53 protein-coding genes (2 of these 53 only partly in view) are annotated in these 57,671 nt (G+C 56.0%); 18 read left to right on the forward strand and 35 right to left on the reverse strand.

Annotated elements, in window-relative coordinates; translation table 11 throughout:
- Positions 1–433 carry the 5' portion of a peptide deformylase gene (def, locus tag AC1Z3F_RS05235; RefSeq protein WP_131088199.1) on the reverse strand. Its footprint begins 209 nt before the window's first position, so the window shows 433 of its 642 coding nt (coding positions 1–433); the start codon lies at positions 431–433; the stop codon falls past the left edge of the window.
- Positions 430–1,482, reverse strand: a complete 1,053-nt coding sequence (gene zapE, locus AC1Z3F_RS05240; RefSeq protein ID WP_131088200.1) for a cell division protein ZapE — start codon at positions 1,480–1,482, stop codon at positions 430–432. The genes def and zapE overlap by 4 nt, the downstream gene beginning before the upstream one ends.
- Before the next feature lie 318 nt (positions 1,483–1,800).
- On the opposite strand from zapE, the gene AC1Z3F_RS05245 reads away from it, so the two are divergent.
- Together AC1Z3F_RS05245 and AC1Z3F_RS05250 are read left to right on the forward strand one after the other, a co-directional pair.
- On the forward strand, positions 1,801–2,151 hold the full coding sequence (locus AC1Z3F_RS05245) for an ArsR/SmtB family transcription factor (RefSeq protein WP_131088201.1): 351 nt from the start codon (positions 1,801–1,803) through the stop codon (positions 2,149–2,151).
- Positions 2,152–2,816: 665 nt separating this feature from the next.
- Complete coding sequence (locus AC1Z3F_RS05250) at positions 2,817–3,278, forward strand: DUF3817 domain-containing protein (RefSeq protein ID WP_131088202.1); 462 nt, start codon at positions 2,817–2,819, stop codon at positions 3,276–3,278.
- A gap of 148 nt (positions 3,279–3,426) precedes the next feature.
- Here the strand turns inward: AC1Z3F_RS05250 and AC1Z3F_RS05255 are convergent, their stop codons facing one another.
- Positions 3,427–4,386 (reverse strand): bile acid:sodium symporter, encoded by a 960-nt coding sequence (locus AC1Z3F_RS05255; RefSeq protein WP_131088203.1) that lies wholly within the window; start codon positions 4,384–4,386, stop codon positions 3,427–3,429.
- A 141-nt stretch (positions 4,387–4,527) separates the two neighbouring features.
- Between AC1Z3F_RS05255 and AC1Z3F_RS05260 the strand changes: the two genes are divergently transcribed.
- Positions 4,528–4,911: a DUF3054 domain-containing protein gene (locus AC1Z3F_RS05260; RefSeq protein WP_131088204.1), complete on the forward strand. Its 384-nt coding sequence runs from the start codon at positions 4,528–4,530 to the stop codon at positions 4,909–4,911.
- Here the strand turns inward: AC1Z3F_RS05260 and AC1Z3F_RS05265 are convergent.
- Entirely contained in the window at positions 4,891–5,433 is a 543-nt protein-coding gene (locus AC1Z3F_RS05265) for a hypothetical protein (protein ID WP_131088205.1), read from the reverse strand. The two genes, AC1Z3F_RS05260 and AC1Z3F_RS05265, sit on opposite strands and share 21 nt — an antisense overlap.
- The gene (locus AC1Z3F_RS05270) at positions 5,434–6,030 is read right to left on the reverse strand and encodes a sigma factor-like helix-turn-helix DNA-binding protein (protein WP_131088206.1); all 597 of its coding nucleotides are present in this window, start codon (positions 6,028–6,030) and stop codon (positions 5,434–5,436) included.
- Between the two features lie 161 nt (positions 6,031–6,191).
- Here AC1Z3F_RS05270 and AC1Z3F_RS05275 point away from each other — a divergent pair, with 161 nt between their 5' ends.
- Positions 6,192–6,473 carry an Lrp/AsnC family transcriptional regulator gene (locus AC1Z3F_RS05275; protein WP_131089764.1) on the forward strand — a complete coding sequence of 94 codons (282 nt, stop codon included), beginning with the start codon at positions 6,192–6,194 and terminating at the stop codon, positions 6,471–6,473.
- A 78-nt stretch (positions 6,474–6,551) separates the two neighbouring features.
- On the opposite strand, the gene trpD is transcribed toward AC1Z3F_RS05275, so the two are convergent.
- The gene (trpD, locus tag AC1Z3F_RS05280; RefSeq protein ID WP_262197784.1) at positions 6,552–7,619 is read right to left on the reverse strand and encodes an anthranilate phosphoribosyltransferase; all 1,068 of its coding nucleotides are present in this window, start codon (positions 7,617–7,619) and stop codon (positions 6,552–6,554) included.
- Between the two features lie 286 nt (positions 7,620–7,905).
- Here trpD and ctaE point away from each other — a divergent pair, with 286 nt between their 5' ends.
- From ctaE to qcrB, 4 genes are all read left to right on the forward strand, one after another.
- The gene (gene ctaE / locus AC1Z3F_RS05285; protein WP_262197783.1) at positions 7,906–8,544 is read left to right on the forward strand and encodes an aa3-type cytochrome oxidase subunit III; all 639 of its coding nucleotides are present in this window, start codon (positions 7,906–7,908) and stop codon (positions 8,542–8,544) included.
- A gap of 76 nt (positions 8,545–8,620) precedes the next feature.
- Positions 8,621–9,415, forward strand: coding sequence for a cytochrome bc1 complex diheme cytochrome c subunit (qcrC, locus tag AC1Z3F_RS05290; RefSeq protein ID WP_131088209.1), 795 nt, complete (start codon positions 8,621–8,623; stop codon positions 9,413–9,415).
- Between the two features lie 64 nt (positions 9,416–9,479).
- Positions 9,480–10,529 carry a cytochrome bc1 complex Rieske iron-sulfur subunit gene (gene qcrA / locus AC1Z3F_RS05295; RefSeq protein ID WP_131088210.1) on the forward strand — a complete coding sequence of 350 codons (1,050 nt, stop codon included), beginning with the start codon at positions 9,480–9,482 and terminating at the stop codon, positions 10,527–10,529.
- 2 nt (positions 10,530–10,531) lie between these two features.
- Positions 10,532–12,202 (forward strand): cytochrome bc1 complex cytochrome b subunit, encoded by a 1,671-nt coding sequence (qcrB, locus tag AC1Z3F_RS05300; protein ID WP_131088211.1) that lies wholly within the window; start codon positions 10,532–10,534, stop codon positions 12,200–12,202.
- 419 nt (positions 12,203–12,621) lie between these two features.
- Here the strand turns inward: qcrB and AC1Z3F_RS05305 are convergent, their stop codons facing one another.
- From AC1Z3F_RS05305 to AC1Z3F_RS05330, 6 genes are all read right to left on the reverse strand, one after another.
- Entirely contained in the window at positions 12,622–13,404 is a 783-nt protein-coding gene (locus AC1Z3F_RS05305; protein ID WP_262197779.1) for a GntR family transcriptional regulator, read from the reverse strand.
- A gap of 109 nt (positions 13,405–13,513) precedes the next feature.
- The gene (locus AC1Z3F_RS05310; RefSeq protein ID WP_262197778.1) at positions 13,514–13,915 is read right to left on the reverse strand and encodes a cytochrome c oxidase subunit 4; all 402 of its coding nucleotides are present in this window, start codon (positions 13,913–13,915) and stop codon (positions 13,514–13,516) included.
- Positions 13,916–13,917: 2 nt separating this feature from the next.
- Complete coding sequence (gene ctaD / locus AC1Z3F_RS05315; protein ID WP_131088214.1) at positions 13,918–15,636, reverse strand: aa3-type cytochrome oxidase subunit I; 1,719 nt, start codon at positions 15,634–15,636, stop codon at positions 13,918–13,920.
- A 5-nt stretch (positions 15,637–15,641) separates the two neighbouring features.
- Entirely contained in the window at positions 15,642–16,523 is an 882-nt protein-coding gene (gene ctaC, locus AC1Z3F_RS05320; protein WP_131088215.1) for an aa3-type cytochrome oxidase subunit II, read from the reverse strand.
- A gap of 214 nt (positions 16,524–16,737) precedes the next feature.
- On the reverse strand, positions 16,738–17,112 hold the full coding sequence (locus AC1Z3F_RS05325; RefSeq protein WP_131088216.1) for a HesB/IscA family protein: 375 nt from the start codon (positions 17,110–17,112) through the stop codon (positions 16,738–16,740).
- A 133-nt stretch (positions 17,113–17,245) separates the two neighbouring features.
- On the reverse strand, positions 17,246–18,655 hold the full coding sequence (locus tag AC1Z3F_RS05330; protein WP_483566715.1) for a M20/M25/M40 family metallo-hydrolase: 1,410 nt from the start codon (positions 18,653–18,655) through the stop codon (positions 17,246–17,248).
- A 69-nt stretch (positions 18,656–18,724) separates the two neighbouring features.
- On the opposite strand from AC1Z3F_RS05330, the gene AC1Z3F_RS05335 reads away from it, so the two are divergent.
- Complete coding sequence (locus AC1Z3F_RS05335) at positions 18,725–19,318, forward strand: DUF3043 domain-containing protein (RefSeq protein ID WP_131088218.1); 594 nt, start codon at positions 18,725–18,727, stop codon at positions 19,316–19,318.
- Positions 19,319–19,588: 270 nt separating this feature from the next.
- Here AC1Z3F_RS05335 and AC1Z3F_RS05340 read toward each other — a convergent pair whose 3' ends face one another.
- Positions 19,589–20,653 (reverse strand): quinone-dependent dihydroorotate dehydrogenase, encoded by a 1,065-nt coding sequence (locus AC1Z3F_RS05340; protein WP_131088219.1) that lies wholly within the window; start codon positions 20,651–20,653, stop codon positions 19,589–19,591.
- Between the two features lie 60 nt (positions 20,654–20,713).
- On the opposite strand from AC1Z3F_RS05340, the gene AC1Z3F_RS05345 reads away from it, so the two are divergent.
- Entirely contained in the window at positions 20,714–21,754 is a 1,041-nt protein-coding gene (locus tag AC1Z3F_RS05345) for an alpha/beta hydrolase (RefSeq protein ID WP_483566716.1), read from the forward strand.
- A 3-nt stretch (positions 21,755–21,757) separates the two neighbouring features.
- Here AC1Z3F_RS05345 and AC1Z3F_RS05350 read toward each other — a convergent pair whose 3' ends face one another.
- The 7 genes from AC1Z3F_RS05350 to AC1Z3F_RS05380 all read right to left on the reverse strand — a co-directional run bounded on the left by AC1Z3F_RS05350 (position 21,758) and on the right by AC1Z3F_RS05380 (position 29,235).
- The gene (locus AC1Z3F_RS05350; RefSeq protein ID WP_483566939.1) at positions 21,758–22,492 is read right to left on the reverse strand and encodes an isoprenyl transferase; all 735 of its coding nucleotides are present in this window, start codon (positions 22,490–22,492) and stop codon (positions 21,758–21,760) included.
- Between the two features lie 68 nt (positions 22,493–22,560).
- A complete protein-coding gene (gene recO / locus AC1Z3F_RS05355; RefSeq protein WP_131088221.1) occupies positions 22,561–23,310 on the reverse strand; it encodes a DNA repair protein RecO in 750 nt (249 codons plus the stop codon).
- Positions 23,311–23,445: 135 nt separating this feature from the next.
- Positions 23,446–25,185, reverse strand: coding sequence for a 2-isopropylmalate synthase (gene leuA / locus AC1Z3F_RS05360; RefSeq protein WP_131088222.1), 1,740 nt, complete (start codon positions 25,183–25,185; stop codon positions 23,446–23,448).
- Positions 25,186–25,490: 305 nt separating this feature from the next.
- Complete coding sequence (gene era, locus AC1Z3F_RS05365; RefSeq protein ID WP_483566717.1) at positions 25,491–26,453, reverse strand: GTPase Era; 963 nt, start codon at positions 26,451–26,453, stop codon at positions 25,491–25,493.
- Positions 26,437–27,732, reverse strand: a complete 1,296-nt coding sequence (locus AC1Z3F_RS05370; RefSeq protein ID WP_131088224.1) for a hemolysin family protein — start codon at positions 27,730–27,732, stop codon at positions 26,437–26,439. The genes era and AC1Z3F_RS05370 overlap by 17 nt, the downstream gene beginning before the upstream one ends.
- A 4-nt stretch (positions 27,733–27,736) precedes the next feature.
- Positions 27,737–28,210 (reverse strand): rRNA maturation RNase YbeY, encoded by a 474-nt coding sequence (gene ybeY / locus AC1Z3F_RS05375; protein WP_131088225.1) that lies wholly within the window; start codon positions 28,208–28,210, stop codon positions 27,737–27,739.
- Positions 28,207–29,235, reverse strand: coding sequence for a PhoH family protein (locus AC1Z3F_RS05380; RefSeq protein WP_483566718.1), 1,029 nt, complete (start codon positions 29,233–29,235; stop codon positions 28,207–28,209). The genes ybeY and AC1Z3F_RS05380 overlap by 4 nt, the downstream gene beginning before the upstream one ends.
- 296 nt (positions 29,236–29,531) lie before the next feature.
- Between AC1Z3F_RS05380 and AC1Z3F_RS05385 the strand changes: the two genes are divergently transcribed.
- The gene (locus tag AC1Z3F_RS05385; RefSeq protein ID WP_483566719.1) at positions 29,532–30,458 is read left to right on the forward strand and encodes a GerMN domain-containing protein; all 927 of its coding nucleotides are present in this window, start codon (positions 29,532–29,534) and stop codon (positions 30,456–30,458) included.
- 85 nt (positions 30,459–30,543) lie between these two features.
- On the opposite strand, the gene AC1Z3F_RS05390 is transcribed toward AC1Z3F_RS05385, so the two are convergent.
- The 3 genes from AC1Z3F_RS05390 to hrcA all read right to left on the reverse strand — a co-directional run bounded on the left by AC1Z3F_RS05390 (position 30,544) and on the right by hrcA (position 33,527).
- Positions 30,544–31,317, reverse strand: a complete 774-nt coding sequence (locus AC1Z3F_RS05390; protein ID WP_483566720.1) for a 16S rRNA (uracil(1498)-N(3))-methyltransferase — start codon at positions 31,315–31,317, stop codon at positions 30,544–30,546.
- A gap of 2 nt (positions 31,318–31,319) precedes the next feature.
- Complete coding sequence (gene dnaJ, locus AC1Z3F_RS05395) at positions 31,320–32,447, reverse strand: molecular chaperone DnaJ (RefSeq protein WP_483566721.1); 1,128 nt, start codon at positions 32,445–32,447, stop codon at positions 31,320–31,322.
- Between the two features lie 66 nt (positions 32,448–32,513).
- A complete protein-coding gene (hrcA, locus tag AC1Z3F_RS05400; RefSeq protein WP_483566722.1) occupies positions 32,514–33,527 on the reverse strand; it encodes a heat-inducible transcriptional repressor HrcA in 1,014 nt (337 codons plus the stop codon).
- A gap of 128 nt (positions 33,528–33,655) precedes the next feature.
- Between hrcA and AC1Z3F_RS05405 the strand changes: the two genes are divergently transcribed.
- Together AC1Z3F_RS05405 and AC1Z3F_RS05410 are read left to right on the forward strand one after the other, a co-directional pair.
- Positions 33,656–34,525, forward strand: coding sequence for a DUF3097 domain-containing protein (locus tag AC1Z3F_RS05405; RefSeq protein ID WP_483566723.1), 870 nt, complete (start codon positions 33,656–33,658; stop codon positions 34,523–34,525).
- Positions 34,526–34,615: 90 nt separating this feature from the next.
- Positions 34,616–35,017: a DUF4870 domain-containing protein gene (locus AC1Z3F_RS05410; protein WP_131088232.1), complete on the forward strand. Its 402-nt coding sequence runs from the start codon at positions 34,616–34,618 to the stop codon at positions 35,015–35,017.
- Between the two features lie 12 nt (positions 35,018–35,029).
- Here AC1Z3F_RS05410 and hemW read toward each other — a convergent pair whose 3' ends face one another.
- Together hemW and lepA are read right to left on the reverse strand one after the other, a co-directional pair.
- Positions 35,030–36,259 (reverse strand): radical SAM family heme chaperone HemW, encoded by a 1,230-nt coding sequence (gene hemW / locus AC1Z3F_RS05415; protein ID WP_131088233.1) that lies wholly within the window; start codon positions 36,257–36,259, stop codon positions 35,030–35,032.
- Positions 36,260–38,107, reverse strand: a complete 1,848-nt coding sequence (lepA, locus tag AC1Z3F_RS05420; RefSeq protein WP_131088234.1) for a translation elongation factor 4 — start codon at positions 38,105–38,107, stop codon at positions 36,260–36,262.
- Between the two features lie 112 nt (positions 38,108–38,219).
- On the opposite strand from lepA, the gene AC1Z3F_RS05425 reads away from it, so the two are divergent.
- Both AC1Z3F_RS05425 and rpsT read left to right on the forward strand, forming a co-directional pair.
- Positions 38,220–38,780: a type II toxin-antitoxin system PemK/MazF family toxin gene (locus AC1Z3F_RS05425; protein ID WP_131088235.1), complete on the forward strand. Its 561-nt coding sequence runs from the start codon at positions 38,220–38,222 to the stop codon at positions 38,778–38,780.
- A 170-nt stretch (positions 38,781–38,950) separates the two neighbouring features.
- Positions 38,951–39,211, forward strand: a complete 261-nt coding sequence (gene rpsT / locus AC1Z3F_RS05430) for a 30S ribosomal protein S20 (protein WP_131088236.1) — start codon at positions 38,951–38,953, stop codon at positions 39,209–39,211.
- A 179-nt stretch (positions 39,212–39,390) separates the two neighbouring features.
- On the opposite strand, the gene holA is transcribed toward rpsT, so the two are convergent.
- The 5 genes from holA to leuS are packed head-to-tail and all read right to left on the reverse strand — an operon-like array spanning position 39,391 to position 46,785.
- Positions 39,391–40,383: a DNA polymerase III subunit delta gene (holA, locus tag AC1Z3F_RS05435; RefSeq protein WP_131088237.1), complete on the reverse strand. Its 993-nt coding sequence runs from the start codon at positions 40,381–40,383 to the stop codon at positions 39,391–39,393.
- 34 nt (positions 40,384–40,417) lie between these two features.
- Positions 40,418–42,685, reverse strand: a complete 2,268-nt coding sequence (locus tag AC1Z3F_RS05440; protein ID WP_483566724.1) for a ComEC/Rec2 family competence protein — start codon at positions 42,683–42,685, stop codon at positions 40,418–40,420.
- Positions 42,682–43,332: a helix-hairpin-helix domain-containing protein gene (locus tag AC1Z3F_RS05445; RefSeq protein WP_483566725.1), complete on the reverse strand. Its 651-nt coding sequence runs from the start codon at positions 43,330–43,332 to the stop codon at positions 42,682–42,684. The genes AC1Z3F_RS05440 and AC1Z3F_RS05445 overlap by 4 nt, the downstream gene beginning before the upstream one ends.
- A gap of 15 nt (positions 43,333–43,347) precedes the next feature.
- Positions 43,348–44,286, reverse strand: coding sequence for a DegV family protein (locus AC1Z3F_RS05450; RefSeq protein WP_483566726.1), 939 nt, complete (start codon positions 44,284–44,286; stop codon positions 43,348–43,350).
- A 9-nt stretch (positions 44,287–44,295) separates the two neighbouring features.
- A complete protein-coding gene (gene leuS / locus AC1Z3F_RS05455; RefSeq protein WP_207306457.1) occupies positions 44,296–46,785 on the reverse strand; it encodes a leucine--tRNA ligase in 2,490 nt (829 codons plus the stop codon).
- 289 nt (positions 46,786–47,074) lie between these two features.
- Here leuS and AC1Z3F_RS05460 point away from each other — a divergent pair, with 289 nt between their 5' ends.
- The gene (locus tag AC1Z3F_RS05460; RefSeq protein WP_131088241.1) at positions 47,075–48,904 is read left to right on the forward strand and encodes an HNH endonuclease; all 1,830 of its coding nucleotides are present in this window, start codon (positions 47,075–47,077) and stop codon (positions 48,902–48,904) included.
- A gap of 118 nt (positions 48,905–49,022) precedes the next feature.
- Here AC1Z3F_RS05460 and glpK read toward each other — a convergent pair whose 3' ends face one another.
- Genes glpK through AC1Z3F_RS05475 form a run of 3 tightly spaced genes read right to left on the reverse strand, consistent with a single transcriptional unit; the run spans position 49,023 to position 53,028 of the window.
- The gene (gene glpK / locus AC1Z3F_RS05465; protein WP_131088242.1) at positions 49,023–50,543 is read right to left on the reverse strand and encodes a glycerol kinase GlpK; all 1,521 of its coding nucleotides are present in this window, start codon (positions 50,541–50,543) and stop codon (positions 49,023–49,025) included.
- A 17-nt stretch (positions 50,544–50,560) separates the two neighbouring features.
- Positions 50,561–51,289 carry an MIP/aquaporin family protein gene (locus AC1Z3F_RS05470; RefSeq protein WP_131088243.1) on the reverse strand — a complete coding sequence of 243 codons (729 nt, stop codon included), beginning with the start codon at positions 51,287–51,289 and terminating at the stop codon, positions 50,561–50,563.
- Positions 51,290–51,348: 59 nt separating this feature from the next.
- On the reverse strand, positions 51,349–53,028 hold the full coding sequence (locus AC1Z3F_RS05475; protein ID WP_131088244.1) for a glycerol-3-phosphate dehydrogenase/oxidase: 1,680 nt from the start codon (positions 53,026–53,028) through the stop codon (positions 51,349–51,351).
- A gap of 159 nt (positions 53,029–53,187) precedes the next feature.
- Between AC1Z3F_RS05475 and AC1Z3F_RS05480 the strand changes: the two genes are divergently transcribed.
- On the forward strand, positions 53,188–54,141 hold the full coding sequence (locus AC1Z3F_RS05480) for a sugar-binding transcriptional regulator (protein ID WP_315973677.1): 954 nt from the start codon (positions 53,188–53,190) through the stop codon (positions 54,139–54,141).
- A gap of 10 nt (positions 54,142–54,151) precedes the next feature.
- Positions 54,152–55,051 (forward strand): alpha/beta fold hydrolase, encoded by a 900-nt coding sequence (locus AC1Z3F_RS05485; protein ID WP_483566727.1) that lies wholly within the window; start codon positions 54,152–54,154, stop codon positions 55,049–55,051.
- Here the strand turns inward: AC1Z3F_RS05485 and AC1Z3F_RS05490 are convergent.
- Positions 55,048–57,009, reverse strand: coding sequence for a primosomal protein N' family DNA-binding protein (locus AC1Z3F_RS05490; protein ID WP_131088247.1), 1,962 nt, complete (start codon positions 57,007–57,009; stop codon positions 55,048–55,050). The genes AC1Z3F_RS05485 and AC1Z3F_RS05490 overlap by 4 nt on opposite strands.
- 10 nt (positions 57,010–57,019) lie before the next feature.
- On the reverse strand, positions 57,020–57,671 hold the 3' portion of the coding sequence (metK, locus tag AC1Z3F_RS05495) for a methionine adenosyltransferase (RefSeq protein WP_131088248.1). It continues 554 nt past the right edge of the window; the window shows 652 of its 1,206 coding nt (coding positions 555–1,206); the start codon falls outside the window, past its right edge; its stop codon occupies positions 57,020–57,022.

The following is a 57,671-nucleotide window of genomic DNA, read 5'->3' on the forward strand; positions in this document are numbered from 1 at the left end:
TGTCTGCCGGCCTGGTTACGACTCCCTGGAATCCGTCGAAGGATAGGCAGCCTTCAAAGAATTCAGCTTGGCGGTCAGAGGTAGCTACGAAGCTCGGGTTGAAGATTTCAAAGTACTCCAACGGTTCCCGCTCACGTTCTAGCGCGCTGGATTCTGGAATTGGATAAAGATCTTCCAACACAGCAATCTGCAGAGGGATTCCAACCTGTGGCGCGGCTAGCCCTACGCCAGGCGCGTCATACATTGTCTGGCGCATCGCCTCGAGAAGTTCTTCAAGCATTTGCGTTGGAAGTTGACCGTTGTAGGCGGTAGCGCGTTGTCGAAGAACTGGATGTCCCAGCTGAACAATCGGCAGTACGCCGTTTTCATCCGCTGTCTCAAGTACTTCGCTAACGAGGTCTTGGATTTCCTGAGCTGTGTAGTCGGTGTTCATCGAGAAGCGCTTGTCCGTTCGTGTTCGCTGCGTTTGAGTTGGGTTAGACGGGAAGTCAGTCGGGCCTTTTCGGTGTCGTGAAGCATGTGGCCAAGCCCGGATAAATCATCTTCAGCGTACAGATGTACTTCGACATCCTTGTCGTAGAAGACGTCTATGAGGTTAGCGAGCCTGCGTTCCTCATCCATTGCCATAGTGTCGCTCGATGGAATCTCACTGATGTGCCAATGCGAGTATCTATTGGCGAGTTCTAGATAGTCAGCGGTGTTTCGACGGGTGCGGCACATTTGATCAAAACTGATCCATATCGTGTCGTCCTCGACTCCAGTGGCTTGGATACGGTCATAACCAATCTCAACCCATGTGGCCTGTTCAGAGGCAAGAATTTCCTGGGGGAGTAAGGTCAGTGAGCCGGCTCGGAATCCGGTGCGCTCACCTGAGTGGCCGTTGTCCACGAGCCTATAGTCCAATGAATTATCGAGTTCAAAGACCTCGAAGTTCAAGCGGATGTTCTCGATAATTGGTTTAACTAGATGGTGGAAGGTGTCATCATCCAACAACTTCTCGGGTTCGTAGTTTGAGGTGGTGACCAGTCGGATGCCGTGCTCACGGCAATACTTGACGAGTTTGCCCATGAGCATGGCGTCGCCTGGTTCGGTGCAGTGAAATTCGTCAAAAACGAGCAACTCGACGCCAGCTAATTCTCGCTCGAGTCCTTGTGAGAAGATGGCTCCCATCGGCTGACCCGGGACTCGATTGACCGGGGAATTCAGTTTCTGAAAGAACTCATGGAAGTGAAATCGCTTGGTGGTTCTGGACGATTGAAGCGCGACAAATGTGTTGGTGATTAGTGTCTTGCCGCGGCCTGGTGGCCCGTAGATATATACGCCCTGTCGATCATTGCTGGTATCAGCGTGAATGAATCGTCCCAAGATTCCAACGAGTTCGCGTTGCGCTTGGTCAAGGTCAATTCCTTGAGCGTTGAGGGCATGGAGGATACGGGTGACGCCGAGTTCGGTCACGGGAACATCAGGCAACGAATCGGGCATAGCTAAATTTTGCCACCCTCGCGCTTAGCATCCAATTTCGCAGGTTCGGACGGTGGCGATCCAATCGGTGAAAAGCGCGTGACCAAGTCAGTGGGTCTGTAAAATCTCTAGTCAACTTACCTTTATGTTATGTCATACAGGTTGATTTATGCAGGGGAGTGCTGGCGAGTTTAGTGGGGTGAGCGGAGACTCTAGGCGAATTTCGGCAAGACCTATCGCTTTATCGGCGCGCGTGACCATAATGGACGGACTCGAAAGGACTACCACCCACGGCTCAACGGTGATGATCCTAAGGAATGAATCTAAGGGGTGAGATCGATGACCAGTGACTTTGGTGTCCTGGAGACACAAGAAGGAATGATCCCGAGGGATCTATTGGAAATGAGTGTTCTCGTGCTCAAGACCATGGCTGATCCGTTGCGGCTTCAAATGCTGTGGGTGTTGTGTCGAGGTGACATGTCGTTACCAGAACTGGCTCAGCAAATTGGTGTGAGTCCAACGGTCGCAGGTCAGTTCTTGACGAAGCTTCGTGCTGCTGACGTTCTGCAAACGTCAAAGGTTGGTCGACACACAATCTATTCAATGCATGACGAACGAACCCGCCAGTTCATTTATCAGACCGTGGACTTTGCTGGACATCGGCTCGCACTACAGGATTCCGAAGCGTAAAAACTTGTTGCTCACGAAGCGTCGTATCCATGTATCTGGGCGGGTGATCACGTACTTCTGCGCAGGTTATCAATAAGCCGATAATCTACATTATGTAAAGTAGTGGAAAACTGGCTGTTCCCCATTGAGGGTCATCTAGGCGTTCAAACGTTGATAAAGCATCTAAACACCGATCACTCAATACCTTCCTCGCGACTGCCTGACGTGTTGGTGAACCTAGATACGCACATGTCCAACGAACGCAGGTCTTGCTGCGCTTGATTCGTGCGGCAGCTCATCGGTTACGACAGTGGTGTGTGCCCGCCAGTAAACGAAACGCTGAACCAGCGACTGAAACCCTAGATCCTTGCCAGTTCACAATCTGGGAGTCGAACGCTCGACAACACCGATCCGGCGACGTATGGGTATGTGTTCGCGGGTCCACGTTAATTGCACTTGCAATGACGTGCACGAGATTGAGAATCTGAGAACTCATAACCAAGACAGTCCGGAACTTACCTCAGCCTCGAGGTGTTGGTTGCTAGGCAGCTATGTGACGGGATCTCTCACAGTCGTTTGATTCAAAAAATTTGTCTCATTCAAAGGCGAGGAGTTCACGCGATAAGGTTGTTGAGAACTCAAACTCGAGTAGTACTCCCCTATCTTTCAAGGACTGACGCCAGACCATGTCACCTAGCGCTCTATACAGAACTGTCGCGCGTGCAGAAGCGATCACTTGGACTCTGTTAATTCTGGCCATGATTCTCAAATACGGAATCAAAGTCGGTGATTGGCCGGTATCAATTGCCGGGTTCATTCATGGATTTGTCTTCCTGTCCTACATCGCCACTGCAGTTCTTGTTGGTATGAACCAACGTTGGAGGAAGCGCCTTATTCTTGGCGCCGCCGCAACGTCCATCGTTCCGTTCCTAACTATCCCCTTCGACAAATGGCTTGAACGCAACGGTAAATTGGACGGTCAGTGGCGCACTACCGCCACGGATCACCCGGGCGATAAGTCCTGGATGGACTCGCTCATGAGGTGGTTAGTGGCCCGTCCAGTTCTCACCGCCGTCATCTTGTTCGTAGTCATCGTTGGGGTGTTTTCCTCCATGCTGGTCATGGGGCCTCCTGGCGGACGCAGCTAATCATCAGTTGACACTATGGCGCACAATTTATGAAATGTGCCCTCATTGCCTCTAGATAAATAGGAAGTGACCTGTCTGAACGCCGTTATGACGTTCAGGCAGGTCACTTCCTGTTTAACGCTAGTTATTTGTTCATGAAAGCGTTCATCTAGATCATTCGAGGAACTATTTTGATCATCAGCAGCATGGCCATCAGCTCTACGAGCGTCTGTGTGACTACAACAGAAGAAGTCAATGCGAATTCAGCGGGCAACGCTAGGGCAATCGGGAGCACAACGAGAGAGTTTCGAGTAACCCCACTGAATGTCAGCGCGCGTAGCGAACGGGTAGTCAGACCGAACGCTTTGCCAGTCAGTACTGAGAGGATCCCGGCTACAAGGGCGAATAAGGCGAAGACGAAGATCGGTGTCAGCAACTCCCCGAGCTGGGATGAAATCGAATGAAATTGTGAAGCAATAACAGCCAGTAATGTCATCATCATGATTGGCGCCATGAGGTAATCGGCAAGTGGTGCGACGCGGCCGGCCCAGCTGAATCGTGAAGCTAATAGTTGCATGGCACAGGCGAGGGCTAGCGGTAGCAGGATTAGCGTGACGAGCGCGTGGAGAAATGGACCCGGTGTGAAAACGGTCAACGACGTTTTCCCAACGATCAGATACATGTAGATAGGTATCAAAAGCATCTGAAGCACGAGCAGCAATGGTGCGGCGGCCAGCAGCTTGTGGTTATCTCCCCCGGCAATGCCAGAAAAGACGATGACGTAATCAACACAAGGAGCCAGCAGCACCAGCACAACACCGATGAGCACAGCAGTCTCGATATGAATAATCCGGGTCACCAGCAGCACAAGGCAGGGAACGAGTACAAAGTTCACCAATAACAGCGAACCAATGAACTTGATGTCTCGAAGACCATCAAGCAGGCCAAGCAATGGAATGCCCAGAAACGTTGAAAACATTAGGATGCCAAGAAGCGGATTGACGGCTAAGGAAAAGGCTGACGCTGAGCTTGGTGCTACTTCCCCAATGAGACATCCGGCGAGGATAGCAATGAGATAGAGCGCAATCTGATGCTGCTGTATCCACGCGCTGCCCGGCCATGCCTTCATGCTACTAATGCTAGTTGACGTGGGGTTCGGGTATGGCGCCGTAGTCAGCCGCAATGAATCCGCGTCTCGTGTGTCTGAGTCAACAGGCAAGTCTTCGCCATGGCTTTCTTAGCGAAGTGGCTACGACTCTAAGATGAGTGTATGAAGCAAAATCTCAGCAAATGGCCGATGCTGGCCGTCATTGACGTTGTTCTCATTATTCTTTTCGCGACGCTTGGGCGCCGTGAGCATGAACATGGCTTGGGCCTCGGCGGGATCCTGCTGACTGCGTTGCCGTTCCTGATTGCTTACGTCATCATGACGCTTGTGTCCAAGCCTTGGCTGACCATCAACAAGCTCTGGCCCTCGGGAATTCTCGTGTGGCTGGGAACGGTAGCCATAGGTATGGTCGTACGGATCATGATGGGCAAAACTGCGGCGTTCTCGTTCGTCATTGTGACCCTGATTGTCCTCGGGGTCTTCTTGATTGGGCGTCGCGCGGTAACGTCATGGATCGCTAAGCGATCACAACAACAAAAGGCCTAGCCCGTAAGAACCCGCTGCGATCAGCCCGCTGGCAAATGTACCCAGGATGAATTGCTCGGCGGCTCGGTGATCCTTCAATTCTGAGAATCGTCCCAGCCCCTTGATCGCCATGACGATAGCGATGCCTTCAGGCCAGCTAGCCCATAGGGTACTAACAATTGCGGCGCGTTCTAAGAGTCCGATCCATAAACCTCCTCGTAGTGGTGATGGGTCGGATTCGTCTTTAACAAGTGTTGAGTCATTCTTGGCTGCTAGGCGGAACACGAGCTCCGTAAAGGGTCCACCGAAGCTGATAGCAAATATTGAGGACAGGACGATGACGTAGAACGCCGGAACGTTTGAGGCCTGTGCCACTGAGTCGGTTACGGCCGCAACGACAGCGGAAACGATTGCTAGGATTCCGGCCGCGACGACCAGAAATTCTCGCGTGCCCGCGCGTTTGCCGATAGATGATCCAAAGTAGGCAGCCAAGCAGGAAAGAATGGTGGCCAGTCCAAGGCTGCTCCACGCGATCCAAAACATCTAAGACTCCCCCAGCATTTTCAGTTGCCTTGTTAGCGACTTGGCCGCTTCATCCATCATGCGGTTAGCTTCAAACCATAACGCGGCAGACAGACGAGATGAGACCGCTTGCTGGGTGATGCCCAGTTCCTTTGCTATTTGCTGTTGGGTTAGACCTTCGTCAGCCAAAGTACCGGCCTCCCAAGCGGTCGCTCGTCGCTTGGAAACGATGCAGGCAGTTAGCTGAAGCTCTGCTTCAAGTCGAGTGGCTTCGTGGGACGGGCCATGTACCGCTACGTGAGCGTTGGTATTTTTTGCTCGCTCCACGGCGACGCGGGCGAATTCAAAGGCAGGTCCGCGGCCGGCGCGAGTTTCCTTAGGAAGCGGGGTCTCCACTTGGCCGAAACCTAGTCCGACACTCCAGTCCCCCGAAGCTGCCATCATGACTGCCAGCCTGATTGCTTCGGACGCGTCATCCAATACAGCCTGAACTTCATCACCAGCGGTACGCTCAAATTGGCGGACAACCGCAACGGTGGCGTTCGCCTGCTCGATGAGTGTTTGAACCTTGTCCTCGGAGGATCTGGAACGCCGCTGGTCAATGGTAAGTACAATCATGCAACAATCATATAACTTTGTAAGTGGATATACCAATTTATAAGCCTGTAAAGAGCTTTCGATTCGAGTCGGTGCAGGCTCGCTGATTATTCATTTTCGACTAGAGTTGAAACTAAGTAATGGGTCTTCACGATGGAGACCACGTAGTGAAAGGCGCAGCAATGGTCACCGCATTCGTCATGATTCAGACGGCAACTGACAGCATCCCAGAGTGTGCACAGCAGATCTCCTCCATTCCCGGGATCAGTGAAGTTTATTCAGTCGCTGGTGACTGGGATCTGATCGCGGTGGCTCGGGTGCACAAGCATGAAGATTTGGCTGAAGTAATCGCCAATAAGCTCTCCAAGATTCCCGGCATTCGAGGCACCCAAACGCATATTGCCTTCCGCGCCTACTCGGATCACGACCTTGAAGCGGCGTTCTCCCTGGGTCTTGACGACTAATCACAACGCACAAAGGACGCCCCATAGTTGTTTGTAAACCAAACAACTAAGGGGCGTCCTTGTATGTAGAAGGTGTGGTTACTCCCCTACGATCTCCTGAGTAGTTTTTGACCATGATTCCAGCACGGCCTTGGCTGCGCCTGAATCGATAGAATTGGCTGCCCGGTCCATGGCAGTTCGCATCCGTTCAAGGAAGCTGCCCTCGCTAGAGCTGTCGTAGGCAACCATGCCGGCTGCTGCATTAAGCAATACTGCATCGCGCGCTGGACCAGTGGAACCAGAGACAATGTCCTTTACAACCTGTGCATTGTGTACAGCGTCGCCGCCGCGTAGCTGCTCGATAGTAACCCGGTCGATCCCTAGGTCTGCAGCGTCAAAGGCAAACTGGGTGACCTTTCCATCGCGTATTTCCCAGACCTGGTTAGCTGATGTTGTGGTCAGCTCGTCGAGTCCATCCTCTCCGCGGAATACCAGGCCACGTGAACCTCGGCTGGCTAGAACACCGGCCATGATCGGCGCCATGACGAGGTCCGAACAGCCGACCGCAGAAGCTGAAGGTAGTGCTGGATTGGTGAGCGGACCCATGAAGTTAAACGCGGTAGGGATGCGCAATTGTCGACGGGCCCCGGCCACGTGACGCATCGAGGGGTGGAATACGTTGGCAAAGCAGAACGCAATTCCAACCTTGTCATACACCTCTACAAGGCGCTCGATTGGTACGTCGAGGCGAACGCCTAGAGCTTCCAAAACATCAGCGGATCCTGATGAAGAAGAAGAGGCGCGATTGCCGTGTTTAACTATGTTGATACCGGCACCGGCGCACACCAGGGTGGCCATGGTGGAGATATTTACGGTGTTCTGACGATCCCCGCCGGTTCCAACAATGTCCAGAGTTTGTTCGACAATATTTAATGGCCGTGCATTGGCCACCATTGAGTCGACCAAACCGGTCAATTCGGCAACGGTTTCGCCTTTTGAACGCAACGCAACGAGGAAGCCGGCGATTTGAACATCGCTGGCTTCGCCGCTCATGATCTCATTCATGGCCCAAGCGGCCTGCTCGCGACTGAGATCGCCACCGCTGATCAGGGTAGCCAGAAGATCTGGCCACGTTGGGAACTTTTCGTATTCAAGGCTCGTTGACACAAATGAAAGCCTATCTAGCTAGCCGGTAGTAGCCCAATTCGTGAAGCCAGATGGTGTGGCATAAGTCGCTAAATCCCTAGAGGGATCAGGGATAAATAGGACACGCATCTGTTGCTTAAGCGATTGTTTCGCCAGACTCGCCGGTTCAAGCTCTACGAATTGTAGAAAGAGTTTTCTCGATACTTCCGCGTGTTTCCGCGGATGTTGTCCCTATGTGGCGCAAAAAACCTCCGACAACGCCTTTTTGCATTGGTATCTGAGGGGCATTTAGAGACATAATGTCAGTGTGACAACTGCGACTCATGCCCCAAATACGACGGCGCCACATGCGCCGAACCGCCCAAACATGGTGTCGGTGGGAACGATGGTGTGGCTCTCCAGCGAGCTCATGTTCTTCGCCGCCCTCTTCGCCATGTACTTCAGCCTCCGGGCTGCCGCGCCCGAACTCTGGGCGAATGAAACTGCCAAACTCAACGTGCCGTTTGCGCTGGTTAACACCTTGATTCTGGTGTCCAGCTCATTCTCGTGCCAGCTTGGTGTGTTCCGTGCCGAAGAATTCAAGCCTCGTCGTTCCGGCGGACTGTTTAACTTCAAGGAATGGGGAATGATTGAATGGTTCATTCTTACCTTCATCCTTGGTTCCATCTTCGTCTCGGTCCAGGCTTTTGAATACGTCACCCTCGTTCACGAGGGTGTAGCACTAAACTCGAACTCCTACGCTTCGGCCTTCTACATGACCACCGGATTCCACGGTATTCACGTGACCGGTGGCCTGATTGCTTTCTTGCTGATCATTGGTCGTGCAATGTTGGCTAAGAAGTTTGGTCACTTTGAAGCAACGGGTTCCATCGTCGTGTCTTACTACTGGCACTTCGTTGACGTTGTTTGGGTCGCGCTATTCGCGATCATCTACTTCTTGAAGTAGCAGCTTTTAGTAATAGGTTGCCTCAACAAGAAGTACGGCAACATCACACCTAAGAAACTAAGTGAGGAACCAGCAAGTGAAGGCTCTTTCGAAAAAGCGCCGCCACCCGCTCGCCGCTGTGGCCCTGCTTCTGTTTGGATTGCTGATTACCGGCAGTCTCTACACCGCAGCAGGAAACATTAGCGAAGCGAAGGCCGCGGAGACCACCGCAGCATCGCAGTCCGATGTTGACTCTGGTCAAAAGCTTTTCGCCGCCAACTGTGCTACCTGCCACGGCATGCATGCCGAAGGTTCTGACTCCGGTCCTTCGCTGATCGGCGTAGGCGCGGCGGCTGTTGACTTCCAGGTCGGCACCGGCCGTATGCCAATGCAGATGCAGGGCCCACAGGCTCAGGCCAAGCCAGCTCAGTTCGACGACAAGCAGATCTCTCAGTTGGCAGCCTATGTTGCCAGCTTGGGTGCAGGTCCGTCTGTCCCGGATGAAGAGTACCTAGACACCACCGAGGGCGACGCCGCTCACGGTGGAACGGTATTCCGCGTGAACTGCGCAATGTGCCACAACGCTGCTGCAGCCGGTGGTGCACTGACCCGTGGTAAGTTCGCTCCGACTTTGACGGGCGTAACCGAGAAGCACATCTACGAAGCGATGGCTACCGGCCCACAGAACATGCCAGTGTTCAACGACTCCAACATCACCCCAGACGAGAAGCGTGACGTAATCACCTTCCTGAAGACCATTGAAGCTAATGGTTCGGCTGGCGGCGCTGCGTTGGGTTCCTTGGGCCCGGTTGCTGAAGGCCTGTTCACCTGGACCGCTGGTCTGGGTATCATCATCGCCTTCACCATTTGGTTGACCTCGCGTCCTTCCTAAAGCGCGGCGCAAGCCGCAACATCACTACGTACATAAATTCCTAACAAAAGGATGAGAGAGAAACATGGGCGACCATAGTCACGGCAGTCCCGAAAACTCGGGCACCGTTGCTAAGGCTGACGATGTAGCTCAGGATCGTTTCCCAGATCCAGGCTTACCACCCCATCGTCCGCGTCTCGCAGATCGCGATCCGCGCGCAGCCAAGCGACACGAGCGTCAAGTAGCGCTCCTATTTACCATCTCCATCATCGGCACGCTCTTCTTCTTCGTGGCCTACTTCGTCCTGGGCCGCCTAGGCGAGATGTCCTTCGCTGAACTGCGTGTGCAGAACGCTGCTTTGGGCCTCGGCACTGGCTTCGCGATGCTCGGCATCGGTGTGGGTATTGTCCACTGGGCAAAGACCCTGATGCCAGATCACGAGCTCATGGAAATGCGCCACGAGATCACCTCTGAGGCTGACCGCCAAGATGCCGTTGAGATCGTAGACACCATCATCGAAGAATCCGGTATCAAGCGTCGTCCGCTGATCCGCAACACCCTGATTGGCGCCATCGCTTTGGCTCCAATTCCAGCCGTGTTCATGTTCCGCGACCTGGACCGTACCGGTAAGACCGCTCACCAGATGATTGACCAGATGCGCCACACCATGTGGGACACCGGCATTCGTCTGACCCGCGATCCATCGGGCACCCCGATCAAGGCATCGGATGTTCAGATCGGTTCGGCATTCCACGTTGTACCTGAAGGCATCAACGAGACCGAGAACCCTCTCAATGAGAAGGCTAAGGCCGTTGTACTGCTGATGCGTATGGATCCAGCTGAAATGCAGATCTCCGAGGGCCGTGAAGACTGGAACGTTGACGGTATCGTTGCGTACTCCAAGATTTGCACCCACGTTGGTTGCCCAATCGCACTGTACGAGCAGCACACGCACCACCTGCTGTGCCCTTGCCACCAGTCGACCTTCGACCTGACTCAGGAATGCAAGGTTGTCTTCGGACCGGCTGGACACGCTCTACCTCAGCTGCCAATCACCGTTGACGCTGACGGCTACCTGGTTGCACAGAGTGACTTCCACGAGCCTGTTGGCCCAGCCTACTGGGAGCGTGGCTAATCATGAGTGCATCTAACGAATACACCCCAGCGACCACCACCGGTCGTATTGCGAATTTTGTTGATTCCCGCGTTGGTGCCTCAGGCATCGTCAAGGAATTCGGTCGCAAGATCTTCCCAGATCACTGGTCATTCATGTTCGGTGAAGTGGCAATGTACACCTTCGTACTGTTGCTGCTCTCGGGTACCTTCCTCACCTTCTTCTTCGATCCATCGATGGCCCACGTGGTCTACGAAGGTTCGTACGTGCCAATGAAGGGCCTTGGAATGTCCACGGCTATGGCATCCACTATGGACATCTCCTTCGATGTTCGCGGTGGCTTGTTCATGCGTCAGGTACACCACTGGTCGGCATTGCTCTTCGTAGCTTCGCTGTCCGTGCACATGCTCCGCGTGTTCTTCACCGGTGCATTCCGTCGCCCACGTGAATTGAACTGGGTTGTTGGTGGCGTTCTGCTGATTATGGGTATGGCCGCTGGTTTCACCGGTTACTCCCTTCCCGATGATCTGCTTTCCGGTAACGGTCTGCGCATTATCGATGGCGTTATGAAGGCACTGCCAATCGTTGGTACTTACCTGTCGATGTTCTTCTTCGGCGGCGAGTTCCCAGGCGAGCATGTCATCCAGCGTCTTTACTCACTGCACATCATGATTGTGCCTGCAGTGATCATCTTGCTGATCGTCATCCACCTGTTCATGGTTGTGACTCACAAGCACACTCAGTACCCAGGCCCAGGTCGCACCAACGACAACGTTGTTGGCTTCCCAGTTGGTCCGGTTTACGCTGCAAAGGCCGGTGGATTCTTCTTCATCGTCTTCGGCATCGTTGCCCTGATCGCTGGCCTGTTCCAGATCAACCCGATTTGGAACTACGGACCATACGACCCATCCCCTGTTTCGGCTGGTACCCAGCCTGACTGGTACATCGGTTTTGTTGACGGCGCCCTGCGCTTGATGCCAGGTGTTCTTGGAAACTTCAGCTTCGAGTGGAACATCCCATTCCCATGGGGTACCAACACTCTGGTTCTTTCGGTTCTGTTGCCTGCACTGGTTCCTGCTGGCGCAATCTTCATGGTGATGTTCGCATGGCCTTGGATTGAGCGTTGGGTAACCAAGGACAACCGCGAGCACCACTTGCTGGATCGTCCGCGTAACGCTCCGTTCCGTACCGCCATGGGTATGGCCGGTGTGACCTTGTACAGCGTGATGTGGGCAGCTGCATCCTCTGACTTGATCGCAACGCACTTCCATGTGTCACTGAACGATGTGACGTACTGGTTGCGTACACTGTTCTTCCTAGGCCCAATCTTCGCCTTCTGGTTGACCCGTCGTATCTGCCTCTCGCTGCAGCGCAAGGATCGTGAGATCGTATTGCACGGCCGTGAAGCTGGCATCATCCAGATGTCCCCTGAAGGTGCATTCACTGAGAAGCACGAAGAGGTTGACGTGTACAAGCGTTACCTCTTGACCAACTTCGTGGATCGCCAGTACATCCCGGCAGAGCCTGACGCCGCTGGCCACGTCTCCGGTTCGGAGAAGCGCCGCGCAATGATCTCGAAGTTCTTCTTCGAAGATCGTGTTGCTCCTGTTACCCCATCGGAACTGGAAGCAGCACATGCTGCTCACGGTCACCATGAGGTTGAGGGCAACAAAGCAGACTCGATCGAGAAGTAATTCCGACTCGCGTTAGTCACTAAATGAGGGACACACCAAACGGTGTGTCCCTCATTTATTTAACTCCCAAAGCCACAGCGTCCCCCCTGCGCGCCGGTAACGGGGATGCATGAGCCACCGGGTGCTTCGGTGTCTGCGCAGGCTCGTGAAGCGGACCAGGGGCGTCTGAGGAACTGGTGAAGGCTGACCCACCTGCCTCAACGCGACACGGATGCTAATTTCAGGCAGCGAGCAAGTCTGGACCAGGGCAACAGTCCCGATTGGACGTGATGACCAACTCGTCCGTAGTTAGTCCAGGGTGAGCCCGGGAGCAGGCAGCTGAGCCAGACAGTTCTCTCAGCGTGACTCCCCCAGCTGATTCATCAAAAGCAGCCCACAGCCTTCTAGCTACGAGACGGGAAAGTTTTAGAGCAGTGGTGTCAGTACGCCTCGGTGTAACGCGGCGTACGGGTTCCAACACGCTGTAGCGGTACAAAGAGCTTGTAACGGTCCGAACGGTAGAGCGAGACCGAGTAGTCGGCCAGTCGCTCGCCAATATACGCATAGCGGGTGATCTGCAACAGTGGGAAGCCTGGCTCTACGCCCAGCAAATGCGCCTGTGACTTGCTTGCTGCTGTACTTTCGACCTGATCCTCACCCCACTCCAAAAGGATGCCGTAGCGCTCGTGCAGCGCCTGATACAACTTTGATGGCGGTTCGCCGTCGACAAAGCCTGGAACTAGATCCGCCGGCATATAGTTTTCGTCCAAACTCATGGGAGTACCGTCGGCCAACAGCAGGCGCTTAAACTGCACCACGGGTGCCCCCTCCTCAACCATGAGTTGCAGGGCAAGGTTCGGGCTGGACTTGATCTCCGCGAATGCGAGAACGTGAGCATCCGGGACCATGCCACGGCGCATCATGTCTTCGGAGTAGGAATGCAGCCTGACCCGTAAATCCAGTTTCTCTGGCACAACAAATGTTCCAATGCCAACGACACGCTTGAGCACCTGTTCATCAACTAGGGCATCAATAGCTTGCCTGATGGTCTTACGGGCCACCGAAAAGTGTTCAGCGAGTTCTCTCTCGGGCGGTAGCTTGTACCCTGGCTTGCAGGCTTCGCGCGCGTGGGTCCGCAGGATTTCTCTGATCTGCCGGTATTTGCTCTGCTTGCTCTGCGGATCAAGCTGAGCCTCAACTTTCGGCTGTGGTGCATGGCGCATGCTTGACCCTTCTATTCGAGCTAAGCCGAGACTGTGGTGTCGACCCTACTGATGTTAAAAGACTAATGGGGTGACAAGCAATTGCTTGTCACCCCATTAGGAGTACTGCTTAGTGTGCGTGGTCTCCACGGCTGTATTCGTAAACCCAGCCGGTCAAACCTACGATCGACAAACCTGCGCCGATGAAGAAGACCCACCAGCCAACGGCGACGCCCAAGAAGGCGATCGCTGCGGAACCGGCAAGTACCAGTGGCCACCAGCTCCATGGCGAGAACATTCCGATGTCACCGGCGTTCTCGTGGATCTCACCATCAACGCGGTCTTCGGGACGAAGCCCGACGCGCTTGGCGGTGAACATCAGGTACCAACCAACCATGGCGGACAGGCCCACGAGCATTAGCAATGCCATGAACCCAACCCATTCGCTCCAGTTGGTCATGTAGCCGTAAACGACTGCAATAGGGGCGAAGAAGAAAACGCCACCTAGGAAAATCCAGGATTCAACTTTCATCGTTACAGATCCTTCTGGTCAGCAGGGCCAAAGATCTTTGCAGCCGGCGATTCAGGGGTAACTCGACCGCTCAGTTCCGGGTGGTGCAGGTCCAGAGCTGGACGCTCTGAACGGATGCGTGGAATCGAGTGGAAGTTGTGACGTGGTGGTGGGCAAGAAGTTGCCCACTCCAGCGAAGCACCAAAGCCCCATGGATCGTCTACGTCGATCTTTGCACCATTGCGGAAGGTGGTCCATACGTTCCAGAAGAACGGAATCATGGAGGCACCAAGAATGAATGCAAATACGGTCGAAACCTGGTTCATGGTGGTGAAACCATCTTCAGGCATGTAGTCGGCGTAACGACGTGGCATACCCATTACACCCAACCAGTGCTGGATCAGGAAGGTTCCGTGGAAGCCGATGAACAGCATCCAGAAGTGAATCTTGCCAAGACGCTCGTTGAGCATCTTGCCGGTCCACTTTGGCCACCAGAAGTAGAAGCCAGCGAACATTGCGAAGACAACGGTACCGAAGACCACGTAGTGGAAGTGTGCCACCACGAAGTACGAGTCAGAAACGTGGAAGTCCAGCGCAGGTGCCGAAAGGATAATACCGGTCAAACCACCGAACAAGAAGGTGATCATGAAGCCGATGCTCCACAGCATTGGGGTTTCGAAAGTAATCGAACCGCGCCACAGGGTACCGATCCAGTTGAAGAACTTCACACCGGTTGGTACAGCGATCAGCATGGTCATGAAACCGAAGAACGGAAGCATTACCGAGCCAGTGACGTACATGTGGTGTGCCCACACGGAAACCGACAATGCAGCGATCGAGATGGTCGCGAAGACCAGACCCTTGTAACCGAAGATCGGCTTGCGGCTGAAGACCGGGAAGATCTCAGAGACGATACCGAAGAACGGCAGCGCAATGATGTAAACCTCTGGGTGTCCGAAGAACCAGAACAGGTGCTGCCATAGGACTGCACCGCCATTATCAGGATCAAAGATGTGAGCACCAAAGCGACGATCAGCACCTAAAGCGAACAGCGCAGCTGCCAGCGGTGGGAAGGCCATCAGGACCAGCAATGAAGTGATCAAGGTGTTCCACGAGAAGATCGACATGCGCCACATGGTCATACCAGGTGCACGAAGGCAGATGATCGTGGTGATGAAGTTGACGGCACCCAAGATGGTACCGAAGCCCGACAGTGCTAGACCGAAGACCCAAAGGTCTCCGCCAACGCCTGGCGAGAAGGTGGTGTTCGACAGTGGAGCGTAAGCGAACCAACCGAAGCTTGCTGCACCCTGTGGGGTGAGGTAGCCGGCCAGCGCGATTGCCGAGCCCATAGCGAAGAACCAGAAAGCCAAAGCGTTCAGACGTGGGAAGGCCACATCTGGGGAACCGATCTGCAGTGGCATCATGACGTTAGCAAAACCAGCAAACAGCGGGGTTGCGAACATCAGGAGCATGACGGTGCCGTGCATGGTGAACAGCTGGTTGTATTGTTCCTTGGTCTGCAGGATCTGCATACCTGGCTGGAACAACTCTGCACGAATCAGCAGCGCCATAACGCCACCTACACAGAACAGAATGAACGAGCTGATCAGGTACATGTACCCGATCTTCTTGTGGTCAGTCGAAGTAATGTAGTCGACGAAGATGCGACCCTTCGACTTTGGAACCACGGCCGAGGTAACCGACTTGAAGTCGTCAGAAGCGTATTCAAATGTTGACATAGCGATTACTCTCCTTCCCCGTGCTCTACAACTTTGCCGTTTACTGCGTCAGGCTGACGGTCGTACTCTTCACCGATGTGTCCATCGTCCATCTTTGCAAGCTGAGCCTTGAATTCGGACTCGCTTACAACCTTGACGTTGAACAGCATTTCGGAGTGGTACTCACCGCAGAGCTCGGCGCACTTACCGTCATAGTTACCTTCAACCTGTGGGGTGAGGTAAATATGGTTCGTCTTGCCCGGGATCATATCCAGCTTCTGCAAGAAGGCTGGTACCCAGAACGAGTGGATGACGTCGCGGCTGTTCAGATCTAGCTGTACCGACTTGCCAGCTGGCAAGTACAAGGTTGGCAGCTCTTCACGAGCACCTTCTGAACCGTCGGTGTGCAGGTGAGCCTGAGTGCCGGTGAAGTGCTTTTCAGATCCCTGGTAGGTGTAGTTGAAGTCCCAAGACCACTGCTTGGCACGAACGTCTACGACGAGCTGAGAATCAACCGGCTTGTTGATGCTCTTCTCAAGGGTGTTGTTGAAGCTAAAGAAGACTAGAACAAGGACCAAAGGAATGGCCGTGTAGAAGATCTCCAGTGGCATGTTGTAGCTCAGCTGACGTGGGTAACCCGTGTCAGTCTTACGGCGGCGGTAGGCGACGATGCACCAGAGCATCAATCCCCAGGTCAAAACACCGATGACTACCACGGCGATCCACGAGTGAACCCAGAAATCCTGGATTGCACCGGTGTGGTTGGTGGTGTCGCGCTCCACGTTGGGGAGCCAACCGCGTTTTGCCTCCGCTGAACATCCCGTCAAAAGCAGTGCGCCAGTGCCGACTAAAGCCAAAACTTTGGCTTTAGCAGACCCGCGACTGCCGGTTCGGTCTTGCGAACTCACAGACGGCCCTTCCTCTTTGTTGGTGCAGAATGTGGTCTTCATAAGTCACCTCGTGGTTAAACGAGTTGCACAGTGAGGTGGCTCACGAAGAGGAAACATAGTTTTACTACTTAACGTAGAGCTTACCCTCTCAGGGGTCAGAATGCCGAAAAACGCCGCTGTTCTAACGAGAAATTTCTTCAACGTTTGAACAGCGGCGTTAGTTCCCTAAGACCTAGTGGAAGGAGTCTCCACAGGCGCAAGAGCCGGAAGCCGTAGGGTTATCGATGGTGAAGCCCTGCTTCGAGATAGTGTCCTCGAAGTCAATGGATGCACCAGCAAGGTATGGGACGCTCATCTTGTCTACGATGACCTCTACGCCATCGAAGTTACGCACAGCGTCACCATCGAGCATGCGCTCATCAAAGTAGAGCTGGTAGATCAGGCCCGAGCAGCCGCCTGGCTGAACGGCGATGCGCAAACGCAAATCGTCGCGGCCTTCCTGCTCCAACAATGAGCGCACCTTGTCTGCGGCCACATCGGAAATGTTTACCTCATGGGTTGGCAACTCGGTTGGGTCACCCTTGGTCTGGTCAACAGTTACAGTCATGATTTCCTCCCATTACTGCTAGTTATGGCTTCAGCTTCAAGGATTGCCCTCAAAGTTCAGCCTCTGCTCTTGGTTCTATCCTACGTCGCAACAGCTAAGATTTCTCCCCCTGTGTCACTTCGTATGACGCGCCTCATAGCCCTTCGACGTTGATCCTTGCCAGTAGAAGCGCTTCGGCCTCGATAGCGTGCTGGAAGTCTCCGATGTGCAGTGACTCGTTCGCGGAGTGCGCCCTTGAATCAGGGTCCTCAACACCGGTCACAAGAATCTGCGCCTTCGGGAAGACTTCGAGCAAATCAGCGATGAATGGGATTGAGCCACCTAAGCCCATATTTACCGGTACAACACCCCAAGCTTGTTCCAACGCCCATCGGGCGGTGTCATTAGCCGAAGCATCAAGATCAGCCTTATAAGCATTTCCGGCTTCGGTTGCCTTGAAGTCCACCTGTGCACCGCGAAGATCGACACCCATTACGTGCTCTTCTAGGGCGGACAGAGCCTGTGCTGGATCTTGTCCCGGAGCCAATCGCATCGAAACCTTAAAACGCGTTTGCGCAATGAGGGTATTCGACGACTGATCAACGCTAGGCATATCCATTCCAATGACGCTCAGCGCTGGTTTATTCCACAGGCGATCGGTGATCTTCCCGGTACCGGCCAATTCGAACGAATCCAGGACGCCCGAGTCATTGCGGAACTGCTGCTCGTCGAAGTCGACGTCCGCAGTTTCATTGGACACCAAGCCCTGAACGGCGACCGAACCATCTTCATTGTGGAAGGTGGAGATGAGCTTTGCAGCGAGTAACGGCGAGTCCAGCACTGGACCGCCAAACATGCCCGAATGAACGGCGTGCTTCAGCGAACGAACGGTAATCTCCGCTGCACACATACCGCGCAATGAACTGGTCAACGCCGGGGTACCCACGGCCCAGTTACTGGAGTCGGCAACAACGATCACGTCGGCTGCCAGCTTGTCCTGGTGTGCTTCGAGGAAGTTGCGGAAGGACGGCGATCCAGCTTCTTCCTCACCTTCGAAGAAGTAGGTAACGCCAACACCAAAATCGCTGACCAGATCAAGCACCGCGCGCAATGCGGCGATGTGAACCATGATGCCGGCTTTGTCGTCGGCAGCGCCGCGGCCAAAGAGGCGGTCCCCTACCTTGGTGGCTTCGAATACCGGCGTGTTCCAATCCGCGTCGTTGCCTGGAGGCTGCACGTCATGGTGGGCATAAAGCAGAACGGTTGGCTTGCCGGGAGCTGCCTTGCGTTGAGCGACAACTGCAGGAGCGCCCATCGTGCCATCGTCAGCTGGTTCGCGCAGAATCTCTACCGATTCCATGCCTGCGTTCTTAGCTAACTCGGCGACCGCTTGTGCGGACTTCTCTAAGTTCTGCGGATCAAAGGACTCCCAAGCGATGCTCGGGATAGAAACCAAAGTCTTGAGCTCTTCGAGGATCTGCTCGAAGTTTGAATCAATGTGGTTCTTGAGTGACTGAATATCGACGCCATTCGTTGCGGCGTCGAAGGTTGAATTTGTGCTCATGTCTTCAGCCTAGCAATTCCTCGCGTATCGAATGTCACGTGGCTAACTATTTCCGGCTAAGATGGTGGGGTGTTTGGACGTAAAAAGGATGATCCTCAATCCCCCGTAAATGTACAGCCCGCAGAGCAGGCTCCGGATTCAACGGATGGCCGTAAAGCGGGACCAACGCCCAAGCGCAGTGCGCAGCAGGCAAACCGTCAGCGCCCCTTGGTGCCTACTGACCGCAAGGAAGCCAAAGAAGCAGAGCGTCAGCGACGCATCGAAGCTCAGAACCGCCTTCGCTTGGCCAATGAGACAGGTGAAGAGCGCTACCTGATGCCACGTGATCAGGGTGAACAGAAGCGCTACACTCGCAACTTCATTGATGCTCGTTGGATGTTCGGCGAGTTCATGATGTTTATCATCCTGGCCTTCTTGGTGATCTCGCTGGTATTCCAACGGAATCTGCCGGTTCAGATGATCGTTCAGATCGCCCTCTGGGTTGTTATCGCCTTGATCATCCTTGAAGCGATCTTCACTTCAATCGTGCTCAAGCGTCGCCTAGTGGCAAAGTTTGGCCATATGGAACGCGGTATCCGCATGTACGCAGCGATGCGTGGAATGCAGTTCCGTAAGCTTCGTTTGCCGAAGCCACAGGTCGCCCGAGGCGCCAAAATCGACTAATTTCGGCTGTACCAGCCACTAAGGGACAAGCTCAAAAGAGCTTGTCCCTTTTCTAATATCCTTTAGTGGCCAGTTACAATGTTTAAAGTGTGTATATACTTTTACAAGGTTTTACTAAGGGTTAGTGTCCTGGCCCTAAAAACCTTGTACTCCCCCGAGCAGACGCATTCCTTATCGACTTGTAGTCGCGGATACAAAAAAGCAGTGGAGAACAAGTTCAAACTCGTTCTCCACTGCTTTACCAAATCATGCTTTTTCCAGCGCAGCTGATTACAGAATGCGCTCTAGGCTCTTGTTGATCGAGCGCGCCCAGAACGGTCCTTCGTAAAGGAACGCGGTGTAACCCTGAACGAGGTTTGCGCCTGCGTCCAGTCGATCCTTAACGTCTTGGGCATTCTCAACACCGCCCACAGCGATCAGTGCCATCTGTTCAGGAACCAAGGAACGCAGCTGGCGAAGTACTTCGAGGGAACGCTGCTTCAAAGGAGCACCTGATAAACCGCCGGCGCCAATTTCCTGAACCTTCGCAGAATCGCTCTTTAGCCCATCGCGTCCAATGGTTGTATTGGTGGCGATAATTCCGTCGAGCTCAAGTTCCACTGCCAACTGGGCAACTTCAGAAACGTCTTCGTCACTCAGATCCGGTGCAATCTTGACCAGCAACGGAATATGACGACCGGCTACGTTATCTGCCAGCTGTCCAACTTCACTGAGCAGTGGTCGCAACGACTCCACACTTTGTAGCAAGCGTAGACCCGGAGTATTTGGGCTGGACACATTAACCACGAGGTAGTCCGCGTGGATGGCCAGCTGACGTGTTGACGCGAGGTAATCCCCCACTGCATCTTCAAGTTCGACAACTTTAGTCTTGCCGATGTTCACGCCGATCACCGGACGGGTAGCGTCGTAATCACTTTTCAGTGCTTGACGAGCATTGGATACTCTCGCTGCAACGCGTTCGGCGCCTTCGTTATTGAATCCCATACGGTTGATCACCGCACGGTCTTCAACCAGACGGAAGAGTCTCGGCTGCGGGTTACCTGGCTGCGCCTGACCGGTAACCGTACCGATCTCGACGTGTCCAAAACCAATGTCGCTGAGCGCAACGATCCCGGTAGCGCCCTTATCAAAACCAGCCGCGAGTCCAAACGGTGATGGGAAGTCAATGCCCATGACGGTTCGCTTCAGCTTAGGTGCCGGCGCGAAGAATTTACGCGTCACTTTGGTGAGCCCTGCGCGTTGCGCAATCTTGATGGCGTTGAATGCAAAATGGTGTGCCTGTTCAGGATCCATTTTGGTGAACACATGTTTGAAGACCAGAGGGTAAATGCGCATAAAATCATTTTCCCGTGAAGAACCTCAAACAGCCAACTCGAGATGGGTAGTATTCAAGATATGAAGTTGCCGACGAGTCCCTCGAGCGAATCGTGGCCCGATTATCTTTCCTCAACACTTTCGGGCCAATGGACCGCAGATCCTATGGGAGAAGACTTTGAGCAGCGTACTTTAGATTTTGGTGTTGATGACGAAGGTCCGGCTGTTGCAACTCTGGTTCGCTACGTTCCGCCAGGGCGGCGACATAAGCTCGGCAGGAAAGCCCAAGGCATTGTGCTTAGCATCCACGGGTGGAGCGACTACTTTTACAATCGAGAGCTGGCAACTTTTTGGCACGCTCATGGTTACCACTTTTACGCGTTGGACCTACGACGGCACGGCCGCAGCCTGAGGTCTGAACATCAACTGCCAGGGTACGTGGATGATCTTTCGATCTTCGACCAAGACATCGAAGCGGCCCTGGACCTAATGAGTACCGAGCATCACGGCCTTCCGGTGGTAGCCCAGGGCCACTCAACCGGTGGCCTGATCCTGAGTTTGTGGATCGCTCGAACCAATCCAAAGATCAAGGCACTTGTACTGAATTCACCCTGGCTCGAATTTCAGGGAACCGCCTTTTTGCGCATTCCTATTCATGGGCTGATGGAAGCGCTCACCAGAACAAATCCACGTCGAAAACTGATGGGCCCAGAATTTGATCACTACTGGCAGTCGCTGAGCACCCAGGCACAAGGGCAATGGGACGTTCACCGGCTATGGCGACCTCGGCTCGCTTTTCCCAATACGGCCGGATGGCTCAAGACGATCTTTGAAGGCCACGCCATGGTCGCCAAGGGGTTAGGTCTAAAGCTGCCCATCTTGGTCATGACATCGGACCGGACGCGCATCGGCACTAGTTACTCCCCCGAGATGCAACATTCCGATTCAGTACTCGACGTTCAACAGACAAGACTCCGGGCGGCAAAGCTAGGTAGCTTTGTCACCCTATGTGAAGTTCCCGGTGCCATGCACGACGTCTTTACCTCGGCCGAACCGGCGCGGGCATCTGCCTACCAAGATCTTGGTCTGTGGTTACGAATGGTTGGTACTGCTCGGCCATAATACTTAGCTCTGAGGCTTGTCCACTGCGCCGCCATAACGACGATCGCGTTGGGCGTATTGCTCTACCGCGGTAAAGAGGGTGCGGCGGTCAACATCAGGCCAGAGCTGATCCAGGAACACCATCTCGGCGTACGCGGATTGCCACAGCAAGAAGTTGCTGGTTCGCTGCTCTCCGCTGGTGCGTAGGAACAAGTCCACGTCAGGTAATTCAGGGGCGTACAGGTACTTGGCGATGGTCTTTTCGCTGACAGCGCTGGCACGAAGCTTTCCGTCAGCAACATCCTTGGCGATTTCGCTCACCGCGTCGCCGATCTCAGCGCGTCCGCCGTAGTTCACGCACATGGTCAGCTGGCAACCTAGGTTTGCTTCGGTGGCTTGCTCGGCAACGCGCAGTTCGTTGATCACTGATTTCCACAGTCTAGGTTCGCGACCGGACCAACGGATTCGTACGCCCCACGAATTCAGGGTGTCGCGTTGGCGACGAAGCACATCGCGGGAGAAGCCCATGAGGAAGCGCACCTCTTCGGGACTACGTTTCCAGTTTTCGGTGGAGAAAGCGTAGACAGAAACGTACTTGATGCCCATTTCCACGGCACCAGCAATAACGTCCAGCAGGGCAGCTTCGCCAGCGCGGTGTCCCTCGGTACGAGGCAGTCCACGTTCATTGGCCCAACGTCCGTTACCGTCCATCACGATGGCAACGTGTTCAGGAATCAGCTCACGTGGAACCGTTGGCATGACCGGGTTCGCAGGGTGTGCATAGGGTGCGACGGGGCCTGGTCGGCCGGTAATCTTGGGAAGTTTTTTCAATTTCTCTCCACGAGACGTAGGGAAGTTACTGCGCGCTCAAGGTGCCACTGTAAATAGTTTGCCACGATGTCCGCGGCCTGCTTGCGTGCGCGAGGTCCGGCTTGGGCGACGGTGTCCCAATCGCCGGTCAGCAGAGCTTGCAGGTATTGGATGGTCACTGGATGTGGGGACAATGAACCAGCCGGGCGGCAGTCGGTACAAACGACCCCGCCTAGCTGCACATGTACCGCTTCATGCGGCCCCGGCTTGCCACAACGGACACAATTGGTGAACGACGGCGCCCAACCTGCAATTGAAAGCGCCCGCAAGATGTAGGAATCGAGCACGGCTCCGGAATCCACCCGCTGTTTGGAGAGCAACGCAATGGCACCATGGAACAGCCGGTACTGTTGGGCGATATTATCGCTTTCGGCCTCAAGAAGTTTTTCAGCGATCTCGGCCATCGCATTAGCTACCGTATAACTTGGATAATCTGCCACCAGCAGGTGCCCATAGGAGTTTTGAAGCTGGGCCTGAGAAACGATATCTAGGTTTCTACCCATCACCAGCAGCGCCTCGACCTCCATAAAAGGCTCGAGTGTTGCGCCGAGTCGCGAGGAAGTACGACGAACGCCTTTGGCAACGGCTCGCACGATCCCCTTGGGCGTGAGCAGGGTGATAATTCGGTCCGCTTCACCCAGTTTGTGGGTACGTAAGACCAAACCACGAGTGTGGTAGCTTTTAGAAGCAAAACCTGATCTGGACACGAAGAATATTCTCCCACTACCCAGATCAAACTGCGCAATCAGCAAAGGTGCGAGTGTCGCAGGCAATTAAAACAGCGCACAGCGGGCACGAAGTTGTTTGACTTCGTGCCCGCCGTGCGTTGAAGAGGCTTGTGGCTAGGCGGCGTCGCGGATTGCGCGGTTCACTGCCGAAACCACTGCCTTCAGGGCAGCAATGTTGGTGTTGGTGTCCATACCAATGCCCCACAGGATGCGATCTCCCACAGCACATTCAACAAAGGCTGCTGCGCTAGCATTGCCACCTTCGCTCAGTGCGTGCTCGGTGTAGTCCAAGACGCGCAGATCCACGCCGTCTTCGTTGAGCAGCTTGACCAGCGCGGACAGTGGACCGTTGCCCTGAGCACTACGCTCGTGAGCTACACCGTCGATAACCAGCTTGGTATCCAGCTGGAAGCTGCCGTCTTCAGCCGAGGTTGCAATGACTGAAGCGATTTCGTAGTAGCCCCATGGATCCAAATCTGAATCCTTGGATACTGGCAGGTACTCATCTTGGAAGACGTTCCAGATGCGCTCCGAGGAGATTTCGCCACCTTCGGTATCGGTGGTGCGCTGGATGACACCAGAGAACTCGATCTGCGCACGACGTGGCAGATCCAGGTTGTAGTCGTTCTTCAGCAGGTAGGCGACGCCACCCTTACCGGACTGCGAGTTCACACGAATCACAGCTTCGTAGGAACGACCAATGTCCTTCGGGTCGATCGGCAGGTACGGTACAGCCCAAACCAAGTCGTTGATGTCCTTGCCCGCGGCATTTGCCTTGGCTTCCATGGACTCCAGACCCTTCTTGATCGCATCCTGATGTGATCCAGAGAAAGCGGTGAACACCAGGTCGCCACCGTAAGGGCTGCGTTCTGGAACTGGCAGCTGGTTGCAGTATTCAACAGTGCGACGGATGTGGTCCATGTCGGAGAAGTCGATTTCTGGGTCAACACCCTGACCGAACATGTTCATGCCCAGGGTCACCAGGTCCACGTTGCCGGTGCGCTCACCGTTACCAAACAGGCAGCCTTCGATGCGGTCTGCGCCGGCCAGGTAGCCCAGTTCAGCTGCGGCAACACCGGTGCCACGGTCGTTGTGTGGGTGCAGTGAAAGAATGATCGAATCGCGGTTAGCCAGGTTGCGGTGCATCCACTCAATGGAGTCGGCATACACATTAGGGGTGGCCATTTCCACGGTGGCTGGCAAGTTCAGGATCATCTTGTTTTCTGGAGTGGCCTCCAGTACCTCGGCCACCGCCTCGGAGATGCGCTTTGCAAAAGCCAGCTCGGTACCGGTGTAGGACTCAGGCGAGTACTCGTAGGTGATCTTGGTGCCGGTCAGCTGCTCTTCGTACTTCTTGCACAGACGCGCGCCCTGAACTGCGATGTCCACGATGCCGTCCTCGTCCTGACGGAAGACTACTTCGCGCTGCAGGATCGAGGTGGAGTTGTACAGGTGAACGATGGCCTGCTTGGCGCCTTCCAGCGCTTCATAGGTGCGCTCGATCAGGTGCTCGCGTGACTGGGTCAAAACCTGGATGGTGACATCATCAGGGATGCCGCGTTCGATCAGCTGACGCACAAAGTCAAAGTCGGTCTGCGAGGCGGACGGGAAGCCGACCTCGATTTCCTTGTAGCCCATCTGGACGAGCAGGTCGAACATTTTGTGCTTGCGCTCAGGACTCATCGGGTCGATCAGCGCTTGGTTTCCATCACGTAAGTCAACGGCGCACCAGCGCGGGGCCTTGATGATGTACTTATCGGGCCAGGTGCGATCGGGAAGGTTTACTTCGATCTGGTCCTGGAAAGGAACATACTTGTGGATTGGCATGTTCGAAGATTTCTGCATGTTCTGCATTTCGGTGTGTCCCCTAGACAAAAATAGTGCTTAGTTTGTGGGGCCAGACAAGAGCTACTCCGCGACGAGGGGTCGGCCTGTAGACCACTAACGGTCCTTTGGATCCTCGCAGCGGCACAGTAGAAGTAGAAGCTCGAAATGCACGATTTGAGCATAACACCGAGCGTTCGGCAGGGTTCAAACTTATGTCGGACTTGTGTCACATTGTGGACAAGATGCCTGGGGTTGCCGGGCTTAAAGACTTCATCCCTGCCGGTCCAAAGACCGACAGGGATGAGAGTAAGGATGAAGATTTCTAGCTATGCCTAGAAGCCCAAACGTCCCAACTGCTTAGGATCGCGCTGCCAGTCCTTGGCCACCTTGACGTGCAAGTCGAGGTAAACCTTGGTGCCAAGCAGCTTTTCGATGCCCTTGCGCGCGTTGGAGCCAACCTCGCGCAGACGCGAGCCACCACGGCCAATAACGATGGCCTTCTGGCTGGATCGCTCAACAAACAAAGACACGTGAATATCGAACAGCGGGTTGTTCTCGGGACGACCTTCACGAGGGATCATTTCCTCAACAACAACTGCCAACGAGTGTGGAAGTTCGTCACGAACGCCCTCGAGTGCTGCCTCACGGATCAGTTCGGCGACCATCTTGGCCTCAGGCTCATCGGTCAGCTCGCCGTCTGGGTACAGTGGTGGGCCCTTTGGCAGCTGCTCAACAAGTACGTCAGCGACTTCCTGAACCTGGAATTCCTTCACTGCCGAGACCGGGACGATGGCCGAGAAGCCGTTCTCCCCAAAGTTTTGGGTTCCCATTTCGGCTACGGCAATAAGTTGCTGCGCCAATTGTTCGCGGTCTACCAAGTCAGCCTTGGTGACCAGGGCGACGATGGGTTTGCGCTGCAACTGCGCGAGCTGGGTGGCGATGTAACGGTCACCGGGGCCAATTTTTTCGTTGGCTGGGATGCAGAAGCCAATCGCGTCAACTTCGGAAAGGGTGTCTGCTACCAGATCGTTCAGGCGCTGCCCGAGCAGGGTACGCGGACGGTGCAGGCCCGGGGTATCAACCAAGATCAACTGGGCATCTTCGCGGTGCACAATGCCACGAATGGTGTGGCGAGTGGTCTGTGGTTTTGCCGAGGTGATGGCAACCTTCTGGCCAACCAACGCGTTGGTCAGCGTCGATTTTCCGGCGTTAGGTCGTCCCACAAAGGAGGTGAAGCCCGAACGGTAGTTCTCGGGCCACCCACTGGTGGAAAGCAGGTTATGGTTTTCGCTCATGTGCGGAATCCTCGTTGTTCTCATTATGGTCGGATGCGTCCGTCTCCAGACGCTCTACATGGATTTTGCCAATGCGGTTTCGTCGCCCGGCGAGGGCAACTACGGTCAACCGCAGACCGTGCACATCGGCGGTGGAGCCGAGTACCGGCACCGATTCTAGCGCCTTGGACAATAGACCGCCGACCGTGTCGACGTCTTCCTCGTCAATGTGCATTTCGAAGTGATCGGCGATGTCATCGATGGATGCGGTAGCTACAGCAAACAACGACCCATCTGGGTTTTCGATCAGTTCGGCCCTCGATCGATCATACTCGTCGTCGATCTCGCCGACGATTTCTTCCAGTAGATCCTCGAGCGTGACCAGTCCGGCCGTTCCACCGTACTCGTCAATGACCACGGCAAGATGGATTGATTCTTGCTGAAGTTCTTGAAGTAGCTCAGCGGCCGATTTTGACTCCGGAACAAACCGCACCTTGCGGGCTAGATCGCTCAGCGTTTGGGCTTGTTGCAGTCCGTGGATCTCGCGGATCAGGTCCTTGAGGTAGATGATGCCGAGGATGTCGTCGGTATCTTCACCGATCAACGGGATGCGTGAGTAACCCGAAGCGATGAACAGGTCGATCGCGCTATGCAAGGACTGTTCTGAGGTGAACACCACCATGTCGGTACGTGGGACCATCACCGAGCGCACACTGGTTTCTTCCAAGTCGATGACCGAAGAAATCAGCTCGGCTGATTCCTCATCAAGGTCTTCGCCTTCGGAGGCACGATCCACGAGGTCCCGCAATCGTTCTTTGCCAAGGTAGCCTGCTTCATCGGTACCGCCGGGGCTTAGTGCTTTGGCGATTGAGGCCAGCCAATTGGTTACCGGGCCGAGAGCAATACGTAGCAAGCGGACCAACGGCGCGGTATTTTGCACCACGCCTTGAGCATTAGAGCGTCCGTAGCGTCGAGGTGAAACGCTGACCAGCACAAACCCGAGGGCGGCCATAACAATGGTTGAAAGCAATCCGATGAGCCAGACGCTGTCGATCCATTGGGCAACGAGCAACGCCACGGCAACTGCTGAGGCTGTTTCAAACCAGATGCGCCAGAACTTGATGGCTTGCGCGTGTGTTTCGGTGTCATCCAAGATCGCCGAGAGGGCCTTGGAATTTGATTCGGAACGTAGCCGTTCAGCTGCGTGCCGAGATAATGCGTAGAAGGCTGAATCCGCGGCGGTGAGCACGGCAGAGCTTGCCATAAAAACCAGGGCGAGAATCAGCAAAAGTATTTCCACGGGGTTATTCCACCGTTTCCTTCGGTGCAGGGCGTCCCGTGTAGGCCTCGAGCAAATTGCGTTGCAAGGTGAACATCTCTTCTTTTTCTTCTGGCTCCATGTGGTCGAAGCCCATCAAGTGCAACAGACCATGGGTGGTAAGTAGCAAGATCTCGTCGTGCGTGCTGTGCCCACCGGCTTCAGCCTGCGCTTGGGCCACGGTAGGGCAGATGACGATATCGCCGAGGATGCCGTTCTCCCCCGGTGCCTTCGCGGTTCCCGGACGTAGCTCGTCCATCGGGAAGCTCATCACGTCGGTGGGACCTTCAAGGTCCATCCATTCCACGTGCAGAGCACTCATGGCATCTTCGTCGATAAAAACGACAGATACTTCGGTCTCAGGATGCAGGAACATTGACTTGAGTACCGAGTCCGCCAAGTTGGAGACGTCTTGTAGGTCAACGTCGTACTCAGTTTCGTTATTTACTTCAATGCTCATTTGCTGCGCCGTCCCCGGTTGTGGTCTTTGCGTCGGGTGTCATCCCAACTGTCGTAGGCAGAAACAATGTCTGCGATCAAGCGATGGCGGACAACATCTGATGCATCCAGACGGCACATGCTGATGTCATTGATGCCTTCAAGTACTTCGCTGGCCATGCGCAGACCCGAGACAGTATTTCCAGGCAGATCTACCTGGGTGATGTCTCCGGTCACTACCATCTTGGAGCCGAAGCCCAGACGGGTGAGGAACATTTTCATTTGTTCGCTGGTCGTATTCTGCGCTTCGTCAAGAATCACAAAGGCATCATTCAAGGTGCGTCCACGCATGTAGGCCAAGGGGGCTACCTCAATGGTTCCCGCCTCCAACAGTTGTGGAATCGTTTCAGGATTCACCATGTCGTGCAACGCATCGTAGAGCGGGCGAAGGTAAGGGTCGATCTTGTCGGTTAATGAACCGGGCAAGAATCCTAGCTTCTCCCCTGCCTCAACGGCCGGACGAGTCAGGATGATGCGGCTTACCTGCTTGTCCTGCAGGGCAGCTACTGCCATAGCCATGGCGAGGAAGGTCTTGCCGGTACCGGCTGGACCAATACCAAAGGTGATGGTCGAGTCTTCAATGGCATCGACATAGCTTTTCTGATTGACCGTTTTTGGTCGAATGGCACGGCCGCGTCCGGAAAGAATCTTTAGGCCTAACACATCGGTAGGTGCATCGGGATTGCCAGCGCCGAGCATCTTGATGATCTGCTCAATGGTTTCGGCGCTCATACGTGAGCCACGCGTAGCCAGCGAACGAGCTTCTTCTGTTACTCGTTGAGCTTTGCGGACTTGCTGATGATCGCCAACTAGAACCAGAGTCTGGCCATTGGGGCGGAAACCAACCTGAGGATAAGCACCAGAGAGAATTCGCAAGAGCTCATCGTTTGGTCCCAAAGTGGCGATCATGAGTTCAGCTGTTTCAAAACTGATGGTCAGCGATGCGGAATCGATTTCCGCTTGCGTCTTATTCTGTTCAACCTGCATGCAGTGCTTGCTGCCCCTTTTGTGAGCTTGGCGGTGGTGTTACTTTGTCCTTGGTCCCATTCTATCCAGTCATCAAGAATTCGGGCGAAAATTCAGGTCTCAGCGTAAGTACGAGACCTGAAAGTACCCTTGAATGAATCTATTCGGAGCAGGTCGCGAAGATATAGATTTGGTTACGGATTAGTAGGGAGGGTACTTTTTGGGTCGTTTTGGACAAATCTTATGGCAAGCTATGACAGCGGCTCCAAAATGTTTTGGTGCCCCATAGACAATATTTTCTTCTGGATTGGTACGTAGTGCAGTCAAAGTTCACGCAGAAGATTCCACGCCGGATCGGCATTCTTGGAATCACTGCAGCTCTCGTCGTCGCCGCTGGTTGCGGTCTGGCGAATCGTGAGAGTTCTTTTGAGATGCCTGCCAGTGCGAGCTCGGACTCACTGAATCTGCCGGTATCTACCGACCCCAGTGAACAGATGGACGTACTGACTCGTTTACCGGTCTACTGGTTAGAAAATACAAAGTCCGGCGTGTTCTTGTACCGCGAGTACATGGATGACACTCGGCATAACGAGCCGATCGGTGATGCGATCTGGACCTTGCTCTCGGCCGATCCCGCTGGTCCCCACCGATACACCCTGATGAAGCCCTCAGATGAGGTCGGTGTATCGATCAGCAATACCAATGTCATCACCTTAGATTTGCCGGCGAAGGTCTTCAACGCCCACCTGGACGAGGGTTTGTCTGAACGCTCCATCCAGCAGTTGGTCTTTACCGCAACGGCGGCCGCGGCCAGCTCCGGACTCCTCGTAGGAGAAACACCGGCGACGGTGAAAATCCTTGTTGATGGCAAGCCGAACGCCAACGTTTTTGGTGGACATCGCCTCAAAGACGTTTATGAACGCAATGCCAAATTCATGGCACCAATCTGGGTGATCGACCCACAGTTCGGCACCAGTCTGGAAGACGAAAAGGTCACGATCAACGGTCGCACCACAAAGTTTGATATCGGTACGTTCTATTCGCTTCAGAAAAAGGACGCCGACTCAAAGCTCACCGTGATCACTGCGCAAAAGCAGGTCATCGCCGGAAAGATCCAAAAGGATGGCTCATTTAGTATTGTTGAACGGCTTTCGGCTGGCTCTTACAAACTCAATTTCTGGGGCATGGAATCCGGTTCGGACGACAAAGTTGGCGAAGTGTCCAGCGAATTCACCGTCAAGTAGGACCGAACCATCTTTGGCTTGAAATAACTTGACCTAGCAAAAAATATCGCGAGTACCTGTTGGTACTCGCGATAATTTTTTTGACCTAGATTTCGCCGAGTAAATGCCGAATAAGCACCAACGCTGCCGGCCCAGCTGTGGAGGCACGAAGTACGTGCTGCCCCAGCAAAGCCGCGTGGGCCCCAGCTTCCACGAAGGCCTGCAACTCGGTGTCCGAGATGCCACCTTCTGGCCCGACAATCATCAGCACCTTTTGGCCTGGCTGCGCAGTTTCCCGCCACTTGGACACATGAACTGCTACCGACTGCTCCGCCTGTTCGTGCAAAACCAACACGAGAGCACCAGCGCTGGTTTCAGCAGCGATATTCTTAGCCAGCTCCTTAGAGCTAGCCAGCGACAAGACCTCAGGCTCGAAGGCGCGCCGTGATTGCTTCTGTGCCGAACGGACCTGGGCTTGCCACTTAGCTAAGGCCTTCTCGGCCTTTGCCGCATTCCACCGCACGATGGATCGATCAGCTTGCCACGGGCGAACCGCCAGCACACCAAGCTCCACGGCCGATTCAACGGCCTGCAAGTCACGATCCCCCTTGGACAGAGCCTGCACCAGGGTCACCGGGTGATCGCTGGTGACCTCTTGAGATCTGCTGACTACCGTGGCGCTGAGGAAATCTTTACCCGTGGTCTGGACTTCTACGCTTAAGCGCAGACCACGCCCGTCAAGCAGGTCCAGCTGTTCACCGGCGGTGACCCTCTTGACGGTCACCGCATGGTGGGCTTCGGGTCCGGTGAGTTCCAAAGTGTCACCGGGCACCGCGTTTTGTGCCAGATCAGCGTCGATGACAAAGCTGTGGTTGCTCATCTTTAGCGCTGGTTCAGCTTGTCACGCAGACGCGAGAACATGCCGCCGGAGTGCTCAACACGTCCTGCGCTCATTTCCTCACCGCGCAGCTTTGCCAGCTGTTCGAGCAAGTCGCGCTGGGCAGCGTCAAGCTTGGTTGGCGTTTCTACCTGCAGGTGGACGATGATATCGCCGCGCTTGCCACCGCGTAGACGAGGAACACCAAGACCTGGAAGGGTGATGGTGTCGCCGTCTTGTGCACCGGAGTCAACATTGATCGGCTGTTCGCCATCAAAGGTTTCCAGCTTCAGTTCTGAACCGAGTGCTGCCGCGGTCATTGGCATGGTCATCTTGGCGTGAAGATCACTCTGTGCTCGCTCGAAGATCTTGTGGCGTCGTACATCGATCTCAACAAACAGGTTGCCGTTCGGGCCACCGCCCGGGCCAGCTTCACCCTGTCCACGCAGCTGGATACGAGTTCCCGAATCCACGCCGGCAGGAACGTTCAGCGACTTCGAAACGTGTTCGCGAACGCGGCCTTCGCCGTTGCACTCCAAGCAAGGGTCCGGGATGGTGGTACCGAAGCCGTGGCAAGCAGCACAGGTTTCCACCGTCATCATTTGGCCCAGGAAGGAACGCACTGGGCGCTGAACCTGACCGGCACCATGGCAGATGTCGCAGGTGACCGGGCTGGTTCCCTCGCGGGTGCAAGAGCCGTTGCAGGTCTTGCAGGTGACCGCGGTTTCCATCTCCAATGGGTACACGGTGCCCTTGACCGCATCTTCCAGATCGATGGTGATGGTGATCAGTGCGTCTCGACCTGGCTGGGTGCGCGATGCTGGGCCTTGGGCCTGTCCGCCACCGAAGAACTGTTCAAAGATGTCGCCGAATCCGCCGAAGCCCTGTCCGCCGCCACCACCAAAGCCTGGGTGGCCATTACCGTTTTCATCTCCGGTCGAATCGTAGTTCGAACGCTTGGTCTGGTCAGAAAGGACCTCGTAGGCGTGCGTCACAGCTTTAAACTGCTCGGAGGCATCCGCGCTTGGGTTCACGTCCGGGTGTAGCTTACGTGCCAGCTTGCGGTAGGCACTCTTGATTTCCTGCGGGGTCGCGTCCTTGGCAACGCCCAAGGTCTCGTAATGCGAGCTCACGTTGTTCGCCGTGTCCTTTCCTAAAAATGCAAAATTCAAAAAATGCTGGGTGTGATACCAGCGTTGTTAGTTCGCCAAAATCTTCGACAGGTAACGGGCTACAGCCCGCACCGAGGCCATCGAGGTCGGATAGTTCATTCTGGTTGGGCCGAGCACGCCAAGCTTGTTGCGCACGTCCGAACCATAAGTAGTAGCAATAACCGCGGCCTCAGAGAGCTGACCATAGTGGTGTTCGGTGCCGATGGCTACGGCCACACCACGAGAATCGGCTTCTAGCTCAGAGAACAATTTAAGTAACACTACTTGTTCCTCCAGCGCTTCAAGCACTGGGGTGATGCTCAGCGGGAAGTCGCCTTCCACTCGGGCCAGATTTGCCGTTCCCGACATGATGATGCGTTGAGTATTGGCAGCTTGAGCCATTTCCTCCAACGCAAGCAAAACGCTGTCCACCAATGGATCCGACTGTTGCTGGGCGCTAAGCCCTGCACGGGTTAGTTTTCCACGCAACTCTGCCAGTTGCACACCCTCGAAGCTGTTCAATAACCACAGCTTCAAATCGGCCAGTTCAGTCTCCGAGTACACTCGCGACACAGCCAGCATTCGCTGATCCACGGTCCCATTGGACGCGATCATGACCATCAATACCTGAGCACTGCCCAAGGCAACTAGTTCAAGATTTTTCAGCGAAGCCATGTCGTAGTGCGGCACCTGGATCATCGCGACCTGGTTAGTTAACCGGGCCAATAACCGAACGGTGCTCTTGAGCATCTCGTCGAGGTCATTGGAACTATCGAGGATCTTGTTGATCGCATCGCGTTCAGCCCGAGAGAGCGGTTTAAGTTCGCCGATCTCGTCCACAAAACGCCGGTAGCCCTTTTCGGTGGGGATGCGTCCCGAAGAGGTATGCGGGGCAGCAATCAGCCCCTCCTCTTCCAGCAACGCCATGTCATTTCTGATGGTCGCTGCGCTGACGCCGAGGTTGTGCCGGTCGAGCAGCGCCTTGGAGCCAACTGGCTCCCGGGATTGGACGTAGTCTTCTACGATTGCTCGCAGAACATCCAAACGCCTTAGCTCACTCACCACAGCACCTCCTAACAATCCCCATGTGAAGGGTTTGGCACTCTAACCTGTCAAGTGCCAAGTCTAATACGTTCAACGGTTGCTAGCATTGGTTTTTGAGCGTATTCGATCACAGCGAAAGGCCGTACGTGGCAAATTACTCCTGGGGACCGCAAGATCTGAGTGCACCAGCACCCAAAAAACTCCGCCAGGTCCCCATTGAACTGGGCATGATTCTCGAAGATGTCTCTTCCGGCTGGGTGGGTGAAGTCATACGCACCGAAAAATCTGGTGGCATGCGAATCATTGTTTTGGAGGACCGCCACGGCAAGTCTCGCTCATTCCAAGCAGGGTTTGGCTTTTTCCTTGAGGGCGAACCCGTGGAGATGATTGACCCGGTAGCAAAAGTGGCCGCACCTAAAAACCTGGTTTCCGCTTCTGGCTCCCGAGCCGTGTCCGGGCTCAAGGCAAGAGCGGCTCGTGCCAGTCGGATTTGGGTTGAAGGTAAACACGATGCGGAACTGGTTGAAAAGGTTTGGGGCCACGACTTACGTGTTGAAGGCATCGTTGTTGAGCCTCTGCATGGTGTGGACGATCTAGCCGGTGCGATCCGTGACTTCGCCCCATCCCCCGAACGTCGCCTTGGTATCCTCGTGGATCACCTCGTGGCCGGTTCCAAAGAGTCCCTCATTGTGGCGGAAGCGCTAAAAGTTCCCGGCGCAGCAAATAACGTTTTGATTCTCGGCCACCCCTACATCGATGTGTGGCAAGCGATCAAACCCGCCACGTTGGGGATCAGAGCGTGGCCGGTGATCCCGAAGGGTACCGATTGGAAGACCGGTATCCTCAAGGCCTTCGGCTGGCCTCACGAAACTGCCGAGGACATCGGCATTGGTTGGCAGCGGATCTTGTCTACGGTTTCACACTATGGGCAGCTAGAGCCACAACTGTTGGGCAGGATTGAGGAACTAATCGATTTCCTCACCACCGAAGATTACGGTTACTTAACAAATAACTAATAGTTGGATTAGCGCGTCGTAAACTCCCAGCCTGCGGCGCAGACCCGGCTATGATTGGTATGACCAACAACCCCACAGCAAGGAATAATAGTGACTTCACGCCAGACGCAGTCTTCGGATGACTCCCGCTTTGAGGGCTCTCAAACTTCTGCGCAGCCATTGACTCCCACTGAGGATCGTCTGTGGTCAACGATGGCTCACTTCGGCGCAGTTCTTGGCTGCATCCCGGCTGCTATTATCTTCGCTGTGTTCCGGGATCGTGGTGCGTTTACCGCTCAGGAATCCAAGGAAGCATTCAACTTCACCTTGCCGCTGACCGTTCTGGCTATCGTGTTAAACGTGCTGACCATCGTGCCGATTGTTGGCTGGGTCTTCTCTGTACTGGCCGTAGCGCTTTGGGTATTCATGACGGTTTCGGGTGCCCTTGCGGGAATCCAAGCCAACAAGGGCAACCCTTACCGTTACAAGTACAACTTGCGCTTGATGAAGTAGAACTTTGCAGATTTAGAAATCGAGAAGTTCGCGCACTGCGAGGTCGGCTAATAGCCGGCCTCTTTGCGTTAACACCAAAGTTCCGCCAAAGGCAGCCTTAGGATCGATCAGTGAGTCCGCGATCAAGCCAGCAATCTTTTTGCGGCCAACTTCATCTAGATCGCTGATCTGCATACCGGAACTCAGGCGCGTCAGCAGCATGGTGCGTTCTAGCTGAACTGCATCGGCATCAGGGTACTCTCGACCGTGGCCTGGAGAGATCCCTGCATCCATGCGCTGCTGATAGGCCGCAGGATGCTTCACGTTCCACCAACGCAGACCGCCAACATGGGAGTGAGCGCCAGGGCCTGCTCCCCACCAGTCACCGCCCGTCCAATAGGCGATGTTGTGCTGGCATGCATTGGCTGGCGTTTTAGCCCAGTTACTGACCTCGTACCAAGAGAAACCGGCGGCCGCGAACATGTCATCGGCCATTTGGTACTTCTCTGCGTGGTCATCGTCGTCAATATTAGGTACTTGCCCGCGACGAATCTGCGCCGCAAGTTTGGTTCCTTCTTCGATGATCAGCGCATAAGCCGAAATATGATCTGGCTCGTAGCTCAGTGCTGCCTCGATGCTGGTGCGCCAATCCTCCAAGGACTCCCCCGGAGTTCCATAGATCAGATCAACACTCACATCTAGACCGGCTTCACGAGCCCAAGCAACAGCTTGAGGCACACGCTTTGGGTCGTGGGTGCGTTCAAGGACCTTGAGTACATGAGGAACTGCGGACTGCATGCCGAAGGACACGCGGGTGAAGCCGCCGTCGGCAAGCTCCTGCAGGCTTTCACGCGTCACCGAGTCTGGGTTAGCTTCGGTGGTGACTTCTGCGCCCGGCTTCAGACCAAAATCGTTGCGGATCTGTGCGAGTACCGAAACCAAATCGCTCGCTGGCAACAAGGTTGGTGTGCCGCCGCCAAAAAATACTGTTTCGATCTCGCGGTGAGGCTGGCCGGAACGGTCCATCACTTCACGAGCAAAACTGATTTCTTTGCCCACGGTCGCAGCGTAGGTTGCTTGGCTAGAGCCAGAACCGAGTTCGGTGGCGGTATAGGTATTAAAGTCGCAGTATCCGCAACGAACCGTGCAAAACGGAATGTGCACGTAAAAGGACATGGTCCGCTCCTGCGCCCCATGAGCACATGAGGCGGGGAGCAGACCATCGGCCGGAGCCGGATCGCCGTCAGGTAAAACTGAAGGCATTTACTTCTTTTTCGGTTCGTCGGTGGACAAAGCGGCGATGAAGGCTTCCTGTGGAACTTCCACACGGCCAACCATCTTCATACGCTTCTTGCCTTCCTTCTGCTTTTCGAGCAGCTTGCGCTTACGGCTGATGTCGCCGCCGTAGCACTTGGCCAGAACGTCCTTACGAATAGCGCGGATGCTCTCACGGGCAATAATGCGCGAACCGATTGCGGCCTGGATCGGTACTTCGAACTGCTGGCGAGGAATGAGCTCACGCAACTTTGAAGTCATCATGGTGCCGTACGCGTAGGCCTTGTCGCGGTGCGTAATAGCGGAGAATGCATCCACCTGATCGCCCTGCAACAAGATATCGACCTTCACCAGATCGGCGACCTGCTCTCCGTCAGCCTTCCAGTCCAGTGACGCGTAGCCACGGGTCTTGGACTTGAGCTGGTCGAAGAAGTCGAACACGATTTCTGCCAGGGGCAGGTGGTAGCGCATTTCAACGCGGTCTTCAGAAAGGTAGTCCATACCGCGCATGGTGCCACGGCGAGACTGGCACAGTTCCATAACTGAACCAATAAACTCGCTGGGTGCCAAAATAGTCGCTGCGACCATCGGCTCACGGACTTCCAAGATCTTTCCATCAGGGAATTCCGAAGGGTTGGTCACGGTGATCAGCTGCTTGTCATCGCCCATGACCTCGTACACCACGTTGGGTGCGGTGGAGATCAGGTCCAGATTGAATTCATTTTCAAGTCGCTGGCGGGTGATTTCCAAGTGCAGCAGGCCCAAGAAGCCGACGCGGAAGCCGAAGCCCAGCGCGACGGAGGTCTCTGGCTCGTAGGTCAGCGCAGCATCGTTGAGCTGCAACTTATCTAGTGCGTCGCGCAGTACCGGGTAATCGGTACCGTCCATTGGGTACAGGCCCGAGAAAACCATTGGCTTGGCTTCGTCATAACCGCCGAGGGAAGTCGCGGCCGGCTTGTGGAAGTTGGTGACGGTATCGCCAACCTTGGACAAGCGAACGTCCTTCACGCCGGTGATCAGATAACCTACTTCACCAACGCCCAGACCCTTGGTTGGCTCGGGATTTGGTGAAGAAACACCAATCTCCAACAGCTCGTGGGTGGTGCCGGTGGACATCATCTGGATTTTCTCGCGAGGAGAAAGGTTGCCATCAACCACTCGGACGTAAGTAACCACGCCACGATAGGTGTCATAAACGGAATCGAAAATCATGGCACGAGCTGGAGCATTTGCATCGCCCACAGGAGGTGGAAGCTGCTTGATCACTTCGTCAAGCAATGCCTCGACACCTTCGCCGGTCTTGCCAGAAACCTTCAGTACGTCCTCTGGCTCGCAACCAATGAGGTTGGCCAGTTCGGCAGCGTACTTTTCAGGCTGCGCGTTAGGTAGATCGATCTTGTTGAGCACCGGAATGATCGCCAAGTCGCCTTCGATGGCCAGGTACAAGTTCGCCAGCGTCTGGGCTTCGATACCCTGAGCTGCGTCAACAAGCAGGATGGCACCTTCGCAGGCAGCCAAGGAGCGCGAAACTTCATAAGTGAAGTCAACGTGCCCTGGAGTGTCGATCATGTTCAGCGCGTAAGCGGTCCCATCTTCGGACTCCCATGGCATGCGAACAGCCTGGGACTTGATGGTGATGCCGCGCTCGCGCTCAATATCCATACGATCCAGATATTGGGCCTTCATGTCGCGGGCCGAGACAACGCCGGTCAACTGCAACATACGGTCGGCCAAGGTCGACTTACCGTGATCGATATGGGCGATGATGCAGAAGTTGCGGATAAGCGACGGATCGGTCGCGGCAGGCACCTGAGCGGCGCGGGCCAATGGAGACACCTAAACAGACCTCACTAGCTGACTAAAAGACGTAGTTGGATTAGCTTCCATTCTGTCATGATTTCCGAGTCATCACGTATTTCGACGTTCCACAGCTGGTAGTTTGTCGTTCATGGCACTGAATCCAGAGAAAATACTCCGTCTTGTAATGCGCGTGATCAAGCAGATCAATAGGACTCGCGCACGTACCTCAGGAAGCAATAGCAACTCGAATTCCGGCTCACGCAGCAACCACACCACCACAACGCCACGCAACCAAAATGGTGGCGCGGCAATTGCCGGCAGTTACCCCGGTGACTACCGAGGCACAATCAATTACGAGTACCAGCCATCGATGGACGGCAACGCCGATCCAGGCGAGATCGTGTGGGGTTGGGTTCCTTATGAAGAGGACTACTCGCAAGGTAAGGATCGCCCAGTGCTGATCGTCGGACGCGATGGCGGATGGCTCTTAGGCCTGATGCTCACCAGCAAAGACAGGAACAACTCGGGCCGACAGGACCCTGACTACCTCGACATCGGAACCGGCGATTGGGATCGTGAACAGCGCCCAAGTGAAGTGAAGCTTGATCGCATCATTCGTTTGAAGGATCAGTCGATTCGTCGCGAAGGCGCAATCTTGGACAAGGAACGATTCACCATTGTGGTGAACGCCCTAAACGAACGTGGCTAAGTACTCGTTGTGAAGCTGTACTTCTGGTAAAGTTAATCCTTGTGTGTCGCGCAGGTTGGGCGACACGCCCCCTTCGGGTCGCCATAGGTGCCCCACACCGCTCAGTCGATGGCCTGAAGGATGAACCCTCTACCGACCGTATTTCGCGATAAACGAGAGAGTTTATTAAAGTGGCAAACATCAAGTCCCAGAAGAAGCGCATCCTTACCAACGAGAAGGCACGTCTGCGTAACGTAGCTGTCCGCTCGGAAGTAAAGACCGTAATCCGTAACGTCAACGAGGCAGTAGTCTCCGGTGACAAGGAAAAGGCAACCGAGGCATTGCGCCTGGCTGGCAAGAAGCTCGACAAGGCTGTTAGCAAGGGTGTTCTGCACAAGAACAACGCTGCAAACCGCAAGTCGGCAATTGCCAAGAAGGTTAGCGCCCTCTAAGCCACGCTTAGACTTCAGCTGGCCCCTCGAAACTTCCGAGTTTCGAGGGGCCAGTCTTTTTAACCTGTCTTGTTTAGCTACCGCTCCCCTAACGTCCGCTACCGGGCGCAGAAAAGTCATCAAACCTACCGGGAGCGCCTCAAGAGGTGAAGCGAAAGTTAGATAGGTAGTTCTACGTTTTAGCGGTTGGGTGCTTTGCCTGCGATGAACATAATGGCGTGTTCCAACGCGTAACCGGGCGAGCGACTTCCACCCTTGACCATTCGATCAGTGTTGGCGATTTCTTCAATGCACAGGGCAAGATCGCTACGTTTCCAACCACGAGCTTGCTGTTGTGCCTGTTGAACCTGCCAAGGAGCCATACCTAGCTCAGAGGCCAAGGTCGCAGCAGGCTCATTCACGCCGAGCACTTTGGCCAGCTGGCGAACCTTCATCGCCAGCGTCGCCACAATGGGGATCGGATCCGTTCCCGTGCCCAGCGAATGGCGCAGAGTGCGCAGTGCGGCTTGAGCATTACCGGAGATCGCAGCATCGGCGACTTTAAACGCCGTCGCTTCCACACGACCGCCGTAGTAACGATCCACGATGTCCTGGTCAATGGTGCCAGTCGTATCCTGAATCAGCTGAGAACAGCTCGATCCAAGCTCTGCCAATGAGTTACCAACCGCAGAGACCAAGGCCTTAACCGCATCATTGGTGATTCTGCGCTTCGCTGCCTTGAACTCTGACTGGACGAACTCAATTTTCTCGGCGTCTTTTTTAACCGGCTGACAGTTCACAATCAACGCGCCTGCTGCCTTGATGGCATCGATGAGCTTCTTACCGCGTGTGCCACCTGAATAATGCAGGATCAGTACGTTCTCTGGAGCCTGATCTTTAAGATAGTTGGTTGCATCCTTGAGGAAGTACTCGTTCATCTGAGCCAGTTCATGAACTTCGACCAAGTTGGCGCTGGAGAACAGCGAGGAGCTGGTAGCCAGTAGCAGTTCGCCTGGCTCGTACTTTGCTGCGTCGAGCCGAGTGACTTGAATATCCTCTCGCTGTGCAGCTTGGGAGCGGAGCAATTCAAAGGCGCGCGCAGCGAGGTAATCTTCGGAACCGGTAAGTAAGATTAGCGGTTGCGGCGTGATATCTCGCCATGAGATTCCGGGGTTTGCTTGGGCGCGTGCCATCGAGCTCCTTCGTACTTCGGTCGATATATTGATCCTACCGAACTGGTGAACCTAAGGAGGAACTCAGAACACCTTGCTCCGCAAATGTGAGAAGCACGGTACCTGACTGGTCAGTTCTAAAAACTTTTGCGCCTACTTCTTGGGCCGCCTTCAGGGTTTCGGGATGTGGGTGTCCATAGGAGTTGTCCTTGCTATCAGAGATGAGCAGCACCTCAGGAGAAATGTCCTCAATGATCTCGGTGCCACCGTTTCGTGCCCCGTGGTGGGACGCCTTAAGAACTGCAGCCGGACCCTGTGGAAATTTCTGCAACAGCTGATGCATTGCTTCCGTCTCCATATCTCCGGCCGCGAAGAAATCTATGTTCCCAGTTGCCCGATGAAAATGGAACCGCATAACAAGCGAAGTGTCATTGGGCTCGGCCGTTTTTGCCGCTCTGGAATCTGGGCCAAGTACCTGGTAACTGATGCTTCCGTAGGTCTGCGAGAATCCTGACGCGATGACTTCTGCTCCGGGCCACTTGTTAATATCGAATCCGGCCGAAACCACCCGGCGACCGATCTTGATGCCAGATGACTCCAATTGCACGACTCCCCCGAAATGATCAGCGTGCGAATGCGTGATAAACACTGTTGGTAGTTCGTTGATGTTCAATCGTCGCAAGCATTGAACAACTCCACTGTCTGGCGGGCCAGCGTCTATTAACCAGCCTTGGTGATTGCCTAGATTGATCACCAGGGCATCACCCTGACCAACGTCGCACATGGCAATGTTCCAGTCGGAATCCACGGGAACGCGGTAGAACAGGGTCGCAGGAAGAACAAGTGCTGCGACAAAGACCAACAGTGCACCCGCGAGTCCCAAAGAAACGTGGCGGATCCTGACCTGCTCAGTCTCCCGACCGGTGATGAGCAGGATACACAGCACCGTGGCTAGGAATATTGCCAGAATGATTCCGGGTAGGCCTGTTGGCCAGGGCCGAGCTGCGCCAGGAAGTTGGGCCGAGAAGTGGGCAGTTCTGCCAATTAGCTCAGCTGGTAGCCCTGGAACCCATAGCAAAATATGTGCGACGGACGGCAATGGAGTACACAGCAAGAGGCACACCATGCCAACCGCAGTGATCAAGGGCAGCAATGGACCGACCACCAGGTTTGTAGGTAGCGAATACAGGCTGAAGTTTGAGTTCAGGGCGATGATCACCGGCAGACAAGTGAACTGTGCTGCGCAACAAATGGCGGTGAGCTCGGCTAACCAGGACGGAAGGAACTGAATAAATATTTCGGTCAGGGCCGGCGAGAGCATGATGATACCGAGCGTCGCCAACACTGACAGGGCAAAGGCTGGTTCCACGCCTAACCCGGGGTCAACCAACAACAAGATCGTTGCACTGAGCGAAAGGATTCCCAGGGAAACCTGTCCCCTGCCGGCCAGCAAGGAAAGCACCGCAATGCTGCCCATCAAGCTGGCTCGAAGCACACTTGGATCCGGGCCGACAAACCAGGTGAACAGCGCCACCGCACCAATCATCAGTACGGCGCTAGGTATCCGAGCAATCGAGAACACCCGGAGCAGTGACAGGACAATGGCAGCGAGCAATGCAATATTTGATCCGCTTACTGCCGTCAGGTGGCTCAGGCCACTGGTCTTCATCGCGGTGGACAGTTCCTCGTCTTGCCCCGAGCGGTCTCCGTAGAGCATGCCCGGAAGCAAGGCACGAGCGTTGCTGGGCAAATCTTGCAGCGAGTGTGTGAATCGCTGCTTCAGGTAGTCTGCCGCAGTTAGTTTTGCTAGCGATATCACCTTGGGTTCGCTGGTTGCTCGAGCCCACCAGGCAAAGGTTCCAGCGTCGGCCGGCTGAAGGCTCACGATGGTTTCAAATTCTCCGGTCTGCACTGGCATCGGGTACTCAACGGTGAGATATACCGGCACTTCACATAGCACCCACGCATCATCGCGCCAGTAGCGTTGGATGCTGGCACTGCCTTTAAACACGCCTTCGACGGGTTTAAGCGAGCTATCTTCAAAGCTGAGAATGGCGCGACGTTGCTGTTCGGAACCGCTCGGAAGCGTGCACGGGCTATGGGTGGTACCGAGAAAACTTACGGCAAGCAATCCGAGCAGCAGCACGATTGGTCCGGTGAACCACGGAGTGGAATGCGCACCGTCATGTCGCCGGCGCAGCAACAGAGCCAGCAGCAAACCGAGGACAACGATTAACGCGACCAGCAACGCTGGCGGCATCCTGAAAGAGGCGGCCATCCAAGCGCCTGCCAACAACCACAGCCCACGAAAGTCGGTATTCACGGCACCACCAATTCCGTGAGCTTTTCGAGCATCGCCGGCCCAATCCCGGACACCGCATCCAGCTCTTCTACGGTATTAAACGGTCCGTTTTTGGTGCGGAATTCAATAATCCGTTCCGCCAAGGCCGGTCCGATGCCGGGTAGTTCTTGCAGCGCCTCGGAGTCCGCACTATTGATCGAAACTTTGGCGTCTTGGGATGGCGCAGGAAGTTGTTGAGCGGAGGTATCCACACCGGTGCCGGGCATGATAATTTGCTGGCCGTCGACGAGCTTGGCAGCAAGATTCACCAGTTGCGGTTGAGCATTGTGGCTCAGGCCGCCAGCTCTTTTCACCGCATCGGTGATCCTCGAGCCTTCAGGCAGCTCGTAAACCCCCGGCTTTTTGACCGCACCAACCACATGCACGGTGACTTTAGGACCAGCAGGACTTGAGGATGCGGTCGAGGTGGTGGAGCCACTGGCGGTGGGGTTGGCGTCAAGTGGAACGGTTTCTAGTTCATGCGTAGCCGGTGGCGGGGCCAGAAGGATCGAGATCGCGATCCAGCCAAGCACCACGATGACCAGGGCGAGCACTGCCGCGCGCGACACAGCAAACCGCAGGCGGCCCGGACGCGGCGCGTACTTGCTGAAAAAATCGTGACGGCCCATGCCCCACAGTATGGGTTAGGGCGTCCGGTGCCCCGCAGCTTCACTATCCGGTTGTGGATCAAGAGCTGCGACGGCCACAGCCAACACACCCATGCCGGTATGCGCGGCGAGGACCGCGGGCAAGGACTCGATCACCACTGGCTGGCAGCTAAAGGGGGCCAGCTCGGTAGCGATTTCTGTGGCTAGTTCTTCGGCGCCAAAATGCATTACCCCGAGCCGCGCGTTGCTACCCACTTCGCGAGCATCGCGTAAGGCCAAGGAAACTAAGCGTGCCTGCGCACGAGCAAAGGACCGAGGTTTTTCCAGCGCGGTGATGCTGCCCTGATCAATGGTCAGGATCGGTTTGACGTTCAGCAGGTTGCCAAGCACCGAGGACAGCGCGCTAATCCGGCCGCCACGGCGCAATTGCTCCAGGCTGGGCACGGCAAAGTACACGGTGTTTAGGGTTGCCTGTTCGGCAATGTTTTTTAGCACCTCGAGCGGGGCGCCGGCATCCCTGGCGTCGAGTACGTCGGCCAACGCAAATCCCAGCGGCAGGGCCACGGTTTGTGAGTCCACCACGCACACCGCAGAGCCAAAACTTGCTGCGGCCAATCGGGCAGCGTCGGCGGTTCCGGATAACGCGCCAGAAAAGTGAATGGAGAGCACTTGATGACATCCGGCATCAAGCAGGGCGCGGTAAGCGCGAGCAAATTCGCCAGGTGCCGGGCGCGAGGTTTTGACACTCTTGCCCATGGCCAGACCCATCATCAGCGCCTGCGGGTCATCACCCTGCAGGTGGTTGTCCACGATGATCGGGACGGTGACTTCAATTAGGCCGGCACGATCGCGGTAAGACTGCGGAAGGCAGGAGGCAGAATCGCTGACGATGCCGATCAGCGGACGCGAAAGCCCGCGCGGGGCCAGCCATTTAGGCAGCCAACCCGCGCGCGAGCTTTTCTGTCGTTCGTTCATGTACCGAGCCTACGGTGCAGGAACCACGTTCACCAGTTTCGGCGCACGCACAATGACCTTCAGCGGTGCCTTGCCATCAAGCATCTTCACCACTGCTTCATGGGCTAGCGCCTGCTCGCGCAGTTCATCTTCGCTAATGTCTACCGATACCTCAAGACGTGCACGAACCTTGCCCTTGATCTGCACGACGGCGGTGACGGTGTCATCTACCAGCAGGTTTTGATCAACGGTTGGCCAGGCGCTAGTGACAACGCTTGGGGCGTAACCCAAGGCTTCCCACATGTCCTCGGCGGTGTACGGTGCGAACATGCTCAGCAGCTGAGCAACTACGGTGGCTGCTTCACGTACTGCAGGATCCGCTGCCCCGGCACCGGAGTCGATGGTTTTGCGCGTTGCGTTGACCAGTTCCATGGTCTTGGCGATCACCACGTTGAACTTGCCCGAATCAAGTAATTGCGCCGATTCGTGCACGGTGCGGTGGGTGATCTGACGCAGGGCCTTGTCGCCCGAAGCGTAGTCCACGCCGGCTTCGCTGGTGCTGTCCTGGGCGATGCGCCAAGCGCGAGCCAGGAACTTCTGCGAACCCGATGGGGATACGTCGGCCCAGTCCACGTCGTCCTCTGGCGGCGAAGCGAAGACCATGGTCAGACGCACTGCGTCCACGCCAAACTTGTCCAGCTGTTCGCCCAAGTCAACGCCGTTGCCCAGCGACTTGCTCATCGCCTTGCCACCGTTGAGCACCTGGCCCTGGTTCAGCAGCGCGCTGAAAGGCTCGTCGACGTCGATCAGACCCAAATCATGGACGACCTTGGTGAAGAAGCGCGAGTAGAGCAGGTGCAAAATTGCGTGCTCAACACCACCGACGTACTGTCCCACTGGCATCCAGTCACGCACGGCCTGCGGATCAAAGGGTCCCTCGGTGTAGTTCGGGGAGACAAAGCGCAGGAAGTACCACGAGGAGTCCACGAAGGTATCCATGGTGTCGGTGTCGCGCTTGGCTGCGCCGCCACACTTAGGGCAGGCCACGTTGACCCACTCTTCAACGGCAGCCAGCGGGCTGGTGCCCTTAGGAGCCAACTGCTCGCCGCGCAGATTATCTGGCAGGCGAACCGGCAGCTGGTCATCGGGAACCGGAACCTCGCCACAATCAGCACAGTGGATGATCGGGATCGGCGTACCCCAGAAACGCTGGCGGCTCAACAGCCAGTCACGCAGGCGGAAGTTGATCGTGTGCTTACCGGTACCGGCAGCTTCCACGATGTCGATCGCCTTGCTGATGGCTTCGGTCTTGCCCAGCCCGGACAGCTCGCCCGAGTTGATCAGTTGGCCTTCGCCAGTGGCGGCGATGCCGGTTTCATTCGGATCGTCCAAACCGGTTTCAACAACTACACGCACTGGCAAGTTGAAGGTGCGAGCGAAGTCCAGGTCGCGCTGATCGTGCGCAGGAACCGCCATGATGGCTCCGGTGCCGTAGTCGGCCAGCACGTAGTCGGCAGCCCAGATTGGCAGCTTTTCGCCCGAGAGCGGGTTGATGCCGTAACGGCCGGTGAACACACCGGTCTTCTCACGCTCGGTGGACTGGCGCTCAATTTCGCTCAGCGCCTTAACCTGCTCCTGGTATTCCTCCAGGGCGCCACGGTGCTCATCGGTGACCAGCTCACTGGCCAGATCGGCATCCGCAGCGACCACCATGAAGGTTGCACCGTAGAGGGTGTCCGGGCGGGTGGTGAATACCGGAATCTTCACCGCGGCCTTGGCTTCGGTGGCTTCGATCTCGAAGGTCACTTCTGCGCCTTCAGAGCGGCCGATCCAGTTCTTCTGCATCAACAGCACACGCTCAGGCCAGTGGCCTTTGAGCTGTTCCATGTCGTTGAGCAGCCGATCGGCGTAGTCGGTGATCTTGAAGTACCACTGGTTCAGGCTCTTTTTGGTCACCGCGGTGCCACAACGCTCACAGGCGCCATTAACAACCTGCTCGTTGGCGAGCACCGTCTGGTCCTTAGGGCACCAGTTCACCGGGTGATCCTTGCGGTAGGCTAGGCCCTTTTCGTAGAACTTGTTAAACAGCCACTGGGTCCAGCGGTAGTACTCAGGATCGGAAGTATGTACTCGACGATCCCAGTCGGCCGAGATGGCATAGCGCTTAAAGCTAGCGGCCTGGGTGTCGATGTTTTTGTAGGTCCACTCTGCCGGGTGGGTGTTGCGCTTGATCGCAGCATTTTCTGCTGGCAGGCCGAAGGAGTCCCAGCCGATCGGGTGCATCACGTCGTAACCGCGCAGGCGCCAGTAGCGCGAGACCACATCGCCCATGGCAAACGCTTCCGCGTGGCCCATGTGCAGGTCCCCCGATGGGTAAGGGAACATGTCCAAAACGTAGCGACGTTCCCGACTGCCATCATCGGCGGGCTTGAACACTTCTAGCTCGTCCCATACCGGCAGCCACTTGGACTCGATGTCCTTGAAGTCGTAGGTCCTAGGTTCGTTCGTCGATGATGTCACGCTGCTCTTCTCACACGCCTTGCAGAAAATTTCCGATAGGAAAAAACTTGTTTTTGGTTCCAGACATAACAAAAGCCCCCAAATTTCCACTCGGGGGTACGGCCTGTTGGCCGTGCTTAGGCTAGGTTGTGCTGGCAATTCATACCGCGATTCTATCGCATTGGGCCCTGTCCCGGGTGCATCGGTGAAGGGCAAGATTGAACACAGCTGAATTTTCTGGGCCGCACTGCTTGTCCACAACCGGTGCCCGATCGCAGCCGCGCTGTTTTCTGAGTTCGATCATGGACCCATGAACAGCTCAGCACTCATCGCCGCACTACGCACCGCGTGTCGCTCCTGCCTCATTTTCGGGCCGGGGCTCACCGCGGGGATGTTGCTACGTGTGGGTTACCTACTGCTTGCGTTGTTCACGGCGTTAGGGTCGCTGGTGCATCGCACCGGCGATCCGCGCTTGATCCTGGCCCACGGCGAATTGGTGGAGCGCTTCGCCCAGCAAATTCACCTGTCTCAGCTCACGTTCGCCCTGGACGCCGAGGTCAGCGGCGCCCATGCGTTGAGCCTGGAAACTTATGCTGCGCTAAGACGCGCCGCGCCGCCTAATTCACCGGCGACTTCACCGATGGCTACCGCGCCGGATGGGGTGTTTGAGGGTGACTTCGAGGGATGTTTCGACGACGAGATTTTTGCTGGCGAGCCGCACTTTATTGCCGGCCGTCCCTGTTACAAAAACGCGGGCGAACTTCTGGCGGCGTGGACGGGTATTAGTTACTTTGAAGCGCAGCAACGGATCGACGACGCCCACCTGCTGATCGGTCGACGAACCGCCGAGGGCACTATTTGCGCTCCTCGCCTGCCTGAACTAGCACAGCTTTACAGCCAAGGGAGAACGAACCGACGAGCAGTGGTGTCTGTGGCTCGCCAACTTAACAGCTTGGAGCCACCGGACACCACCTTCGAAGGGACCGAATGCGAAATCGTGGCGCGAGGTACCGATGGCAACACGCTTGATGCGTGCGCTGCCAAGCACTTGAGCGGGCTTTCGCCGCTGGAAGCTCGCAAGCAGATCAACGCCGAAATCAAGATCTACAAAGACCTCAATGGCAAGAAGCTACCACCAAAGCTTGGGCTGTTTATTGGCTCGGTCGTCAATGGGGTGCATTGTTTTTCGCTACGCACCAACGCGAGTGACGCACAGCTGATCCGTTCCATTGCAGCCCGCGCTGGCAACCCGCGGACCCAGGCTGGACGAGCCGATCGCCAGTCCGATCAGGACCGGACGGGGAAAAACCAGGACGGCGCAAACGGGTCTGATGCCAATCACGACGTTCCAGACCCCGCAGCCGACGACCTTGGCACACCAGATTGGCTGCGCAGCGAGGAACCCATGCCACCGTGGGCCGGTTCCGACCCCGAGGCCGACACCGCTGATACCGCTGATACCGATTCAACCGGTTCCACCGAGACTCAGGAATCAGCAACCACCGGTCCCGACGTTCATGTGCGACGACTCAACGCGCTCATGTCCCTACTCGCTGCACCCTACGTGGGCGGAAAACGAAAAGTCGTGGTTCCTAAGTTTGTCGTTTACCTCTGGCTGGCAGATTTGCAGAATTTGGCCGATGCTCATGGCATGACCGCCAACGGGGTGGACATTCCGCCCGGCGAGCTGCGGCAGTTGCTGGCCAAAGCGGACATCATCCCGCTGGTGCTCGGCGGCAATAGCCAACCTTTAGATATGGGGCGCAAGATGCGTTACCACAAGGGCCCGATTCGTGAAGCGATCATGGCTCGCGATCGCGGCTGCATTGTGCCCGACTGCACCGCGCCCCCTGATCAAGTGGAGACCGATCATTACGAGATTCCATGGTCCGAGGGCGGCGAAACCAGTGTCTGGTCCGGAGCCGGAATGTGCACCGGGGATCACCACAAGCGCCACGCTGGGCAGATCAAAGTCATCAACGTGGAGGGGCTTCCCCATGTGATCCTGCCCGAGCATGAGGATCCCGAGCAGAAGCCACGTCGCAACACCTATTGGGGCGCCCGCCAAGCAGGTGAGTCTCCCCCGCGCCGTCAAGCGGATCCTGCCGACCAGCTAGACCATCCCGACCACCATGCCTGAAGCCAGACACAGAACCCTGGCTCGGGCGCGCAATGCGCATAAAAAGTACGACGCTCGAACCAGCAAATGTGGTTCGAGCGTCGTCGTTCTGCTCCGGTAAAGGTCAACCGTTGGCGAATTACGCCTTCGTGTCTTCGTCTACCCAATCGAAGGTGCGGGTTACCGCTTTCTTCCAGAGGCGCAGATTACGTTCACGGGTTTTTTCATCCATTTCAGGCTCCCAGCGCTTGTCCTCAGCCCAGTTGGACTCCAGCTCGCCGAGGTCCTTCCAGAACCCAACTGCGAGACCTGCTGCGTAAGCTGCACCCAGCGCCGTGGTTTCAGTGACCTTCGGGCGAACCACTGGCACGCCCAAGATGTCTGCCTGGAACTGCATTAGCGCTTCGTTGGCAACCATCCCACCATCAACCTTGAGTTCGGTCAATGGCACCTCGGCATCGGCGTTCACCGCATCGAGTACTTCGCGAGTCTGGAACGCGGTGGACTCCAAAGCTGCACGAGCGATGTGGTTTTTGTTGGCGTAACGAGTTAGGCCCACAATCGCACCGCGTGCGTCCGAACGCCAGTAAGGGGCGAACAAACCCGAGAAGGCAGGGACAACGTACACGCCACCGTTGTCATCAACCTTGGCTGCGAGCTCTTCAATTTCTGGTGCCGAAGAGATCATGCCGATGTTGTCGCGCAACCACTGAACCAACGAGCCGGCCACCGCAATCGAGCCTTCCAGTGCGTACACCGGAGCTTCATCACCCAGCTTGTAGGCCATGGTGGTCAGTAGACCATTGGTTGAGTTCACGATTTCGGTGCCGGTGTTGAAGATCAGGAAGCAACCGGTGCCGTAGGTGTTCTTCGCGGTACCGGCGGTAAAGGCTGCCTGCCCAAAGGTTGCTGCCTGCTGGTCACCGAGAATGCCGGCAACTGGCACTTCACGAAGCAACTGCTTGGTGTGCACGGTGCCGTACACCTCGGAGGAGGAACGAATCTCGGGCATCATGGAGGCCGGAACACCAAAATCAGCGAGGATCTTCTCGTCCCATTGCAGGGTCTTCAGGTCCATGAACAGGGTGCGCGAAGCGTTGGTCACGTCCGTGACGTGCACACCGCCATCGGTGCCACCGGTCAGGTTCCACAAAACCCAGCTATCAGTGGTGCCGAACAATAGGTCGCCGGCTTCAGCCCGCTGACGAGCACCGTCGACATTATCAAGAATCCACTTGATCTTGGTGCCAGCGAAGTAGGTTGCCAGCGGCAGGCCCACGGTCTGCTTGTAGCGGTCCAGCCCACCGTCAGCAGCTAGCTCGTCGACGATGTCCTGGGTGCGCGTATCCTGCCAAACGATCGCGTTGTAAACCGCTTCGCCGGTGTTCTTGTCCCACACAACGGTGGTCTCACGCTGGTTGGTGATACCGACGACCTCGATGTCGTGACGGGTCAGATTGGCCTTGGACAGTGCCTGGCCGATCACTTCGCGCACGTTGTTCCAGATTTCAGCGGGATCGTGCTCAACCCAACCTGCTGCCGGGAAGATCTGTTCGTGCTCTAGCTGGCCAACCGAGTGCACATCACCTGCATGATTGAAGACAATCGCGCGGGAGCTGGTTGTGCCCTGGTCAATGGCGATCACAAATTTTTCGCTCATGATTTACTGCTCACTTTCTAGAACATTAGAGCGGCAACAAGACCGCCAAGAATACCGCCGACAGCTGGCCCGGCCAATGGAACCCACGAGTAGGCCCAGTCCGAGGAGCCCTTGCCCTGAATTGGCAAGATGGCGTGGGCAACGCGTGGACCAAGGTCGCGGAACGGGTTGATGGCGTAACCGGTGGCACCACCCAAAGACAGGCCGATGGCTACAACCAACAACGCAACTGCCAGTGGGCCAAGCTCATGCGGAGTGTGTCCCAGACCGGCGATCACAAAGACCAAGACGAAGGTACCAAAGATCTCGGTGACCATGTTCCAGCCATAGGAACGAATTGCTGGACCGGTAGCGAAGACACCCAGCTGGGTGCCCGCGTTCTGTGGATCATCCAGGTGCTTCTTGTAGGTAAGCCAAGTGCCTACGGCGCCAAGGAAGGCACCGATGAACTGCGCCAAGAAGTACAGCAAGGTGTTGGCCAAGGTTTTGGCAACGCCGGGTGCGTATTCTGCAACATCGGGGTTGACCAACAGACCCAAGGTAACAGCCGGGTTCAGGTGGGCTCCGGAGATCCCCGCGATCCAGACACCACAGTAAACGCCAAGGCCCCAGCCGAAGCTGATAGCGACCCAGCCTGCGGCACTACCGAGGGTTCCTTTGAGGGCAACGTTCGCGCAGACGCCGCCACCCATCAACAGGAGAATAAATGTGCCGACAAGCTCGGCAAGAAACACGTGAGTGGACATCTTTGACCTCTTAGTGATTTCGACTGCCGGCGGCTCCTTGCCGCCGACCACGTGGCAGATTAGCTCAGGATGACTCCATGGCGTTCTGCGAGAACCGAGAGCGAATGGTCGATTTCGGCTTGTAGTTGAGATTGATCCCAACCCATTGGGTCAGCTAGGTAATGTGCTACCTCGTTGACCAAATCCTTTGTCACCAGGCCACGGAAGGCCAGGTTGGTGCGGCGAATAAATACGTCAATCAGGCGTCCGACCTGCTCGTTTTCAGCCAAGTATGCGATTTCTTGAACTGAGAGCTCGTTGGTGTTTTCCAGCAGTTGCTCATTGTCACCCAATTGTGCCATCACCTGATCAGCACGGGTACCGTAGCGTTCAAACAAAATGCGCAGGCGGTCATGCGAAGCCTTTGACTCGCGAGCTGCGTACCATGCCGACAGAGCCCCATCGTTCATCGGGAAGTTCTTACCGCCGCCGATGGCAACTCCAGCGGTGGACTGCACCTGGCGTTCACCCAAGAACTCTAGCGCCTTGCTACCAAGGTTCTCGCTCAGCGCGCGGAAGGTAGTCCACTTGCCGCCGATCAACGAGAGCATCGTGGTCTGGTCTGTCAGGCGAGTTTCCTTGACCTGGTAGTCGCGGGAGACAAATCCTGGCGCCGTGTCATCGTGGTTCGGCAGCGGGCGGACTCCGGAGAACTTGTAGACGATGTCCTGCTCGTTGACCTTGATGGTCGGGAAGACGTGGCGAATCAAGTCGAAGAAGTACTGGACTTCTTCGTCGGTGCACACCGCTGGCTCGTTCATGTCGTGCTCGAGGTCGGTGGTACCAACCAATACACGGCCGAGCATTGGGTAGATCAAGACAACGCGGCCATCTTCGTGTTCGAAGAAGATCTCACGCCCGCCGGTAGCCTCAAGCAGCTCAGGGTGATCGAGCACGATGTGCGAACCCTTGGTGCCACCAGTCCACTTGGTCTCTCGGCCCAGCTCCTTGTTGGTCAAGTCGACCCAGGCGCCGGTGGCGTTGATGATGACCTCGGCGTCGAAGTCGAATTCTTCGCCCGTGAGTACGTCGCGCAACTTCGCGGTACCACCATCCACACCAGTAAGTTCGATGTAGTTGCTGGCACGGGCGCTCTGGTGAGCATCCAGACCTTCACGCAGGACGTCCAAGGTCAGGCGCTCAGGGTTGTGTACCGAAGCGTCGAAGTAGGTGGCGGTGTACTTCACGTCGTTGCGAAGCTTTGGCAGGTCCGCGCGGGCGGCCTTGCCCGACTTGAATGTGTGCCATGGGGTGTTGCGTCCACCAATGCCGGCGAACACGTCGTACATGATCAAGCCGGCTTTGATGAGTGCGGCGCCGCGCTCGGTTGGCTTGCCGGACTTGTGGGTGAGGAAGCGCGTCGGCGCGCTGAGGATTCCGGAGAAGGTGGAGAAGATCGGGATCGTCGTCTGTAGCGGCTTCACGTAGTGTGGTGCGATTTCCAGCAGCGAGTTGCGTTCCTGAACGGATTCGTGGACCAGGCGGAATTCGCCGTTTTCAAGGTAGCGAATGCCGCCGTGAATCATGTGCGAGCTGGCCCCAGAAGCACCTTGGCTGTAGTCACCACGCTCGATCAGCGCCACATCGATGCCCTGCATCGCGAGGTAGCGGAAGGTCGCTACGCCGTTGATGCCACCGCCAACAACCAATACCCGCGCCTGCGGGCGTTCGCGCAGTTTGGATAGCTGTTCACGAATCACGATTTGTGCCCCTTAGTAACAATTGAATAAGTCTGAGGCTAGTCTTGTAACAGAACGGCCATTCGGTCAAACAAATTGCACAAATGTGCAGAAACGGTCAGATTGATGATGAAAACACCGTCCGGAGGAACCTATAAACGGGGTGCGCCTGGCACATCCGTGCACACGACTCCCCGAGCCAAGGACGCGCTGCGAGCAGCCCAGCTGTATTACCTGCAGGATATGAAAATGGAGGTCATCGCCAAGGAGCTGGGCACCTCACGTTCGACGGTGTCCAGATTGCTGACCCACGCCAAGCGAACCGGCATGGTTTCGATCAGCATCACCCCCAGCGCAAATATGTCCGCACTTTTGGGCAATCAGCTCAGCGAGCATTACGGCATCAACTTCAACGTGGTGCCAACTGATGGCTCAATGGATGACTCCGAGCTGCTCTCTCGTGTGTCTGCTCATGCCGCATACCTTTTGGCTGACATCATTTCCTCGTCGATGACCGTCGGGGTGGCCTGGGGTTCAACAATGCAGGCAGTGTCCACAGCGCTCGCTCCCCACCCGACACATGACACCAAGATCGTCCAACTTAATGGGGCGGCAAACCCGGTGACCAGTGGCGTGAGCTACGCCAGCGATATTCTCACCCGCTTCGGCCATGCGTTTACCGCCCGAACCGAACAGTTCCCAGTTCCGGCCTTTTTTGATCGCGCTTCGACACGCGAGGCGATGTGGCAGGAAACCTCCATCAAGCGCGTGCTGAAAGTGCAGCAGGAAATGAACGTGGCCGTGTTTTCACTCGGTTCGGCTGGCTCCGCGGTGATCTCGCAGGTTTATCGCGGCGGATACCTGACCAAAAATGAGACTCAGGAGCTACGCGTCATGGGTGTCGTGGGGGACGTGGCCACGGTGTTTTTTGACAAGGACGGCAACAGCTCGAACATTTCGCTTAATTCCCGCTCCACCGGCCCGACCCTGGACTCGCTACGCAAAGTCCCTACACGCTTCTGCGTTGTCGCCGGTCGCGGCAAGCTCGAGGCGGTGCGCGGAGCGCTAAAGGGTGGGCTGATGACTGACTTGGTCATCGATGAGGGCACCGCGTTGGCGTTGCTCGACGGGTAGGATTTCACTTATGCACCAACGACAACAGCTAATATCCACGCACCAGATTAATGGTTCGACGCTCAAGGTCTTCATCACCACGGCGCGCAAACCGGCACAGGGCGTAATTTTTGCGGTACATGGCTTCCGCGGGGACCACCACGGTCTGGCCCGCATCGTCTCCCACCTTGAGCACTACACGGTGATTGTGCCCGATCTGCCCGGTTTTGGTGCGTCCACCTCAATGCGCGACATTGAGCACGATGTTTCTGGCTATGCGCAGATACTCAATGAGCTGGCTTCGCAATTGCACCTTGATGGCCGGGTGCACTTACTTGGGCATTCCTTTGGCTCGATCGTCGCCGCAAAATTGGCTACGCAGCGAGAATTTGCATCGCTGGTTTTGCTTAATCCCATCTCCGAACTCGCACTGGATTCTTCGCAGGCGCTGCTGGCCAAGCTCACCAGCGCTTACTACGAGGTGTGCGCCAAACTGCCCGCCGCCGTGGCAGAACCTGCGCTACGATCGAAGCTTTTCAGCGACGCCATGAGCCTGGTGATGACCAAAAGCAAGGATCCGGCGATCCGCGCCTATGTTCGCGATCAACACCGCGCCTACTTTGGTGGATTCCAAACGCGCAGCATCCTGGCGCAGTCCTATCGTGCGTCGATCACCGCCACTGTTGGGGACTACTCCCCCGAGCTTAAACTGCCGACCCTTATGGTGGGCGGGATGCAGGACGAACTGGGTACCCCGGCAACTCAAGAACAGCTGCGGCGTAGTTTTGCCAACGCGTCGTTGGCGATGCTGGAAAATGTCGGGCACCTGATCCACTACGAGAAGGCGCCAGAAACCGCCAGCGAAATCGCGCGTTTCCTAGCGGCGTTGGCCACAGCGGATTCCGTGCCCAGCGGCGAACCGCTCGCCTAGAGCACGTCGTAGGGGTCGATCGTTATAGTCACGATCGGGTCCTTCGCTGCAGACATGCTCGAGCGCAGATGGCGCAGGGCGCCAGTGACCTCGTGTCCATCGGCGTAGGAGAAGAACAGTACGTAGCGGTGCTGAATTGGCGGACCGTCGATCACCGTCGGGCCATGAATTTGCACCCGGGCACGGGTTTCAACGTCGAGGGCCGCGATCAGGCGTTGCGCGCCAGGACCGGAAATGATCGCACTGCGCACCGCTGGCGGTAAACCAACCTCCCGGCGTTCAGCCAATTCGCGATCGGCAAATCCGGCCGGGTCATAACGTACCAGCGAGGCCCCGGCAGGGCTGGGGTGCCCGGTGAGGACTACAACGCCGTCGCTTCGGGCCATGGAGGCGGCGGTAAACCAGCGGGCGAGAACTTCTTCGGAGTTTCGCAAGGAGTCATGGGCGAGCATCTTGTCGGCGTCGAGCAATAACACCGCTGCGTAGCCGCCTTCAACCAACGGTTCTACTCCTGGTGTGGCCACCACCAGCGCCGGTTTATCAGGTATTTTTTCGACCGGTTTTGCTCCGGTGGAGGAAATAACGCTGACCTTCGGGAAGGCCAACCCGAGTTCGTCGGCGGTGCGCTCGGCCCCGATGCTGGCTGCTCGGATGCGTGGTGATGAACAATTCTGGCACCGGTAGTCGTGGAACTGCTCGCCACACCAGCGGCAGGCCACATGAGAATCCTTGCCGGCGATGTGTAGCGGACCCTGACACCGAGTGCAGCGCGCTAGTGTGCGGCAGTCCTGGCAGGCCACGGCCGGGACAAAGCCGGTGCGTGCTACCTGCACCAAAACCGGACCGGTTTCTAGCGCCTTGCTTGCTTCCCGCCAGGCCAGTGACGGAATTCTGGCGCGGGCTAGGGTCGGATCGCGCTCGAGTTCAAAATCGTTGGTTGTTGCCGTGACCCGTGCGGTGAGTTCCCGCAGCGCTGCTCGCGGCATTTTCAGCTCGGTCGCCCAGCCCGTGCTGACCAATCGCTGTGCCTCAACCGATCGGGAGGCACTAGCGATCAGCAGAGAAATGCCGGCTTGGGTGCTGCGCAGTAGCAACACCTCGCGGCTGTGCTGATACGGGGCGCGCTGTTCGCGGTGCGACTGGTCCGCATCCTGCCACAGAATCATCAATTCGAGCTCTGGCACGTGGCAGAGCGCCGCCGAACGGGTGCCGATGACGATCTGCACGTGTCCGCCGATGGCACGCAGGAAGTTCCGGTAACGCGGGGTTGGCCCGTCGTCGGCTTGCAACCGGGCATAGGACTCCGGGCCAAAATGATCGTCGAGGTACTGGCTGAGGATTTTTACATCGCGCGCATCGGGCACAATGAGCAACACCCGCTTGCCGCGTTGAAGCACAGGCCGGGCCGCGTCCATCAAGAACCCGGGCCAAAAACCGTGCATGTTGGGTACCCAAGTTGCCACAGCTCGCAGCAGCTGCCCACTTGACCACGCCTCGATCGCCCTAGGCCCATTTTCGTAGCGCTCGATCTGGTTCTGCGTCTCCTGCAGTTCCGGGTTAACGGTGGCCAGTTCCTCTTTTTCTACCTTTGCGGCGCGCGCGGGAACCGCCGAGCGCACCACATCCCACAAAGTTCCAGCATAGCGGGTGGCCACCTCGCCGGCTGCGTGGAGTACTTCAGGGAACAGCGTGACTTGTTCGCTGACGATTTTGCTCAGCGGCTTAAGCTTCATCGCCGTTGCATGGTCCTCGAGAATTTCGACGATGAACCCGGCGGGCTGTTGGTGCCCAAAAGGGACCTTGACCCGGATACCCGCAACGGCCTGGGTGGCCATGGAGTCGGGAATTTCGTAGTCGAAGAGCCGGTCCAAATGTGGAACCGATGAATCAATCAGCACCCGAGCAACCCGCGTACGGCGGGTCAGCTCGGGTGCTGCGATCAGAGCGTCTTGCTGCACTGCGTAGATCCTAGGCGTTGAACCAGTTGCGCAACGCGTCCACTCGGTCCAGCTTCTCCCAGGTAAAATCGTTGTCGTCCCGGCCAAAGTGGCCGTGGGCAGCGGTTTTGCGGTAGATCGGGCGCTTCAGATCAAGATCTTCGATGATTCCCAGTGGGCGCAGGTCGAAGACCTCGTTGATGGCCTTGGTGATCTTCGCTGGGTCAACGGTTTCGGTGCCGAAAGTCTCGACGTAGAGTCCGACAGGGCGAGCCACACCGATAGCGTAGGCAACTTGGACCTCGGCACGACGTGCCAGGCCGGCAGCGACCACGTTCTTAGCTACCCAGCGCATGGCGTAAGCGGCCGAGCGGTCAACCTTCGATGGGTCCTTACCGGAGAAGGCGCCACCACCGTGGCGAGCGAAGCCGCCATAGGTGTCAACGATGATCTTGCGCCCGGTCAAACCGGCGTCTCCTACCGGACCACCAATAATGAATGGACCCGATGGGTTCAAGATGACATTGGTCTTGGACATGTCCAGGCCTGAGCGTTCCAGAATCGGGGTGACCACCTCTTCATACAGGTCAGCCTTGAGGGTGGCCAGTTCGTACTCAGAGGCATGCTGGCTGGAGACAACCACGGTGTCTACCGAAACCGGCTTATCACCGTCGTAGCCGATG

The sequence above is a fragment of the Glutamicibacter sp. MOO4 genome (assembly GCF_056934395.1).

What these genes read in the sequence shown, in the direction of transcription:
- zapE (WP_131088200.1), bottom strand. Translation starts at nt 1,482, where the DNA reads ATGCCCGATTCGTTGCCTGATGTTCCCGTGACCGAACTCGGCGTCACC.
- AC1Z3F_RS05245 (WP_131088201.1), top strand. Translation starts at nt 1,801, where the DNA reads ATGACCAGTGACTTTGGTGTCCTGGAGACACAAGAAGGAATGATCCCG.
- AC1Z3F_RS05250 (WP_131088202.1), top strand. Translation starts at nt 2,817, where the DNA reads ATGTCACCTAGCGCTCTATACAGAACTGTCGCGCGTGCAGAAGCGATC.
- AC1Z3F_RS05255 (WP_131088203.1), bottom strand. Translation starts at nt 4,386, where the DNA reads ATGAAGGCATGGCCGGGCAGCGCGTGGATACAGCAGCATCAGATTGCG.
- AC1Z3F_RS05260 (WP_131088204.1), top strand. Translation starts at nt 4,528, where the DNA reads ATGAAGCAAAATCTCAGCAAATGGCCGATGCTGGCCGTCATTGACGTT.
- AC1Z3F_RS05265 (WP_131088205.1), bottom strand. Translation starts at nt 5,433, where the DNA reads ATGTTTTGGATCGCGTGGAGCAGCCTTGGACTGGCCACCATTCTTTCC.
- AC1Z3F_RS05270 (WP_131088206.1), bottom strand. Translation starts at nt 6,030, where the DNA reads ATGATTGTACTTACCATTGACCAGCGGCGTTCCAGATCCTCCGAGGAC.
- AC1Z3F_RS05275 (WP_131089764.1), top strand. Translation starts at nt 6,192, where the DNA reads ATGGTCACCGCATTCGTCATGATTCAGACGGCAACTGACAGCATCCCA.
- qcrA (WP_131088210.1), top strand. Translation starts at nt 9,480, where the DNA reads ATGGGCGACCATAGTCACGGCAGTCCCGAAAACTCGGGCACCGTTGCT.
- qcrB (WP_131088211.1), top strand. Translation starts at nt 10,532, where the DNA reads ATGAGTGCATCTAACGAATACACCCCAGCGACCACCACCGGTCGTATT.
- AC1Z3F_RS05305 (WP_262197779.1), bottom strand. Translation starts at nt 13,404, where the DNA reads ATGCGCCATGCACCACAGCCGAAAGTTGAGGCTCAGCTTGATCCGCAG.
- AC1Z3F_RS05310 (WP_262197778.1), bottom strand. Translation starts at nt 13,915, where the DNA reads ATGAAAGTTGAATCCTGGATTTTCCTAGGTGGCGTTTTCTTCTTCGCC.
- ctaD (WP_131088214.1), bottom strand. Translation starts at nt 15,636, where the DNA reads ATGTCAACATTTGAATACGCTTCTGACGACTTCAAGTCGGTTACCTCG.
- AC1Z3F_RS05325 (WP_131088216.1), bottom strand. Translation starts at nt 17,112, where the DNA reads ATGACTGTAACTGTTGACCAGACCAAGGGTGACCCAACCGAGTTGCCA.
- AC1Z3F_RS05330 (WP_483566715.1), bottom strand. Translation starts at nt 18,655, where the DNA reads ATGAGCACAAATTCAACCTTCGACGCCGCAACGAATGGCGTCGATATT.
- AC1Z3F_RS05340 (WP_131088219.1), bottom strand. Translation starts at nt 20,653, where the DNA reads ATGCGCATTTACCCTCTGGTCTTCAAACATGTGTTCACCAAAATGGAT.
- AC1Z3F_RS05345 (WP_483566716.1), top strand. Translation starts at nt 20,714, where the DNA reads ATGAAGTTGCCGACGAGTCCCTCGAGCGAATCGTGGCCCGATTATCTT.
- AC1Z3F_RS05350 (WP_483566939.1), bottom strand. Translation starts at nt 22,492, where the DNA reads ATGCCAACGGTTCCACGTGAGCTGATTCCTGAACACGTTGCCATCGTG.
- leuA (WP_131088222.1), bottom strand. Translation starts at nt 25,185, where the DNA reads ATGCAGAACATGCAGAAATCTTCGAACATGCCAATCCACAAGTATGTT.
- era (WP_483566717.1), bottom strand. Translation starts at nt 26,453, where the DNA reads ATGAGCGAAAACCATAACCTGCTTTCCACCAGTGGGTGGCCCGAGAAC.
- ybeY (WP_131088225.1), bottom strand. Translation starts at nt 28,210, where the DNA reads ATGAGCATTGAAGTAAATAACGAAACTGAGTACGACGTTGACCTACAA.
- AC1Z3F_RS05380 (WP_483566718.1), bottom strand. Translation starts at nt 29,235, where the DNA reads ATGCAGGTTGAACAGAATAAGACGCAAGCGGAAATCGATTCCGCATCG.
- AC1Z3F_RS05390 (WP_483566720.1), bottom strand. Translation starts at nt 31,317, where the DNA reads ATGAGCAACCACAGCTTTGTCATCGACGCTGATCTGGCACAAAACGCG.
- hemW (WP_131088233.1), bottom strand. Translation starts at nt 36,259, where the DNA reads ATGCCTTCAGTTTTACCTGACGGCGATCCGGCTCCGGCCGATGGTCTG.
- AC1Z3F_RS05425 (WP_131088235.1), top strand. Translation starts at nt 38,220, where the DNA reads ATGGCACTGAATCCAGAGAAAATACTCCGTCTTGTAATGCGCGTGATC.
- holA (WP_131088237.1), bottom strand. Translation starts at nt 40,383, where the DNA reads ATGGCACGCGCCCAAGCAAACCCCGGAATCTCATGGCGAGATATCACG.
- AC1Z3F_RS05445 (WP_483566725.1), bottom strand. Translation starts at nt 43,332, where the DNA reads ATGGGCCGTCACGATTTTTTCAGCAAGTACGCGCCGCGTCCGGGCCGC.
- AC1Z3F_RS05450 (WP_483566726.1), bottom strand. Translation starts at nt 44,286, where the DNA reads ATGAACGAACGACAGAAAAGCTCGCGCGCGGGTTGGCTGCCTAAATGG.
- AC1Z3F_RS05460 (WP_131088241.1), top strand. Translation starts at nt 47,075, where the DNA reads ATGAACAGCTCAGCACTCATCGCCGCACTACGCACCGCGTGTCGCTCC.
- glpK (WP_131088242.1), bottom strand. Translation starts at nt 50,543, where the DNA reads ATGAGCGAAAAATTTGTGATCGCCATTGACCAGGGCACAACCAGCTCC.
- AC1Z3F_RS05470 (WP_131088243.1), bottom strand. Translation starts at nt 51,289, where the DNA reads ATGTCCACTCACGTGTTTCTTGCCGAGCTTGTCGGCACATTTATTCTC.
- AC1Z3F_RS05485 (WP_483566727.1), top strand. Translation starts at nt 54,152, where the DNA reads ATGCACCAACGACAACAGCTAATATCCACGCACCAGATTAATGGTTCG.